The organism is Enterococcus sp. MSG3299 (assembly GCF_050555765.1).
Lineage (GTDB): Bacteria > Bacillota > Bacilli > Lactobacillales > Enterococcaceae > Enterococcus > Enterococcus faecalis.
On the sequence record NZ_CP187870.1, the window covers coordinates 1 to 57671 of the forward strand.

Genomic DNA, 57671 nt, shown 5'->3' on the forward strand with positions numbered 1-57671 from the left:
ATGAACGATTTTCAATTTATTTCAGCTAATGAAACCTATAGAAATTTGTATTACCAATTACCTAAAGTACTTTTTACATCAGAATTTTATAAGACTATGTCTAATGATAGTAAAATAGCTTACGCAATGTTGCAAGACCGATGTGAATATTCAATACAAAATAATTGGATTGATCAAGATGGGCATATATATTTTATCTTTACACGAAATGAACTGATGGATATTTTAGGGTGTAAAGAAAATAAAATTGCAAAAATAAAAAAAGAATTAAAAGACAAAAATTTACTTTATGAAAAACGTATTCCTCCGAAAAAACTCTCTACTGGTGAATTCAAAAACTATCCAAACAGATTGTATTTAGGTAAGCTGGAAGTTTCAGCAACAGATGTTTACGCCATCAGTAATGCTAGCTATACAAATGAGTTTCCCGAAAGTGGGAAAAACCAACCTTCGGATAAACATGATAAAATCGGCATTTCTTTCGAAAGTGGGAAAAACCAACGTCCAGAAGAATCCAATAATACCAGTACTTTGTTCGAAAGTGGGAAAAACCAACCCAATCTATATCTAACTAATTCTTTAGATACAATAGATACAATAGATACTGAAAAAGAACGATTGCAACAACAATTATTGCTCGATCAATTTTCAGAAGTTCAAGAGCATACATTTCTTAGCAAAAATAGCTTAAAATTTATTGCTGCCTTTTCTGATACTATTCAAGAAGCACATGAAATGGTTGGAACAATTATTCGTGCTAAAACTAAAGTAGAAAAAGAATACAATATCGTTCTAATTGGTGAAGATTATCAAGAAGAAATAGACAAATGTTTGCGTCGTGTGATGCATAAAATCAAGACAGATTCTACTGTAAAAAGTCCAAAAGGCCTATTCTACAAGTCGTTTTACAATTTATTTGTTGAATGTACAATAGAGAAAAAAAGTCATTTAAATAAAAATAGTACGGACAACACCCCAGAAATAACTACACATAACTGGATTGAGTATCAATAAAATATGTTTTTTTGTGACCATTAATTTTGATATAAATATATAGAAATTATTGCTGTATATAATATTTATGGTATTATCACTGTATAAATAAGCTAATTATTTATAATTTTATTTACACAAGGAGGTAATAATGGAATACATTAAACGTTTTTTTATTGTAATTGGGTTATTTTTGTTGAGTCAAATAGGTATGTTTACGTATGGGACTTTAAAGCAAAGTTCTTTACAAGTAGGGCAAGGTACAATGCCTTTACTATCAACGCTAATTCTAATAGTGATATTTATTATGAATATTGGATTGCTACTTGTTTTAGCTAATAAACTAGAATTACTTAACTTTGATTCTAAATTTCTCAATAAAAAGAATATTTTAATTATTGTAATTGGTGTTGTAATTGCAAGATTAGTGGCAATTTTAGGAACGATTCTGTTAAATAATCAAGGAATTGATTCTACTGCTAATGATGCGGCAATTAATAATTTGTTTACAGGTGAGAATCCATTACTAATTATTTTGATATTAGGGATTTCTGCACCCATCATGGAAGAGATTGTGTTTAGAGCTGGAATTATTGGTTATTTTTTAAAAGATTGGCCAATTTTAGGAATTGCACTAAGTTCTATTTCATTCGGTTTAGTACATGGACCAACTGATATTATTAGTTTTTTCATGTATGCACTAATTGGATTAGTTTTATCAATCGCATATTTTAAAACTAGTCGTCTTGAAGTAAGTATTTTGATTCATTTCTTTAATAACTTAATTCCAGCTATTGTTATTGCTTTTGGTTTAATTTAATTTTGGTATAGATTATTTAATCAAAAAGAATGGGGTTATTTGATGAAAAAGACTGAAAAAATTTTGTTTTTAGGCTTTTCTGCATTAATGTTTATTCTAATCGGATGTAGCAATAAAGATAATCTTCAAGAAAATAAAAAAAGCAGTGCTGTAGAACAAACTGCCAATTTAACAGCAGCAACACCTATACAAAGTTTAGATCCAGCAACTGCTGTTGATCAAACAAGTATTACACTTTTAGCAAATGTGATGGAAGGCTTATATCGTTTGGATAAAAAAAATCAAGCAGAACCTGCATTAGCAGAAAAGCTTCCAGACATATCCAAAGACGGTAAAACATATACTATATCATTGAGAAAAGATGCAACTTGGACAGATAAAACGCCTGTAACTGCCGAAGATTTTGTTTTTGCATGGCAAAGAGTAGTTGATTCTAACACTGCTTCTCAAAATGTCGGATTATTTGCTCCTATAGAAAATGCTGAAGAAATAAGTAAAGGTAGCAAAGCTAAAGAGTCTTTAGGTGTAAAAGCAGTGAATAATCATACTTTGCAAATAGCGTTGAAAGAACCAACTCCTTACTTTACTAATTTATTAGCATTGCCAGCGTTTTTACCTGTTAATCACAAATTTGCTGATAAACATAAGAAAGATTATGGTACTTCTAAGGACACTATTAGTACAAATGGAGCGTTTAATTTAACTAACTTGGAAGGTTTAGGCACTTCAGATAGTTGGGTAATAGAAAAAAATACTAATTATTGGGACAATAAAAATGTCTCAATGAATACTATTCATTTTCAAGTAATTAAAGAGATAAATACAGGTGTTAATTTATATAAAGATGGTCAATTGGACGAAGCTCCTTTGGGTGGAGAGTATGCTAAACAATATAAAAGCGATAAGGATTATAGCTCTTCTTTATTAGCAACAAGTATGTATTTAGAACTCAATAAAAAACCAAAGGATTCCATTTTAAAGAACAAAAATTTACGTAAATCAATTAGTTATGCTATAGACAGAGCCTCATTAGTAGAAAAATTACTAGATAATGGCTCCATAGCATCAGTTGGGTTAGTTCCTAAAAAATTAGTGTATGATCCAAAAACAAAGAAAGATTTTGCAGACCAGGATTTAGTTGGTTATGATAAAGAAAAAGCCAATAAGTATTGGGAAAATGCACAAAAAGAATTAACTACACCTAACAATTTAAAACTAGATATTTTGGTTGGAGACGGAGAATTCGAAAAAAAAGCTGGAGAATTTTTACAAAATCAATTACAAGAATCTTTAAAAGGGGTGACTGTAACAGTTACGCCAGTACCAGCAAATGCACATATTGAAAAGTTGTCTAAGGGTGATTTTTCTATTAGTCTTATTGGTTGGCAAGCGGGATATGCAGATCCATTGAGTTTTCTAGCTAATTTCAAGACAAATAGCCCTATGAATTATGGGGGTTATGAGAGTAATGAATTTGATATTCTTCTAAAAGATACTTCTGATAAGCGGCTGAAGAGTTTGAAAGAAGCAGAAGAATTGTTAATTGATGATGCAGCGATTGTCCCAATTATCCAAACAGGTTCTAGTAAATTGATTAATCCAAATCTAAAAGATATAAACTTGCACAGTGTAGGTAGTAGATATGACTATAGAGAAATGAAAAAGGAGTGACATTAGTCGCTCCTTTTTTCTTGAAAAAACTTTTTATAATTGGACTTTTCATAAGTTTGTATATGTCCATGTTCATTGACAATACCAATGAAGTTTTTACCTTTTTCGTCTCCCTCTTGTGACAACAGATGTTCTAAAGAAGTTCTCACTTGTTCAGCAATCTCTACTCCCTCAATATCTTCAAGTAAATCAATGTATGAGACGACTTTATTTAAATATTTTAGATTTTTAGTAGTAACGTATAAATACAAATTTTTATTGTGTATATAGTTTATTTTGTATTTATAGCTAGGAAAATGAGTGAGCAGTTCATTGTAAATATTTAAAATGGGAAGAATATCTTCATATCTTTTTTCTAGAAAACTTCCTGCTAAAATATTATTCAAACATAATGCAGCAATTTCTTTCAGTTCACTAGTACTGTTTTCTGATATTGGAAAAAGCTCGTCGTACAAAGATTTTAGCTCCGAAAAAGAAAATTCTGAACTAATATTAGCAAGGATTTTGTAATGGAATAAAGTGAATTTACTAAAATTTTGAAATATTTTTTTTACGTCTAACAAGTCTGGATAATCAATCTTACTAATTTTGTCTATTTTATCAGATAAAATTAATTTCATCATGAAGTATAGATTCATGTATTTTAGAGAAGTGAAATGAAGTGAGACAACTTTACTATAAAGTTCTTCTAAATTTTTTTTAAGCTCAATATCTTGGGTTTTTGCGTAATTATCAAGTGTAGTACGAAAATAGTCTAAATCTTTGTCAAAGTCAGAAGCAAAATCCTCTTTGCAGTAATTGATTAATTCATGAAAAGATAAACCGCTTCTATCAGATAATAGTGCTATATCTTTGATTTGTAGAGCATGCTGATTATGAATTTCAAAGCTACTGGCTGATCTTCTAGAAAAAATATCTTTATAAAACTCTTCTTGATTTTCACCGAATTCTTTTCTACATAGTTTCATAAGTTCATTTAGATACACTTTAAAGCCTCCTTTTGCGCATTATCTTGCACAAAAATAAAAGAAATATGATTTTTATCGTATTTTAAAAAAAAAATATCAAATAATGAGAAAAATATTGCACATAAACTTGAATGTAATTCTTTTTTCTGTTATAGTATGTTTATAGAACTTAGCGGGGTGAATACATGATTAAGCATAGCCGAAAAATGTATGTAATAATTAGTTCGTTGATTTTAATTTTTACTATTGTAGGTTAAAAAAGCACTCTTGAAGTCTAATCCAAAAGTGCTTTAGCTTAATTAAGACAAGTGTATTATACCACAGTTTTCTATATTTGATGTGTAGAAGATATTTCAGCACACTAACAGATAAACAACAAAATAAGAACCGACTACCATCGGACGGCAATCCTAGGTAGTTAAACAATTCATGCTATACCCATGAACTATACTCGGTTCTCGTTTGTTGCAACATTAGTTACAACGTATAGTATAACAATTTTTAATGTAAAATTCTAGGCTTTTTTAAACTCCTTTATTGGCCTAGGTAAAGTTTTTTACAATGAATTGTTTTAGTTAGTTGTATAAATGTTGGAACAGCGGGGAATGTATACAGTTCATGTATATGTTCCCCGCTTTTTTGTTGTCTGTTAACTTGTTGAAAAAATAAAAAAACCAAGTAGCAAGCATTCTCATTTTTTAAAAATGACTCGCTTGTGGAATAATTCAATGCTTTCACGCATTGTTTGTACTGGAACTACTCGTAAGAGCTGTGCAAACAACGTGTTGCATGGCTCTTTTTCTACTTGGTTCAGAAAGTAGGTGAATCAATGATTGAACTGAAAGCAACAGATTTGCAACGTATTACGTGTCAATTGACCTTGTTTAATCGACAAAGATTTAAATTGTACAACGGCACAACAGAACGCATTGTATATGATTTTTCAGGAAGAAATCTGTTGATCAATCCTGTGAGTTTTGAAACGAAGCAAGACATGGAACGTTTCTTTCGACAAGTAAAACTGATTTATTTTGATGGAAAAGTAGTCGGTTATCGTGGCTGTTCGGAACTTCCGTTAAAACTTGAATGTAGAGCGTTCCAAAAAATGGTTAAACGACAAAAGGTGTTACTTAATGCACCATTCAACTATAAGGTTTTTGAAGAAAATGAATTTAGGGAATGGTGTGAGAAAATGAGAAGCTATAAGTAGTGAATTTGTTTTTTCATACTTGGTCTTTTTGTTTGTTAGTTTTAACTAACATGCGCAATTTACCAATAGCTAGGTTAGCTATCGAAAAAGGATGCAGAAAAGCACACGGACACGAAGGTGCAAACTGGCTACACGTCAACTTTTTTGCAGAATTTGGGAGATCCTTAAAAAAAGAATACTACAGGACTTATCTAGTCAATCAGCGTGTCTTTAAAGGTCTAGGTAAGTATAAACTACCTAAAGTACGGTCAGAATAAAGGCGGTACGTGATTATGGGTGTGACACAGTAACTAAAAAGATTTCGTGCGACGATCTTTTGTTTTAAAGGGAGCCAGATACTTTTTTAGAGTTTGGGGTTGCTACCGCTACAAACCCTGCGATCAGTAAAATCTGTAGAAAAATTGCTAAAAAGCTAGCAAACAAAAGGATCAAGTAAAACGAGGATATTTACCATAAAACCAATAGGAGGAAAGTGAACATGAAGACATAGGAGTGTTTTTCTAAGGGTTCCAAGGATAGTATTTTTTTAATAATGAAGGCTTTGTTACTATGTTCTTGAGGTGAGAAAATATGACAAAAAAATGCAAAATATCTGGCGTAAAGAAATGTTGGCATTGATGAATGAAGACGCAGACTGGTATAGGAATGAAGATACCGAGCGTTTTAAACGAATACAAGAACTTGCAAAAAAGATAGAAACAGCAAGCGCTAGACAATTTTCTTCTCATATTAGCAAGGAAAGATTCGAAGCTTATGAAAGAATGGGTTTAAATTTAAAAGAAATAGCGGAAGAATTCAATATAACAACTACGGCATTACAACAATGGCGTAAAGACAATGGGTATCCCATTTACAATAAAAATAATAAGAAATGAGGAAATCAAAATGAAAAAGTTCGCAAGTGCAGGGTTAAGTATTTTAGTCGCAACAGGGGTAGCAGGTATTGGGGGAAATGAAGTACAGGCAGCAGAACAAGCGCAACCAAAAACACCTGAAAACAGTTCTACAGAACAACCAGCAGTGAAAGCTACAGAAACAACGGAGCAAGCCATTACTGAAAAACAGCAACAAGTAACAGAGAAACAGGCAATTGTCGATCAAAAACAACAAGTCGCTGACACTGCGAAAAAAGAAAAAGACGCCATTGATCAATCTGTTAAAGACCAACAAGCAGTGGTCGATCAAAACAAAGACGCATTGGATCAAAGTCAACAAGCAGTGACTGACCAACAAGCAGTTGTAGACGAAGCTAAAAAAGTCGTGGATGAAGCAACGCCTTCAGCCATTGAAAAAGCTAAAGAGCAAGTGGCTACGGATACACAGGCTGTTGACGAACAACAAAAAGTAGTGGATCAAGCTCAAACAGACGTTAACCAACAACAAGCTGTTGTCGATGAAAAAGCAAAAGAAACGAATGCTGCTAAAGTACAAAATGATAAAGATCAACAAGCAGTAACAGCTGCGAAACAAGAACAAGCCAAGCTTGAAGAATTAGCGAAAAATGCGGAAGCGGAAAAAGCAAAGGCAGAAAAAGAACAAGCAGCAAAAGAAGCTGAACTAGCTAACAAACAGAAAGAAGAAGCCAAAGCTAAAGATCAAAAAACGAAGGACGATCAAGCAGTCGCAGACCAACAAACTGTTGTGACAACTAGTCAAGAGAAAGTAGCAGACGCAAAAGCAGATACAGCTGCGAAACAGGCAGACTTAACTGCGAAAGAGAATGCGTTGAAAGACAAGCAAGCAGCAACAAAGCAAGCGCAGAATACTTTAGATAGCTCAAAAGAAGAGTTAAAGGGGCATAAAGGACTTAACTTACCTGCTAACTTCACACCTGATTATTACAAAAAATTAACTGAACAAGAAAAGCAAGCAATGGAAAAAGAAGCATTAGCATTAAATAAAGTTTTTCCTGAAAATCAAGCAGATGCGGCAAAAGTAACGGAAATGATCAATGTCAAAAATCCTACCGAAAAACAAAAGCAACAAATGAGCGATTACGTTGTAGGACTTATCAATGATGTTCGCGAAAAGCTTGGGTTACAAAAGTTGAAGATTTCTAACCAAGCTATGAAATTTGCTTGGGATGTAGCAAAATATGATAATCCCAAAGAATTTGATCATGACGTAAATGCGATCAATCGTGCAGCAAAAGAAAATGGTTTTAAAGAATTTCCAGGACAAAACTTTTATGAAAACCTAAGTATGGGACGATTTACGACACAAGAAGGTAAAGTTTCTATGTATGACTTTGAAAAAGCTGCTCGAAATGCACTTGTAAGCATGTTGATGAACGATGGACATTCTGGCTATTCCCATTTAGATTCTTTATTAGATGCAAATGAAACAAACATGGCAGTTTCTATTTCAGGAGATTTAAATGATATCTCAGCAAAAATCCATATCATTAGCTATAATCAATCAAAATTAGTTGAAGCAAATACCTATGAAGAAGGCACTGCACCAGTCTTTAAGAGTAAAGAAACCCTTCAAAAAGAAGTAGCGACCAATCAAGAAAAATTAGCTACCGCACAACAAGCAGAATCAGACGCACAACAAGCAAGAAGTGCAAGTCAGCAAGCCTTAAATACAGCCAAAACAACACAAGCAACAGCAGAAAAAGAACTATCTGTTCATAAAGCGACACTGGCTAATCTTCAAGCAGTTGCGATTAAGAGTACGACAAACTATGAAGAAAAAGTACGACAAACTGCAACGGCAGAAAAAAGCCTGCAACAAACAAAAGATCAATTGGCAACAATCAATGAGTTAATTCAGAATCGAGCTGCTGTTTTAGAAAAAGCGAAAACAAACGTTGCGGAAGCACAAGCGATAGAACAAACGTCTGCTAAAGTGCTGAAAGAAAAACAAGAAGCCCAAAAAGCAGAAGAAAACACATTGGATAGTTTGAAGGAAGTATTGAATTTAGCAAAAGAAAATTTAAATCAAAAACAAGTTGCGCTTAAAACAAGTACACGTTCATTGTCTCGTTTAGAAAATGCTCAACCAACATACGAAAAAGCATTAAACGAGTTAAACAAAGCAGAAGCGGCAGTGGTCCAAGCACAAGAAGCCTATGAAAATTCTCTGAAATCATTGGAGGAACTCAAAGAACAACAAGCCGTTGCTACACTTGCTTATACACAAGCACAAGAAGACCTTTCTAATGCGAAGTTAGAGCTACAGCAGTACCAAGGCATATTAAGAGACTTAGAGGCACAACAAGCCGAACAGCGCCGACAAGAAGCGTTGCAAGATCAAGTAGCAAAAGAGCAACAACGTCTTGAACGAGAAGCAAAGCAACAACAAATGTTAGTAGCAAGTGCTACTTCAGCAGATAAAACACCTGGTCTCCAACAGTTATCTTTTTCTAAACAAAAAGAACAGCCAAAAGCACAAACACTAACACATTCAGAACCTCGTAAGACGAAACAAGTAGCAAAAGCCCAAGAATCCTTACCACATACAGGAGAACAACAAAGTATCTGGTTGACTATTTTTGGATTATTCATGGCAGTAGGTGCGATCAGTTTCAAGAACAAAAGACGGAAAAATAGTTAAAAGTATAATAGGTGAGGAGCGAAATTTTCGCTCCTTTTTATTTTAAATACATGACATGAAAGGAGAAAACATTGGCAAAGAAGATAAACCTTGTTTCCATATTTTGTTCTCACGAAGCACTAGAACAAATTTATATTCTATCCTACCCGTATTGTTTAATTAAGCAATATCTATTCAAGAGAATCGAAGATATTTTTGGTTCTTTTTTTATTGGAGAAATGACATTGCTGTGGCGGAATAGAAGTCGCTTAAAATAAAGCAGTAGAATCCCCTTATTGTTTTATTTGATTATGCAAGGTGCGAATCCTTGACAGCAAGTAGGGTTTACGGTAAATGATCCCGACTGCCGGTTAGCGAAAACCGTATAGAGATTGAGCGGTAGTGTGGCAAGCAACAGCTCTTATACCATTCATAAGCCTACCGCAAAAAGAATGGCAATCTCAAAAAAACAGGAAACTGAGAGGTCGCTCCTTTTAGGTTGGCGTGTAGCATCTGGGATGCAACGGACATGAAGGAAGATAAGAGGTAGGTTCGACTCCTACCACGCCAGTAAGTAGCTTTGCTACGAGAGAAAAAGAATAATAGGAGGAATAACAATGAAAAATTATGATCCAAATATCCGATGGGGCTTGCATACAATCAAGGTGAGTTTCCAACGATGGGACTACAAAGGATATGTTACCTTTGTAAAGGGTGGTAACTGTAAAGGGTTAGACATACTAGAATTAGAGGTAGACGATTTATACGACAAAAAATTTAAAGAAAACCCAATCAATTTTAGATTGCTTGGTGCAGGTGATGATGGCGAAGAATGGTTCGCAATGACTTTAAAAAATAATGAAGATGAACTGTTTATTGAAGATGAGTGGAAATGTTTGAAAGATTATATTTTAGGTATTGAGATTATCGATTTTAAGTAGGAAAAATAGAGGAGCGAGTATTTTCTCGCTCCTCTTTTATATATAGAGAGGCTACCCAGCAATGATAACTAGGTAGCCACAGACATAAAATTACTATTAATCTGGGAATAAATTATTTATACCATGAAAAGGGTTACTTATCAAGAAAAAATACCAATGAATAGGAGAATGTGGAATGAAATAAAGTAATACATCTATAAAAAAGAGAGGAGGAAAAAGTATGACTTGTGTACGTGCGCCATGTCGGAGAAATCGTTGTTTGTAAAGAAAAGAATAATAGGAATTAAAAAATATAGTTTACGAGGAGAATGATACATGAAGCAACAAACAGAAGTAAAGAAACGTTTTAAAACATATAAAGCTAAGAAACGCTGGGTAACTGCTCCTATTCTTTTTATAGGTGTGTTAGGAGTTGTAGGATTAGCTACTGATAATGTACAAGCCGCAGAATTAGATACGCAACCAGAAATAACGACGGTGCAACCTGATAATCCCGATCTGCAGGTAGGTAGTACAACACCTAAGACAGCAGTGTCTGAAGAAGCAACAGTACAAAAAGACACTACTTCTCAACCGACCAAAGTAGAAGAAGTAGCGTCTGAAAAAAATGGAGCTGAACAGAGTTCAGCTACCCCAAATGATACCACAAACGTGCAACAACCAGAAGTAGAACAACCCGTAGTCAGTCCTGAAACAACTAATAAACCTCTAGGGCAGCCAACTGAAGTTGCACCAGCTGAAAATGACGCTAATAAATCAACGACCATTCCTAAAGAATTTGAAACATCTTACTTATTTTATATCATAAAGAAAAATATTTGTCAAAAGGAAAGGAGGAAAAAGAATGGCTTGTGTACGTGCACCATGTGGAATAAATCGTTATTTATAAGAAAAAAAGAAACGTGTTAAAAAATATATTTTATGAGGAGAATAATACATGAATCAACAGACAGAAGTAAAAAAACGTTTTAAAACGTACAAAGCTAAGAAACGCTGGGTAACTGCCCCTATCCTTTTTCTAGGTGTGTTAGGAGTTGTAGGATTAGCTACTGATGATGTGCAAGCCGCGGAATTAGATACGAAACTAGAAACAACATCGGTTCAACCCGATAATCCTGATCCGCAGGCAGGTAGTACAACACCTAAGACGGCAGTATCTGAAGAAGCAGCAGTACAAAAAGACACTACTTCTCAACCGACCAAAGTAGAAGAAGTAGTGTCTTCGGAAGTAACAACTGAAAATACTCCAGTTGTAGAAAATAATACCACAGTTTCGGATAAAACCATAGGAGAAGCGCAACCTGCAGAACCCATTGGTAAGCCAACAGAAATAGCGAATCCAACAGCTAGTGGCAATCAAGCAACAACAATCCCAAAAGAATTTACCACACCTGAATTGGATCAAGTAGTAGCGGAAGCTCAAAAAGATCCAAACATTACTATCGTTGAAAAGCCAGCAGAAGACTTAGGCAACGTTTCTTCTAAAGATTTAGCTGCAAAAGAAAAAGAAGTAGACCAACTACAAAAAGAACAAGCGAAAAAGATTGCCCAACAAGCAGCTGAATTAAAAGCCAAAAATGAAAAAATTGCCAAAGAAAATGCAGAAATTGCGGCAAAAAACAAAGCGGAAAAAGAGCGCTACGAGAAAGAAGTCGCTGAATATAACAAACATAAAAATGAAAACGGGTATGTGAAAGAACCTGTTAGTAAAAACCTAGTGTTTGATCAATCGGTTGTGACGAAAGACACGAAAATTTCGTCGATTACAGGTGGAAAATTTATCAAAGCAGCTGATTTTAATAAAGTGAATGCAGGGGATTCAAAAGATATCTTTACAAAATTACGGAAAGATATGGCCGGAAAAGCTACTGGTAACTTCAAGAATTCCTTTATAAAAGAAGTAAATCTTGGGTCTAATGGTGGGTATGCGGTTCTTTTAGAAAAAAATAAACCCGTGACAGTGACCTACACAGGCCTAAATGCTAGTTATTTAGGACGTAAAATTACAAAAGCGGAATTTGTTTATGAACTTCAGTCCTCCTCGAGTAAAAGCGGAACGTTGAATGCGGTGTTTTCAAATGATCCGATTATCACAGCTTTTATTGGCACAAGCAGAGCTAACGGTAAGGAGATAAAAACACGCTTAACGATTAAGTTCTTTGATGCATCAGGGAAAGAAGTACTACCAGATAAAGCTAGTCCATTTGCGTATGCGCTGTCTTCTTTAAATTCAAGTTTAACGAATAAAGGCGGCCATGCGGAATTTGTGTCTGATTTTGGGGCGAACAATGCGTTCAAATACATTAATGGTTCGTATGTGAAAAAACAAGCGGATGGAAAATTTTACTCACCAGAAGATATTGACTATGGCACAGGACCTTCAAAACTAAAAAATAGTGATTGGGATGCTGTAGGGCACAAGAATGCGTACTTTGGTTCAGGTGTAGGTCTAGCCAATGGGCGTATTTCCTTTTCTTTTGGTATGACAACAAAAGGAAAAAGCAATGTGCCTGTATCTAGTGCGCAATGGTTTGCTTTTAGTACCAACTTAAATGCAAAATCAATTACGCCTTATCAAGAAAAAGGACGTTTTAAGCAGCCAGAAAAAGCAACAATTGAATTCAATCGATACAAAGCCAATGTCGTTCCTGTTCTTGTTCCGAATAAAGAAGTCACTGATGGTCAGAAAAATATCAATGATTTAAATGTGAAACGTGGCGACTCTTTACAATACATTGTGACAGGGGATACGACAGAACTTGCCAAAGTAGATCCAAAAACAGTAACCAAACAAGGGATTCGAGATACCTTTGATGCAGAAAAAGTGACGATTGATTTATCCAAAGTGAAAGTTTATCAAGCAGACGCAAGTCTAAACGAAAAAGACTTAAAAGCTGTTGCTGCAGCAATTAATTCAGGAAAAGCTAAAGACGTGACCGCTTCTTATGACCTTCATTTAGACCAAAACACCGTTACAGCAATGATGCAAACCAACGCAGACGGCTCTGTTGTTTTAGCAATGGGGTATAAATATTTACTTGTCTTACCGTTTGTAGTGAAAAATGTAGAAGGTGATTTTGAAAATACAGCTGTTCAATTAACAAACGATGGTGAAACGGTAACAAATACAGTGATTAACCATGTGCCGGGTAGTAATCCTTCCAAAGATGTAAAAGCAGATAAAAACGGTACAGTTGGCAGTGTTTCTCTACATGACAAAGATATTCCGTTACAGACAAAAATTTATTATGAAGTGAAATCTTCCGAACGTCCAGCTAACTATGGTGGAATTACCGAAGAATGGGGTATGAATGATGTCTTGGACACGACCCATGATCGTTTCACAGGGAAATGGCACGCTATTACGAATTATGACCTTAAAGTAGGGGATAAAACGTTAAAAGCAGGAACAGATATTTCTGCCTACATTCTTTTAGAAAACAAAGACAATAAAGACTTGACGTTTACAATGAATCAAGCATTATTGGCAGCGTTAAATGAAGGAAGCAATAAAGTAGGCAAACAAGCTTGGTCTGTGTATCTGGAAGTCGAACGGATCAAAACAGGTGACGTAGAAAATACGCAAACAGAAAACTACAACAAAGAGTTTGTTCGTTCTAATACGGTGGTGACGCATACGCCTGATGATCCAAAACCAACTAAAGCCGTTCATAACAAAAAAGGGGAAGACATTAATCATGGAAAAGTGGCTCGTGGTGATGTTCTTTCTTATGAAATGACTTGGGACTTAAAAGGGTACGATAAGGACTTTGCCTTTGATACAGTCGATCTTGCGACAGGCGTTTCTTTCTTCGATGATTACGATGAAACGAAGGTGACACCAATCAAAGACTTACTTCGTGTCAAAGATTCTAAAGGGGAAGACATTACGAACCAGTTCACGATCTCTTGGGATGATGCCAAAGGCACGGTGACGATTTCTGCCAAAGACCCACAAGCCTTTATTTTGGCGCATGGTGGGCAAGAATTACGTGTAACTTTACCAACAAAAGTTAAAGCCAATGTTTCTGGTGATGTGTATAATTCAGCGGAACAAAATACATTTGGTCAACGAATTAAAACCAATACCGTTGTCAACCATATTCCAAAAGTGAACCCTAAAAAAGACGTGGTTATTAAAGTCGGTGATAAACAAAGTCAAAATGGTGCCACAATCAAATTAGGGGAGAAATTCTTCTATGAATTTACAAGTAGTGACATTCCTGCAGAATACGCTGGTATTGTGGAAGAATGGTCGATTAGCGATAAACTAGACGTCAAACATGACAAATTTAGTGGCCAATGGTCTGTGTTTGCCAATTCTACGTTTGTCTTAGCAGACGGAACCAAAGTGAATAAAGGGGACGACATTTCGAAACTATTCACGATGACCTTTGAACAAGGGGTAGTGAAAATCACAGCCAGTCAAGCCTTTTTAGATGCGATGAATCTAAAAGAAAACAAAAACGTTGCACACTCATGGAAAGCGTTCATTGGTGTAGAACGAATTGCGGCAGGAGACGTTTACAACACAATCGAAGAATCTTTCAACAATGAGAAGATTAAAACTAATACGGTAGTGACGCATACGCCAGAAAAACCACAAACGCCACCAGAAAAAACAGTGATTGTACCACCAACACCAAAAACACCGCAAGCACCAGTAGAGCCATTAGTGGTAGAAAAGGCAAGTGTGGTGCCAGAATTGCCGCAAACAGGCGAAAAACAAAATGTCTTATTAACGGTAGCTGGTAGTTTAGCCGCAATGCTTGGCTTAGCAGGCTTAGGCTTTAAACGTAGAAAAGAAACAAAATAATTGAAGACGAAAAGAAGGACGAATTGCTTGTCCTTCTTTTTTTAGCTATGGAGGGGAAAAATTGGAAGCAGTAGTAGAAAGAGAGGCAAAGGGGATGAAAGAAATTGCCATCCAAGAAAAAGATTTGACCTTACAGTGGAGAGGAAACACAGGTAAGTTAGTTAAAGTTCGATTGAAAAATACACGTGCAATGGAAATGTGGTACAACAAACAAATTACCGAAGAAAACATTCAAGAGATCACCACGTTGAATATTATTAAAAATGGAAAATCTTTGGCATTAGAAGTATATCCAGAAAAAAGTATCTATGTGAAACCAAATTTAGGCAGAATCAATGTGCCTGTCTTTTTTATCAAAACACCTATTAACAGAGGAGTATTTGAAGAGATTTTCGGCGAAACGTTAAAAGCATAAGTAAAGGAGAAAGAAAAGCCAATGTATGTATCTTTTGTTCTAAGTTGTTTGCTTGGATTTTCTGCCTACAGTCTATTAAATAGGCTAAATTCGTTGGAATTTGTGGATGTTTGGTTAGACAAAGAAACACAAAAAATCACACTAAAACGCTGTTTTTATGATACGTCTTTCAAGAAACAAACACTAAAAGAGTTAGAACGAGTATATTTCCAATTAAAAGAAATAATCAACGTGCAAATAAACAAGCGGTCTTTAAATACGAATGACATACGTAATGTATGAGAACTAGAGGAAAAACAACAAGAAATAAAACGATTCATGTTAGACGTTTTAGAAGATGCTTATTGGAAAGAATTAGCAAATATGCCAGAAGACCAACGACACTTAGACGATTGGGATTTCTTTTAAAATGGGTTATTGAAAGGAAGCAATAATAAAAAAAATGATGCCTAACACAAAAATATAGGAGGGAAAAAATGATTATTTTATCAGGACTTTTTATTTTAGGGATAGGAATAGTTGGAGGTTATCAGCTAGCCACGTTACCTAAATTGATTGAAATGAAACAGCACAAAGCAATACAGAACCATTTCAATGTTAAAGGAAATGAGTACACCTATTATCAAGAAGACAGTGAAAATTACATTTTATCCTTGGAAGATACAGAATATCGAATTAAATTTTCCAAGAACACCCCGTTAAAAGTGGTATTCACTGAAATTTTAGAACCTATGTAAGGGTGAGTTTATGTATATCTCTTTTGATTTAGAAGCAACACAAGCAGAAAAAATAGCTCTACCTGTCCATCAACGATTTTCGCTCGTTCAAGGTCTTTTGTTACTTGAACAAGCCAATCAAGAAGTTTTGGCCACAAAACAAGGAGGCACGATAGCCTATTTTTTATATACAGGAAAAGAACAAGAACTACCTATTTTAGAAGCGGAACTTTTATTACCGGTCAAACAAAAGGATATGTTAGACGTATTACTTGAACCAGTCACAAATGATCCAACGCTTGATCCAATAGAAGTAAAAAACTTCTTACAGTTAGTTAATCAATCGTTGCCAAAGAAGCAACGAGCTAAAAGTAACAAAAAAAGTACAGAAAAGAAGGCAACTATTGATACAAAACCAGTGAAGAAAAAAGTTTTTTTGTCCGTTAGTCTTATCACACTTATTGGATTGATTCTACTTATGAGTGGTTTTTTATTAGGGAAAACCAATTCTACACCTTATCAAGAAAAAGAATTAGAGGTGAAAAAAGAACTCAATACCTTAACAGAACAAGTCAATGAGCAAAATAAAGTAGAAACATTTACTCGATTCTTTCTAACTAATTACTATTCAGGAAAAACAGATGCCAAAACCAGACAAGCAGTTTTAAAAAAGTTTGTAAAAAAAGAAACCTTATCTGATTTTTTATCGGAGAAAAGCCGAGCGAGAAGTATGTTTCCCTGGGAAGTAAAGAAGAAAGACAAACAATGGACGATAGCGTTCATTGTTGTATTAATCAATGAAAAAGACGAGCAATCGACAAAGAAAATTACGTTTACAGCTGAAGAAACAAAAGAACAATTGGTCGTAATGGAACGACCGACAGAAGAAGATTTTGAACTTACAAATTAAAATTAAAATGGAGGAAATAATGATGAAAAAAATTCTTTTTGCTAGTTTATTTAGTGCCACACTACTATTTGGGGGAAGTGAAATTTCTGCTTTTGCACAAGAAATTATCCCTGATGATACTACGACACCGCCCATTGAAGTACCAACAGAACCAAGTACACCAGAAAAGCCAACAGATCCAACACCGCCAATTGAGCCACCTGTAGACCCTGTAGAGCCACCTATTACACCAACGGAGCCAACAGAACCGACAGAGCCGACAACACCAACAGAACCTGAAAAACCAGTAGAGCCAACGGAACCGACAACACCAACAGAACCTACAACTCCTACAGAGCCAAGTGAACCAGAACAACCAACGGAGCCAAGTAAACCAGTAGAACCTGAAAAACCAGTTACACCAAGCAAACCAGCAGAACCCGAAAAACCTGTGACACCAACTAAACCAACAGAACCTGAAAAACCAGTACAACCAGCAGAACCAAGCAAGCCAATCGACGTTGTTGTAACGCCAACAGGGGAATTAAATCACGCTGGAAATGGTACACAACAGCCAACAGTCCCTATTGAAACAAGTAATTTGGCAGAAATCACGCACGTGCCTAGTGTAACAACACCTATTACAACTACAGACGGAGAAAACATTGTAGCTGTAGAAAAAGGTGTTCCACTTACACAAACAGCAGAAGGGTTAAAACCTATTCAATCAAGTTACAAAGTATTGCCTAGCGGAAATGTAGAAGTAAAAGGTAAGGACGGTAAAATGAAGGTTTTACCATACACAGGTGAAGAAATGAATATCTTTTTATCTGCCGCAGGCGGTATCTTGTCTGTAGTATCTGGGTTTGTCATCTTTAAAAAACGCAAAGCTAAAGTATAAGCTAGCGTATAGATAGGAGCGTACCATGAATAAGAAAAGAATTGTCTTTGGGCTTCTCTCTTTTTTCTTGCCTATATTTTTAGTCTTTGGAGGCTTACTTTTTTTTCTTTTATTATTAACGAGTACGTCAGATACTTCAAAAAATGATTGTATTCAGCCAAGTATAAATAATCCAACTGATGCGACAGATACACCTAAATCGATCGAGCAGTTTGTAAAAAGCCATAAAGATGCTTACCTTTTATCATGGAAAGCAGGTGGCTTTTTACCGTCTGCTAGTATTTCTCAAACGATGGTAGAAAATGGGTTTAATTTTACTAATCCATCGGGGACGTCATTTTGGCAGGCACACAATATGGGCGGTGTTAAAACGTCAAAAAAAGAAGATTTTCCTGTAACTTTAGCAACATTCGGCCAAGATTCTGTTGATATTTCTGGTACAAAGCCAGGGTCAAACGTCGGTGATGGCACTGGTGGGGCATATACCTGGTTTAAAGACTACAATGCTGGAATTGTTGGAAAAGCAGAATTTATGGCACACCAGACACTGTATACAGGCGCTATCAATAATACTGACGGATTAAGTACTTTATCAGCTATTTATTCAGGAGGATGGGCTACAGACCCTGCTTACCTCATGAAGTTACAGGCCACATACAACAGCTTAGGCAAACAGTTTCAATGGTTGGACCAAGAAGCAATACAGAAATATGGTAATGCACCGTTTAAAAAGAGCGAACTTGTCCCAAATATTCCCGGAAAATCGCCAATCACAAACGAAAAATCTGGTAAAAATTCTGATTGCGTTGTTACTTCAGATACATCCGATCAAGTTACAGGACAAAATACTGCCCCATCATTAGAAGTACCAAGTGCTTATAAAGGAAAGTTAACACTTCCGCCTATCGATTCGAATGATTACGCTGGAAATAACTATCCTTTTGGACAATGTACGTGGTACGCCTATAATCGTATGGCGCAAATTGGCAAACCAATTGAATGGTTTTCAGGTGATGGCGGAAATGGCGCAGGTTGGGCTAATTCTGCTCGTGCGAAAGGGTACACAGTAATAAAAGGAAAACCAAGTGTTGGTTGGGCAGCTAGTATGCAAGGTGGCATAGGAGGTTCTGCACCGCCCTATGGGCATGTGGCAGTTGTAGGTGCGAAACGTTCTTAATTGAAAAGATTAAGCACGTTCTCGAATAATAGATTTAGCAATAAATCAAGTTATAGAGAATGGAGAACTCTTATTTTGAGAATTGGAATGATGGGGTAACGCCCTGAAACGATTCCCCTAATCTCCGACATGCGTTTATCTCGTGCAAAAGATAAAGGTGTGAAGCTCGGTAAAGTCGGCTGAAAGATACCGTACGGAAATCTCTACGTGAAATAGAGAAGGTAAACGAAAGTGCCTTAGCGGTAAGGTATGTATCTGATAGGTCGGGGGTCGGAAAAAACTGAATAGGGTGAGAATGACTGAAAAGGTCTGACGAACCAGTGAATGTACGCTCCGAACGCCAGTACGTAGAAATGCGTATAACAATAAAAGTTGTATCAACTTGAGGAAGAGTAAGAATCTACGATATGAAATTCCTTGTTGTGTTACAGGCACAACCCAGAGTTGATGGAGTATAGCTAGCACCTAAGTTCAGATATAAGATAAAAATAAGGGAACGTTGAAAGCTAGAAGCGTGGAGGTCGCACAACTTGGGAAGCGTAGGAAGGGAAATCATAACCTTCCATAATTCTAGTGAGAGTAGTGGCACGACCGTTGAAGGTTTTGTAATGAAACTGGAGGAACAGCCACAAGTCAAGTTTATTTTGTAAGAAACTTAATCACAACTCATGGATTCTAGTAAGACTCAAAAGGTCACGAATCTGACGAGAGGAGTGATAAACCATGAATCAAAACCTTTTAGAAAAAACGCCCAAAAATAATAAGTTAAGATATGCAGAATATTATGGCATGATTGAAATTTATGACGAACTGTTCAATAAAAGTAATGAAGGTAAAATTTTCAAGAATTTAATGGGGATAATTATCTCAACAGATAACATTTTGTTAGCCTACCGAACCATAAAAAGGAACGGAGGGAGCACAACAAAAGGAATCGATGGAGTAACCGTAAAAGACATTGAAAAACTATCTCAATCAGAGTTTATTGGAAAAGTTCGAAATAGATTCAATTTCTACAAACCTAGAAAAGTCAGAAGAGTAGAAATTCCCAAACCGAACGGGAAAACTAGACCCTTAGGGATTCCTTCAATTTGGGACAGAATCGCTCAGCAATGTATTTTACAAGTATTAGAACCAATTTGCGAAGCCAAGTTTAATAAACATAGTTATGGATTTCGACCCTTAAGGTCTACAGATAACGCCATAGCTGACTGTATGTATAGAATCAATAAAAGTCATATGCAATATGTAGTAGATATTGATATTCAAGGATTTTTCGATGAAGTGAATCATGTGAAACTAATGCGACAAATTTGGACATTAGGAATTCGAGATAAACAGCTTTTAGTTATTATCAGGAAAATGTTAAAAGCACCCATCGTTCTACCAGATGGCACTATTAAATTTCCAACTAAGGGAACACCCCAAGGAGGAATACTCTCCCCACTTTTATCAAATATTTGTTTAAACGAGTTTGATTGGTGGATTGCCAGGCAATGGGAAGAACGAGAATGTAGCGAGCTTGTTCCACAATTTAACTCAAAGGGAACAAGACATAAATCACATGATTACAGAAAACTTCGTTCATCAACGACTCTAAAAGAAGTGTATATCGTAAGGTATGCAGATGATTTTAAGTTGTTTTGTAAGAATCGACAGGAGGCTGAAAGACTCTTCCGTGCCACGAAAATGTGGCTGAAAGAACGATTAAGGCTACCAATCTCAGAAGAAAAGTCGAAAGTAACAAACTTGAAAAAGAAAAGTAGTGAATTCTTAGGGATTACATTGAAAATGGTCAAAAAGAACCATCGGTTCGTCTGTTACTCTCACGTTGCCCTAAAGGCAAGAAAGAGAATCAAACGACAACTAAAGGATCAAATTAAACGGATCCAAAGAAAGAAAAGTAAAATCACTACTATTAGAGAAATCCAAAAATACAACAGTATGGTTATAGGCATTCATAATTATTACAACGTGGCAACACATGTATCCAAGGATTTTGAATCGATAGGGTCACAACTGCATAGAAGTTTTTACAACCGATTCAGAAATAAAGGATTGACCAAAAAGGGAAATTACAAGGGACATGATAAAGGGATTCTACCTTATATGGAATCAAAAAGAATTCAATATCTAGTAAACTATCCCATTCTTCCAATAGGATTTGTAAGAACAAAAACAATCAAAGGGAGAAATAAAACTCTTAATAAATACACGCCTGAAGGTCGTATACTTGTACACAAAAATCAACAATCTGTAGCAGAATGGAAAGTCCAATGGTTACGAGAACATCCAATTATTAATGAAAGAGCAACCATTGAATATAATGATAACCGAATTTCGTTATTCATTGCGCAAAAAGGAAAGTGTGCTATTACAGGTAACGAATTATTTCTTGACGATATGCATTGTCACCACAAGAAACTATGGTCAGAAAGTAAAGACGATTCATATAAAAATTTGATTTTACTTTCAAAAGAAATGCATAAATTGGTGCATTGTACCGATGAAGTAAAAATAAGAGAGTATATTTATTGGAATAAATTGTCAGATTCACAAGTAAATAAAGTAAATAAACTTAGAAAGCTTGTAAATAAAACAATCATTCTTCCATTATGCGAACAGATGCCCAAATATGAGCAATTAACACTTTTCTAAAAAAGTTAAAAGATTAAGCTAAATGATTACAAAATAAATTTGATGGAACGCCGTGTGCGGTGAAAGTCGCACGCACGGTGTGGAACGGGGGAAAAGTTGGAGATTATTTCAAAGACTTACCTATCGTTATAGTATGTCAATTCTGACGGCAGTATTCTTGTGAGTGAAGCAAATGTTATTAATCAAGGCTCTGGTACGCGTTCATGGCGAGTATTAGACAGAGCAACGGTTGAACAAATTGATTTTATTCAAGGAAAGGGAGCGTAGCAATGAGGGAGCGTTTAAAGCAAGCACAACCACTAGTGATCGTTCTTTTACTTGTTTTACTGACCACTTTAGGAGGCGGTTATTTCAATGAGAAAAAAGAAAATGCACAAATAAAAAATCAAAAAGAGAAAGAGCAGCAAGTCCTAAAGAAAACTTTAGAAGAAAAAAACGGACAATTGAATGATTTATCGAGAAAAATTGAACAATTATTGGATGAAAAAGAAGATCCTGTTAATGAGCCATTAACAAAAGCAGTGAATGCCTTATTTTCACTTGTGTTTGACTATGATTCTAGCAATAAAGAACAAACAGTCGCTAAAAGAAAAGAAAAAGCAACTGTTTATGCGACAGAGCAAGGGCTATCCGGGGTATTCCCAAGGGATGCAGATAAAGTTGTTCCTAGTGTTGTGACCGTTTCTCAATTAGATAAGGCACCTGAAATTTATCGAACCACACAAAAAGATACAGGAAAAGAAAAAACAGCATTGGTCCGGCTAGAATATTCAGTTCGAATCGCAGGAAGCCAAGCGCAACGTGGAAATTTTATTTATAAGGTAACTTTCAATGAAGAAAGCAAGAAATTTACAACCATTGAGAATTTAGGTGAGGAAAATCAGTAAAAAAGTACGAATTACAACGCTTATTAGTTTAATGCTTGTTTTAGGGGGGATAAGCCTCTTTTTATTTATGGTAAAACAAAATGAAAAGGCAATGCTCAATCAGGAAAAGGAGCGAGCGGCCGTAGTTTTAGCAGACAATGAAACACGTGTCTTATTTTTTTACAAAGATACGTGTGCTGATTGTCAAAAGGTCTATCCGACGGTTTACGAAGAGGACCAGGGCGAAAACAACATTGTATTTATCAATTTAAATCAACCTAAAAACCGTCACTATATAAAGACATATACGTTGGAAAAAGTACCAACATTTGTTACACCGAAAAGAAGATACGTAGGAACAGATACGAGAAAAATTCAGCAATTAATTGCTGAAAATAACGACGAAAGAAGTGAAGATTAATGCACGAAAATCATGTGAATGAAAAGGAGACAGCCGTAGAAAATACGGAACGTATTGCTAAAAATTATGCTTATGAACGCCCAGCGATTCAAACGGCGCTATTTATCTTATGGCGGGTGCATAATAAGCAGTATCAAACAGGCGCTCGGATATTTTACGACGAATTAGAAAAGGCCACCAAGACGTCTAAGACCGCTTATAAAGAAGCATTAGCTTTTTTAGAAGGTGCAGGCATGGTGGTAAACGAGGTTGTCGTAGAAAGTAAAGTCCCCCAATCGTTAATTCAACGTTACGGGATTTTAAAAGATGAGTAACAAAAAGGCTGTATTCAATCCGCAAGCAGGGAAGCAAGCCCAGAAAGAAAAAGTGAGGAAAGAGACACGTGTTTCTTCAGTGGTTCAAATAATCCGAGCAATCTTCAGGAAGAAAGAGAAAGAACCAGAAAATTCTCGAACCATTCGTTTTTCGCCACGTTCGGCGAAAAGTATTTACTCAATGGTGTTTTTCCTTTTATTTTTCTTGATAAGCTTATTTTTATTAATGAGTTTTGGACGATTAAACACGCTTACAAGGCTTGCGATGCAAAAGCAAGTAAATCGTGAGGAAATTATTGAAAGCGTGAATAAAGGCGTAGCTGCAAGTGATCAATTGAAATATGACGGAATGAAACTTGTGGATCGCTTATTTACAGTGTCCTCAAAATTAGAAGGAAAAGAGTACTGGGAAGCGCAAATAACCCCTTATTTAGCTGCTGGATTGCGTGCAGAAGATTTAGGTCTTGATAAGACAAATGATGACCGCGTTGCACGAAATGTACGCTTTATTCGATTAGAAACAGTTGATTATAAAGAATCACTTTACAGCTTGTACTATGATGTCCGTTTTACTGAAGGGAAAGAATGGCGCCAAGTGCAAGTGATTTTGCCTGTTAGTTATGCAGAAAATGAACTGAAGTTACTTGATAGACCAACGTTAATGAATTTAGCGAAGACAAGTGAGAGTAACAAAGTTGTGTATGACGAGCAACGTTTTATACCTAAAGGAAAAGAAGTCAATGAAGAAGAAACAAAAAAACTAACGGAATTTACCAATCGTTTCTTTGAATTATATGTAAAAAATGATGAAAAGTTAGGACTAATTGCCAATGTAAAAGGACTAGAACATGCGACGCTAGAAAAAGTAGATATTACAAGTCTAAGAGAAACAGGACAAGGGGTCTATGATGTTCGAGGAACCTACCAATTCAGTTATGAAGGGAAAAGTCCGCTAACGTCTAACTTCTCATTACAAATTGAAGCAACAAAAGATAGTTATTTTATTAAAAAAATGAATGGAGTGTAAGAATATGTTTGATTTATCTGGTTTAGCAAATAATATTTCCTCACAGGTGATTATACTATTGGTGATTTTAGGACTGGTATCCTTAGTTGTAGCGGTTGCAACACAAGGGGCCGCACGAGGAATTGCGACAGTCTGCTTAATCTTAATTTTAATCGCGTTGGTTTTAGTGTTAAAAGATGCTGAAAAAATTGGTACCTGGTTGAAAGACTTAATTTTCAAACCAAATGCCGGCTTTATTTTCCCAATAAAAGGTTGGCGATTTTGATGGAATATAATTACACACGAGAATTTAAACAACCTCACAAGATTTACAGTATCAAAGGGGTAGCATTGCCTTTTGCGCCAAACGGCATTCGATTGGAACAAATTTTTGTAGGTATTGGTATCCTTATTCTCTTATTGATATTCGCGATTATTTCATTTGTCGCTAAAATCAATTTTTTTACCACAATTATTGCCAATTTTTGGTTGATTCTTATAGTAGGAGTGGGCGTCCTTGTGTGGACGCTCTTTTCTTTAAAATGGGATAATAAGAGCTTTCTTGATTATCTAATTGGTCGAGGAAACTTCTTGTATCAAAAGAAAAAAAGATATGAACATGGGCTACTTGTCCAATTCCATAAAGAAAAAGTCCAATACAAAGTTAGAAAATAACAGTAAAGTGTTTACAAAGAGATTGTGAGGGATGAAGGTGGATAAAAGAATTGAAGCTGTGACAAAATTTTTAGAGTCTTTAGGAACTGTAGAAGATTACACCGAGGATGTAGCTGTTAAGTATAGAAACTTGATTCTGAAATCGTATGAATTATACGAGAATAAGTATAACGATACTGTTGACGACAGTTTATGTATAGAAGTTTGGTCAAACGGGACTTATGTTGTTACAAACGAGGATTTATCTTTTGATTGTGAGAGCGAAGAAGATTTACAAAAGCTAAAAGAATTGTTTGTTAACACGTCATTTTATATAACCATTAATGAATTAAATAAAGTAGGTCATAAGGCTACTTTATCCGTCAAAGCTAAAGCAAAAAATTTAAGGGAACTGGGGCAGTTAATTAAAGAATACAGAAGTTGTAATTGCAAATATTTAAAGGATAAAGTAACCGAAATAATTGGTGATGATGGGCGTGTTTATTTAGATAGGATAAGTGAACGGATGGACTAAGCATGCTATAATGGTTAGAAACCATAAAGAAGCCTTATTTACAAAAGTAGTAACAAAAAATACAACTACATGAGTAGGAGGTAAATATCTTGATTAATAACGTTACATTAGTTGGACGATTAACCAAAGACCCAGATTTAAGGTATACGCAAAGTGGAACAGCCGTAGGTCAATTTACGTTGGCCATTAATCGCAACTTTACCAATGCTAACAATGAAAGGGAAGCAGATTTTATCAACTGTGTTATTTGGCGGAAAGCTGCAGAGTCATTAGCAAATTATGCAACAAAAGGGACTCTGATCGGTTTAACTGGTCGCATTCAAACAAGAAACTATGAGAATCAACAAGGCCAGCGTATTTATGTAACTGAGGTTGTCACAGAAAGCTTCCAACTATTAGAATCAAGAGAAGTAAACGAGCAACGAAAAGAACAGGCTACAGGTAAAGCTACGTTTGATAAACAGTCAACGGATAAACCTGATCCTCTGGATCCATTTTCGCCAGAAAATAGCATAGTGGATATTTCTGATAATGACCTGCCGTTTTAATGATTTATAAGTGAATAAACAACAAAGGACGAGTGAACAGATCACTCGTCTTTTTTTTGTACAAGTGTAAAAAAATAGTGATTGCAAAGAAAGGAGTTGATAAGGTGCCATTAAAAAGTAAAGAGCCGCGCTTAGACTTTCCAATTGAAGCCATTACGAATAATTTTCTTTTTACAACCTCTAACGACGTGTGGGTAGGTTATAAACTTGCACACCAAGTATTTCCTTTGAATAATTTAGACTTTTTCAAGGAATACATAGAGGACGGAAAAGGCGTATTCGAGCAAGACACGTTCGACTACCATTTTATGAATATTCCAGAATACTTTGATCTCGACGAACAGATTGAAGCGACAATCGATAACCTGGTAAAGGGAAGCTTTGCGGATTTAGGAGAAACCTATTTCCGACAAGCGGGTGATATTCTAAAAGACGAAGTCCAAATGAATAAATATAGTACGTATTTGTTCATTCGTTTTACCGCACCTATACAAGTTGCTAATCCTATGGAGTATATAGAATTGTTCAAGGAAGTTGGACGTAAGGCAATCAATGCTTTAACAGGGGTTCATGTACCAGTTAGCCAACTTTATCGCGCATATCAAGGATTAGAAAACAAGATTTACAAAGACTTATCAAATTTTAAAAATGTGGAACGCATGGATCCAAGAACCATAGGTCGATTGTTTTATTATTTCTTTCACCGTGCAAATACCCGTTTACCTGAACGAACGTTACTTCCGGAAGAAATGACGGAGGGGATTATTGAAAATAACACGGGATATATGACTATTGAACAATTGGATAAAACACATTACCTTGCTTTTTTATCGTTGATCAGTTTGCCAACGAGTATGTTTGGAAGTGCGATTATACAAAACTTGCAGGATAGTTTGAGTACCACGATTGAAACCCATGTCAAGGTTACATTTCGCCACCCAGATAAAGATAAACGCGATGTACACAAACGTCGTAAAAGAATCTATGAACAGGACAAAGAGCAAACACAAGTTGACGGTATTTTAGACGAAGACGAAGTGATTTTATTTGGTGAAGAGCGATTGCACGAACTAAGTAAAAAGATACGTAGTAAAGAACGACGATTGTGTCGTATGACGACAACGTTTGTACTTTCAGCCGATAGTAAACAAGCATTAGAAGAGAAAATAAAAGAACTCGAATTTGTTTTGGACGGTACAGACTACAAGTTGTATCGTCCGCTAGTCGACCAATTAACATTGTTTAATCAGTGTTTAATTGGCGCTAAGAGTCAATTTAAAAGCTATGAGCATGTTGTTTCAACAGGTTATGTAGCGGACCTTGGAATGGATTTAGAAAAAGAAATTGGTAACCGCTATGGCATGCCTCTAGGTCGTGTCATAACTGCTAAAAAATTCAAGTCCGTACAACAGGCACTTTCTTTATCAAGCAAAATCGTATGGTTTTTCCCAAACTTGACTAAAAAAGCCATAGAAGGCGCACAATATACAAATGGGAATACGCTAATCATTGGCCCACCTGGGCAAGGAAAGTCAGTACTTGTTAAGTACATTTTCTTGTGGTTAACGTTTTTAGGACAAAAAATACTTTATATTGATCCTAAAAATGAAACCGTCCTTTTTTTCAAACGAGCATTAGATAAATTCGGACATATTCCAGAATTTAAAGCTTTGTATCAACGCATTAACTTTGTTTCGTTATCAAGTGAAGAAAAGTATCGGGGAATGTTAGATCCATTGCTATTTCTGCCAAGAGAAGAAGCTATTCAAACCGCACGAAACGTGTTAGAAAATTTTGGTGAAGTTACGACAGACAGTCACACTGCAAGTGACAAGAAGACGCTAATTTTAGATTCTGTCAATGCGGTGATGAAAGGTAAAGGGAAAAAACACCTAACGAAAGTAATCGAGGTTATTCGCGAAAAAGACCCTAAATTAGCCAATTTAATCTCTGGCCACAATGTTGGGTTAGGTAAAATTCTTTTAGGGAACGATTACAGTGAACCTATTCGCTTTGAAAATCAAATCAATGTCTTAGGTACCCAGGGGCTTAAAATCCCTACACAAGCGGAAATAGACAGCGGACGATTAAACAATGAACAAATCGCAGGCATGTCAATTATGGAAGTTATTATGAAAATGACAACGATCTTCTCTACAGATAAAACTGAAGATGCTGCGATTATTTTCGATGAAGCGAAAGGATTTGAAGACACGGCCCAAGGACGTTTTCTAATTGAAGGAAGTTTACGCCAAGGACGTGCGAACATGACCGATATATACCTTGTCACACAAGCGTTTATGGATTATGATAAAGAAGATAAAAAAGAACTATTGTCTTATAAATTTGCGTTCCGGCCAAACCAAAAAGAAGCACAGAAAAAAGTTTTAGAATTTTTTGGTATGGATACGAACCCAGCAAATATTCAGTTAATTAATGAACTAAAATCAGGGACTTGTTTATTCCAAGACCATCGAGGGCGTAGCCAGCCTATTGCAATTGATGTTTTATTCGATAGTTGGTTAATGGCCGTTTCGTCTACTAATAAAGAGGATGAAGCTACTCAAATGGCGTTGGCAATGGAACAAGGATCATAAAAAAGGAGAAGTGAGCATGAAAAAAGTACTACCTTTTATTGCCTTAGTCGGCTTGTTATTGTTGTCAGGTTGTGGATCAGATATGAAAAAGATATTGACTGCCGATGGTGGTAAATGGGAAGGAACGGGTTTTGGTGTGTCAACTCAATTCACTTTTTATAAAGATGGAGAAGTTAGTTTATTAGAGTCTGGGTCAAGCTATAGCGGAACATACAGTTACAATGATAAGGAAGAAAAATTGACTATAGATATAAGTAATATAGGCAAAAATATATTTTCTGATGTAAAAGAAAAGAATGGGAAAATAACTGCTAATTATGGGAAAAACACAATATCTCTTGAAAAAGTCAAAGAAAAATAAGAGGTGATACCTTGAACAAGAAATTATTAATTAAAACAGCCTTACTGTTTCTAGTAGGCTGTTTTTTTGTTGTTACACAAACTACATCTGTTAATGCAGCACCTAAACCTGATGAAAATAAAGTTATTGTTACAGAGCCAACTACTAATGTAGATACAATTTATGATACTTACAAAGACAATGCTTTTGAGTTAATGACTAAAGAAAAAGAGAAAGAATCTGTAACGGGTTTTAATGAAGCCATCACAAATGCTTCTGCGACAATAAAGACTTTTGTCTGGTCAATGGTAAAAGGACTCGGAGAGTTTAATGCAGTTATGGTAAAAACACTATTTAGTATGGATATTATAACTGCTATTAAGCAACCGATTATGAACCTAACGTCTAGCATAGCAACTAACATGTTGGGCATTGCGGGAACGATTGGTATTGCCTTTGTCTTTGTTATTTTAGGTGTAAAATTTATTGGACAACAACGATACAAACGGTTTTTTGGTATTTTTTTAATGACGATTCTTATTTTTACGGGTCTTTCCGTCCTAAAAGATGCCAACACGTCCAATTCTTTGTTTGATATGATGTTTAGTGTAGATAAAGAAGTTGAGACTGCATTTGTGAATATTAATCCGGTCTTAGGTGATGTTAGTGTACCAATGACAGAGAAAGGAAAAGATAAGAACGGAAATGAAGTAGAGCAAAAATTATCTGCAGATCAACGAGCAAAAAGTGCAGGAAATTTAATTGCTTCACGTGTTTTTTACACCAATGTGTATGAACCTTACTTGCTCATGAACTACGGAACAAGTGATGTTAATAAAATCCGTAAGAAAACAGTGAAGTATAAAGACAAAGAATATGATCGAATCAACTTATTGTTAGACAACGATATGAATAGCGAAGAAAATGATAAGTTAATGGAAGAAGTTGTAAATTACGAAAGTAAAGACTTAAAGAACCGATCAATTATGTATTATAACAACTGGACCAATACTTTTTATGGTTTGTTTTACCTGGTAGTTAACTTCATTCAAACAGTGGTGTATTTTCTGTTAAGTTTCTTACGATTAATTATTGCTGTCATTCAATTGTTCCTATTGCCGTTGTTACCGTTATTGTTGTTCGCAGGACTCTTTTTAACTGAAACCAACGTCTTTGCGAATTACTTTAAAACCTTTGGCATGACTATTTTTATGAAGGGAATGGTTGGTTTTGCGACTATTTTCTTTGCAAGTTTCTTATCACTAGGTTTTCAATTAAGCAATCAGACAGAAAACGTGTGGCAGAAGATATTAACGATACTTATTTATCTTCTTACACCGCTTGGCTTGTATGTCTTCCGGAAATTCTTTGCTAATCTTGTCACGGGCCGTGTTTCACTTTCTGATGGTGTCGGGTTTATCGGAAATCCTTTTGGCACAGAAGCTAATATGCGTAGAGCGGCAAAAGAACAAAAGCAAGAGAATAAGGAGCGCAGGAAACAGGCACAAGAAGAACGTAAAGCAGCTATTAAAAAACGTCAAGAAGAAGCAAGGAAACATGGTAAAGCAGAAACTGGCTTAAAACAACGACCATTAAATAAAGAACAAGAAAAACGTAGTGCACTACGCCGTGAGTTGAAGCCAAGGCCTCAACATAAAGCGCCAAATGCTATCGAAAAAGCACAAGAAGGATTAAGACAAGCGCACGAAAAAGGACGTATGCAAGAACAGAAATCTGAAGAACAACTCAAACGGCAGCAACAAGAATCAGCTCGTCAAAAAGAATATGAAAAAGATCGATTGAAAAAACAGAAATCACTTAAAAAAATTAATGATCAAAGCGACGAATCAACCAATTTAACAGCTTTAAGAAATCAAAATCGGCGTACTGGACAGCGAAGTAAAAAACGCGAAACAGGTCATCAAACACTTATGAAACGACAAGGAGAAAAAGTACTTCAACCAACAAATAAACCAAAAGATATGAAAAAGCAAGTGGTTGCTCGTAGTCCAAGACGAACAGGACAACCAACGACTCGTCAAAATATCCAACCAAAAGTAGCGGCCCAAACGGTCAAACGGAGTGGTGGAACGTTGGGAAGTAATCCTGCCTATCGACGTCCAGAAGTACGAAAAAAAATGGATCAAGTGAAGCAAGTAACGCAAGTTGATGTACCTCAAACGCATTCTACACCACAACGTGTACAATCCAAGGTAAATGAGCCAATCACACGTATGAATAGACATAATACGCCAATCATTAAGAAAGAAAAGAAAACTAAACAACCACCAGTTGTTCGCAGAGAACGCAAGAAACCTGGTACACAGAAGATAACAAACAAACCTAAAGGAGTGAGACAACCTCGTGCAAGGAAATAATTTGTTTAACAATGGGTTGCTACAACCAAAGAAACCGCCAATAGGGCAAGAACAACAAAAAATGACTCGCTACCACCAACTCCGACTAGTCTTTGGATTAGTCGGAGTTCTTTTATATCCTTTTGCGATTTTAGGCAGTATTCCATTACTAATTGGTCTAGCGGTTGATAAAAAAGACAAGGCTGCAAACGTATTTGATATGGATTATGAGAGTTTTTTGAAACGAAATAGTATTGTCTTTCTTAGTTTTTCAGCTGTGTTATTTGTAATAAATGTCTTTGCATTTATCCTCTGGATTCCCAGAGGGTATCTGTCTGCGTATCTTCTTTTCCCCTTAAATCTTCTTCATACAGCACTGCGTTTTAATTGGGAGACAATAGTCGCTTTACTTATTGGGTCAAGTGGAATGGGAGCCATTTTTTTGGCATTTTCTTCATTTGTGGCAAAACGAAAAGTGATTTCAAAGGAAGACGAACGGAAGAAAATAACCGAATCAAAAGCCTACAAAGACCGAGAAAAAAATAAATTTGAAGAGTCGCAACGCTTCACAGATGAACAAGAAGAAGCGTATGAAGAAGCAGTAGAAACGGTTGATATTGACAAGTATAAAGAACTATCCAATCAATTATTGCTTGGTACAAGTGAGTTCGGGTTGCCGTATATCATCAACTTTTCAGAGTTCAATCAGCATGTTCTTGTTCCCGCAACGACAGGTTCAGGGAAAACAACGTTACTTCAATTACTTGTCCAACACGCAGTCAAATTTAATTTTCCGGTGATATTGATTGATGGAAAAGGCGCTCGAGATACATTAGAAAGTATGCGAGAAATTGCCAAATTTTATGACAAAGAAGTGCATGCTTTTACGGATGATGGCGATATGAGATACAACCCAGTAGAGCATGGAAATGACATATCTATTCGAGATAAGTTAGTGTCTTTAGCCGAAACAGAAAGTGTCTTTTATTCAGGCGCAGCGAAAGCTCTTTTGCAAGTAACAATTCAATTGTTAGACGAGTTTAAAGGAGCCAAGGTTACTTTATCTGGAGACACTCGTACGACAGAAACCGTTGAACGAAGTCTACCATTTGTTCAACGATTTTTACTTCCGAGAAATGTTTTACACTTATTTGCGGATGCGATTTTACCAAACAATCCCAAACTATTTGAGATTGAAGTAGAAAAGAAAATACAAAAACCTAAGAAAAAATCAGTGAAAGAAGGAAGCGAGATACTGCCTGATTCAGACCTTGATAAAGAAGAAAAAGAGGAAGATTCACAAATTAAGAACAGTAAATTTAGAAACATTTCCCAACTAGGAATAGCACAAAAAGAAACGGAAACGATTGTCCTTAATCCAGAAACATTAGATTTAGACTCGTACTATTTATTACTAAAACGAAACCTAAGATATTTGCCAACAGACAAAGAAACAGGAGAAAATATCAAACAAAAATTGTTCGAACGATTATTTATTCGTTATGAACATAAAGATTCACCGTTTTATTTGTATGCCACATCAGAAGCATTACAGACAAACATTAACATGTTATTGGACAGTGAGTTAGGAAAATTATTTGATACTAAAAACGCAAAAAATGTTCTCGATGTGCAAGAAATTGTCAATCAACGAAAGTTAGTTTACGTATCGTTCAATGGATTGATTTACAAAGAATATATCCGCACTTTAGCGCAAATGTTAGTCGGAGACGTAAATTATTTTGCTTCTGAAATGTATCGAAAAAATGTGAAACGTGAAGTCCTTGTGATTTTTGATGAACCTGCTTCTTATCTAAATGAAACGTTTATTGATATGGTAAATAAAGGTAGAGGTGCAGGTGTTTACGGTATTTTCACCCCTCAAACGATGGCAGATATTGCAAAATTAGGCGATAAATTAATGGAACAACTTGTCGGAAATGTTAATACTTTGTTCATTGGAAAGACCAACGAAAAAGGTGAAGCCGAGTATTGGAGTGAAACAATGGGAACGTACCAAGACATTGATGTAACTTCAGTTACGGAACAAGAAGATGGCTATTCAGATGTTGGAAAATCTGATTGGTCAGGAGATAGAGGAACCAAACGTAATGTAGATCGCTTCAAAATTAGTCCAAACAAGATAAAAGAATTGCGTACAGGGGAGTTTATTATTTATCGTACAGCAGAAAATGTAAACCTTCCACCACAGAAAGTTTACGTGCGAAACGCATTAAATTGGCTTAAAAATAATAGTAAGATTTAGAAGAAATAGCAAATGAAAAACGAGAGTAGCCATAGAGTAAGCGTAGAGTAAGTATAGAGTAGGTATAGAATAAAAAATCTAGGAGAGCGGTCCTCGGCGCTTGGTATAAAAGGCTTTCTCCGCCTGCAAAATTCCTGACCATTTTCGCTCAACGTGGGTTAAAACCCCCATTAAGCGAAAATGGTCAGGAATTTTGCAACTACGAAAAAAATACCAAGCGCCGAGGACAAACAGAATAGAGTAAAAAAATAGAATGAGTAAGGTGATAGAAGTAATAAAAATTAAAGAAAAAAGTTCAAAAGATAAAGTTCAAAAGATTAACAACTACCCCTTGCGATAGACGCCCCTTCACCAAACCTTGAAGGGACTATCGCCCAAAGCAACAACCTCCTAAATCCTCCACCAAAACTTGGAGGACTTAAAAGCTGAAAAAGAATTTCTACACGTTGTTCCGAAACTCTTTTTCAATGAAACAAATAGGCTTTGCCTATTTGTACTTTTTATAGAAATGCGGTGATATTTTGAAACCATTACTATATAACTATTACATTGATTACACTAAGAAAGATAAAACAAGGCTAATTATTTTATGTCTACTCCATGAATTAAGAGTTATCTCAGTTCAACAATTAATTGACTTTTTCCAAATTGAACGGTTATCAGCAGAAAGCACAGTTTATAAGCACTTAAATTTATTAAAAACAGATGGATTAATTGCCCGATCAAAAAATGGAATGCACACGTTCTATTACCTAACAAAAGAAGGGCATAATTACATTGGTGGGTACTACACCTTGCCAAAAGTTCCTGAATACAATTTACAACACCACTTACAAATTAATGATTATCTGATAAAAATGTTGGAACTTTGTAATAAGCACCCGCACCTTAAGGCGGTAGTATCAGAACGTCGAAAAGTATATGAAGTAAAGGACGAGAAGAAAAATCAAAAAGGCGTAAAATACTTTGTTCCTGACTTCATTTTTATGTTTTTGGATAGTATTGGACGAGAAGTAGAGTGGCAATTTGAAATAGAATTAACACTAAAAACAAAACGACGTTATAGTCAGGGTGTGTTTCCGAAATACATTAAACATTTAAAAAATTATGAAGATGCACGCTTAATTTATGTAACACCTAGTTCAATCATTAAAGAAGAACTTGATATGTTTAAAGAATATTTTATTGACAAAGAAGGGGACGAGTACAAAGAAGTGTTTGATCGATTGCATGTTTTTTCAGCTGAAGAATTTGAAAGTGAATTGAAACGATTACTAGAAAAAGATAAATTCATTAATTGGGAGTGAGTTTCATGAGAAGAATAGAGAAAGAATTCAACAAGAAGCTAGCCGGTTACGAAAGAGAGTTAAAAAAATTAGGCTGTCTGGATGATGAAACAGGACTTATTCCCATAAGCAAAAGACGATGGCATGTCATTTGGTGGCAACCTGTTACACTTGCAAAAACAATTGTAAGATCTTTTCGATTAACGCTAGATAATGAAAATTTATGTATTTTAGGAGATGTAGAAATCACTATTTATCATGATGGAACATATGGTATTTCTAAAGAAGCTGTCCCAATTTTTATTAATGACTTATTGTCTTTAAAAAAGTTAATTACTATTTTCTATGGAACACCTTTTAACTTAAATTTTGAAAAAATTCGCTGCGTTAATTTTAACAGGTATTGTGTCACTATTCCTGAAATTTATGTCGAGAAATTTGAAGTATTAATAAACTACTTGATAATTTTAAGTAGCTGCTTACATGAAGTAAAAAAGCACGTAGAATATGATTAACAAGCTTTTCTTCTTTCAGAAGAACACCAATAGATTGGTTGAGTTCGCATACGCTCACCTAAGAGAGGAAAAGAACGAAGTCAAGCTTCGTTCTTTTTTCTACGTCGGAGAACCGACGTAGTGATTCAGACGCAAAAACCATGCGTCTGAATTAGGCCCGTTTTTAGGAAGGGCTAGTGTGTTTGATTTATCAGTTCTCACAGCCGTGTAATTTCTAATATTCCCTAATCGTATATCAGTCACTCGGCGAGTATAACCTAAAACATAACCTGTCGGAGGTCAAGGGCAAGTGGCATCGGCAAGCCGACCCTTGTCCTCCGACAGAACATGTTTTCTAGTCGGTTATGCCGAACGACCGATATACGAAAAGGGAATCTAACCAGAATTTCCCCTCTGACCTTTGAAAACTGAAAAGCGAAATCAAACAAACAGGCCTTCGTCTAAAAACGAGCCTAATCAAACCTTAGGGGTTGCACCCCTAACACCCGGCGCCTCACTCTCTCAACCGAAAAGGTTGGTTGGAAAAGCGTTGACAAAAACATATTTATTTATTGGTTGTTTGAATATAAAAAATGAAAGAAGGAAAGCAAAATGCTAACAACAAAAGAAAAAAACAGATTTAAAAAAATGGTAGAAGGAAACAAAACGTTTCATTATTCTTATGTCGATAGACTTAGACAAGATGTAAGATATTACGTTAATCAATGTGAATCAGCTGTTAAAGCTAGAGAAAGCATGGAAATCTTAGAATTTATCTACAGTCTATTTTCTGATAAAGAGTTACCAGCATGGTACACAAAAGCCGACCTTGAAAATGATAAAAAATCAATTGAAAAATTGGAACGCTGGGCAGCTTAGCTGTTCAGCAACAATCAGAAAGGGCGATTAGCATGAAATTTATCAAAGATGTAACGACATTAGAAGAATTGAAACGCGTATATAAAAAGCTAGCTTTAAAGTACCACCCTGACATGGGCGGTACTGATAAAGAAATGGCGCAAATAAATAACGAGTATGAAGCGTTGTTCGATAAGCTTAAAAATACACACAAAAATAAAGAAGGTGAGTACTACCAAAAAGAAACGACAGAAACACCGCAAGAATGGCAAGAAATCATACACAAGTTGTTAACGCTAAAAATGGAAAATGTTTCAATTGAAGTGATAGGCGCATTCTTATGGGTATCAGGGAACACAAAGCCTTATAAAGAAGAGTTAAAAGCTTTAAATATGAAATGGAGCAACAACAAAAAGTCCTGGTATTTAGCCCCTGATGGATATAAAAAACGTAGTAAGAAAAAATACGATATGAGCGATATTCGCAATATGTATGGTTCGCAGGTAGTGAAAGAAGAACAAGTCAAACAAAAGACATTAACAGCGTAAATAGGAATTGAATTACATTAGGAAAAAATTAGGTTCTACGTCCAAAGAGGTTTTACCTCTTTGGACGACCAAATAAAAAAGAAAGAAGGAATCAAAAATGATTAAAACAAGTGCAGTAGGAAGATTAACAAAAAGTTCAGAACTAAGAGTAACGTCAACAGGGAAGGCCGTTGCTAATTTTGCATTAGCTTGCAAAAGAGAAAGACTTGATAAAGACGGGAATGCCCAAACGACTTTTATTCAATGTGTAATCTGGGGGAAACCTGCAGAGGTGTTAGCAAAATATACGCAAAAAGGTTCATTAATTGCAGTAAATGGTGAATTACAATCACGTTCTTATGATGATCAACAAGGACAAACGCATTATGTTACAGAATTAGTCGTAGCAGGCTTTGAATTTTTAGAATCAAAAGAAACTGTACAAAATAGAGAACAAAAACAACAAATGCCAGAAATGGCGAACGCCGAACCGTTTTATGGTATGGATGATATGGAACCGCCTGCTTATCATTAAAATTTATCTGAAGGAGGGAGAAAATGAAAAAGTTAATCGGTAAAAAGTGGCTGCTGCTTACAGCAGTAGCCACTTTTTTATTATCAGGATGCGCAAGTCTTGAACAAAAAGCACAGGATAGTGTAAAAGAAGTTACTGAAAATGTTACTCAAACTATTTCAAACGATCAACGTATACCAGCTGATTTTGTTAGGCACGTGGATGGCGATACCACAGTATTAAAAATTGACGGAAAAGAACAAAAAGTTCGGTTTTTATTAATTGACACACCCGAGACTGTGAAACCGAAAACAAAAGTTCAGCCGTTCGGATTGGAAGCTAGCAAACGTACAAAAGAGCTTTTGTCTAATGCTTCAGAAATTACTTTTGAATATGATCAAGGCGATAAAACAGATCGCTACGGCCGAGCGTTGGGTTATATTTTTGTAGATGGAACATTACTACAAAAAACACTTGTGAGTGAAGGTTTAGCACGTGTGGCCTATATAAAAGAACCTAACACTAAATATTTGTCAGAACTAGAGCAAGCCCAAGAACAGGCTAAAAATGAGTCACTCGGAATCTGGAGCATACCAGGTTATGTGACACAACGGGGGTTTAGTAAATAAATAAGAAATCGCTATGAATTATTGAAAGTTTTTGGCGAGAAATTATAACACATTATGTTGTTGTTAACAACATAATGTGTTATAATTATATACATAAAGGAGGGGTAAAGGTGGCTACTACAAAAAAGAAACCTATACATGTAAATGTTGATGAAAATTTAAAAGAAGAAGCAGAACAATTATTTGATGATTTAGGGTTAAATATGACAAGTGCAATTACGATTTTCTTAAAACAGTCTATTAATGAGCAAGCAATTCCTTTTATGATTAATAAGGGAAACAAAGAGACTCTACAAGCATTAAAAGACATTAAAGAAGGAAATGTTCATGGTGGATTTTCTTCCGTGGAGGATTTAATGGAGGATTTAAATGCTTGAAATATTTTACACGAACCAATTCAAAAAAGACTTTAAGAAAGCAAAGAAACAAGGAAAGAATTTAGAGAAATTAAAAGAAGTATTAGTACTTTTACAAGAACAGCAAACATTGCCGCCAAAGTATAAAGACCATGCACTAACAGGAAATTATATAGGTACACGAGAGTGCCATATTGAACCAGATTGGTTACTGATTTATAAAATTGACGGTGATAAATTGATCCTAACTTTAGCCCGAATAGGCTCACATAGTGAATTATTTCGATGAATCGGAAAGATATTACAAATCAATAAAAAACACTACTAAACGACCAGACGAATAGTAGTGTTTTTTGATTATGCGATTGTACTAAGCAATTTTAACACAATAAAAAATAATCATGCAAGACTAGGGCGCAACAATCTATTATAGACGTGCGCCTTTTTTAGTTCGGGAAAAGGGAATGAATCCGTTGTTCCGCGGCGGTGCGGTAGCCCTTGCTCCAAAACCAACGGATTAACTGCTGCACTCAACACGAGTCAATTAAACGTTCTCTACCCATTCGTTTCGATTGGGGAACGTTTCCTTTTCCTACTCGTTCCTCGCTTAACGGAAAAGGCCATTGACACGAGTTGTTCCTTGTGGGATCACAAGGAAGCGTTCCGCAGTGATTAACATTTCTAGTAGGTATTTCATACCTACTAGAAAACAAAGTCAAGGGCGTTCCGGTCAAAAATCCCTTTTCTGATGTCAGAACAGTGTCACGCGACCTTTTTCGTTTTCAGGCCGTTCATTTTGCAGTGTGTAACGCGCTGCTCACTGTTTGCTACAGTACCACAGCCAGTCGAAAAAACAAGGGTATATAAACGAGCAAGCTCGCCCTTGTTTTTTCTTTATGTCTATGGTCCTTCCACGGCACAGCGAGCGACACGAACACACTGGCGAAAATGAACAACCTAAACAAAAACGAAAAAGGGGGTAGACTACACCGTTTGACGAAAAGGAATTTTTGACCGTCCAGCTTCACTTCCTCAAACGCCTAACAAAAATGGTTGTTCAAAACCCAAAAACCTGAAAGGAGGTGGTTAAAATGAATGAGCTACAATTAAAACTTGACCTAGAAAAGGCACAACTGGAATACCAAAAATTAAGCCAAGCAATCAATGAAAATGATACTGTCACGCTGTTATTAAATTATGGTTGTTTAAAAAATGCCAATGACCGTTTAAACCAACTATCATTTTTGTTGAACCACATTGAATGGAAGGACGTGTAAGAATGGCTGAAAAAAAGAAAAAATACTGTGTGACAATTGTTGAAACCTTAGAGGTAGCTGTATATGTTTATGCAGAAAGCGAAGAACAAGCACATGAATTAGTTTCTAACATGTATTACGACCAAGAAATAATCTTAACAGAAGAGAATCACGAAACAACAGAATTTATCATTTAAAACAACGAAAGAGGTGAAAAAGATATTTTAGAGGTATTGAATTATATCCACGAAAAAAGCACAAAAAAAGAAACCTTTTGCCACTAACAAAAGATTTCTAAAAAATTGGTAGTTATACCTGAATAAATTTGTAATTCAAGTATAACGTATCTCATGACCTTTGACAAGTGAATTTCCCCCAACCTCTTATTCATAAGAGGTTGGACTAACAAAAGAAACGAGGGAACGTTATGGATTTTCAAAATATACAAACTGTAAAAGAATTAACACACGCACTCAAACAATACAATCAAAATCTAGCAACCACTATTTTTGACGACACACAAGGCTATATAAGTGTAGCATTCAAAAAGGACAAGATAGAAAAGAACGGAAACGACTTTCAATTTTTATGTTTCTATCCTAATTATGAAGTAGCCCTTTATCCAGTCGTGACATTACTTTCTTATCTTGAAAAGCTACCAGAACAAGCAACCGTTGCGATTAAAGACCCTGACGGTAACTACTCGTCCCTTTATCTAACCATTGATGAAACGATAGATAAAGGGACGAAATACAAGTGGCTAGTAATTAGCGACAGACTTTCTTATGAACGCTTTTACTTAACTAGTCAATTGACTATACAAGAGCAAGCACTGGAAAAGATGTTAAAAGAACTAGAAACCGAACCTAACAATAGACTAGAAGCCATTCACGACTGGCTATGCCAACAAACCGATAAAGACCTTTTGGTTGGTATTTTAAAGGAAAATAGAACATTGAAAGGGGCGGAAGCTTACTGCACTCAAAAGGCCTATGAAATACGTAATGGCAACGGGGCAATGGCTAGTCATATTACTGTTTTTAACTGGGTTAGAGAATATTATACGCTTGACGAACTGCCAACGGATAAGCCAAAAATACAAGCGACAATAAAAAGCGATTATATCAATCAAAAAATACAGCGACCAACACCAGTAGAAACCAAGAATAATAACGAAATAGATTTGTTTGAGGGGGAAGATTTTTAATGAATACTACTGACTATGTAGAGAATAAATTACAACCGCCAAGAGCGTTCTTTGAATGGTGCTACTCTTCTTTTCGGACATATGTATGGAAAAATAAAAATGAAACCATTGTTTCTTCAACAAGAAAACACGATTGGATAATTGAGAAAAAATTGAGAAAGAACTCTCGATTGACCTTTTATGATTCAAGCAGTTGTTTTCAGATTATACTAAGTACAAGTAAGCGAATTGAAGTACAGACCTACAAAGTTATTTCAGAGTATGAAAATGGAGTGCAATGTTTTCGTGAACAGCTAGAATGTATTGAAATATTTTCAAATAATCAACATATCAAGATTGGAAAGATATGTTTACCTGTATATTATGGTTACAATATGGGCATAGCCTTATATCCTAATGAATGGAAAAAGCGTTTAGAACGTGTGTCAGAGTTGAAATATCTAAATTTAGAGCGATTAAACGTTGATAATTTAGCTACCACGTACAAATATAGAACCTTGATAGAATTTGCTCAGAAAATAAATGCTCATAAATTAGCATATGATGTTATGAGTGGTGCAGTAGACATGCGAATACTTACAAAGAACTGTTTAAGGAAGTACAAAACATTTTTAAAGAATACAGACAATAGTCTAAAAGAGATACAGCTAAAACAAACATTTGAAAGCTTAAACATACCAATGGTAAAAGGGATTGAAAAATACGTATTAAAGAGCGACATATCCGATTTTCCAAATGAGATTGGCGCTGTTAAGTTTCAGAATTGGTTAGTAAAGCAAGGAAAGTCATTTAAGTATTATCAAGACTACCTCAATATGTTAACGCTCCTAAAAATAGAAATAAACAAACGTAATCAGTTACCGCCAGATTTAGAAGTCGCACACGATTGTGCAGTAGATAGAATTAATCAGTTGAACTATGAAAAAAGGGATAAAGAAATAAATGAACGTTTGAAACAACTAAGGAAGTATGAACGAGATATTGATGGGTACACATTTGTGTTACCTAAACGAGCAAACGACATAAAAAAAGAAGGAAAAGCACTAAACCATTGCGTAGCAAGCTATATAAGCAGACACGCAAAGGGAGAAACAACGATTATCTTCGTAAGAGAGAAGAAGAACCCTCAAAAATCTTATTTCACATTAGAGTACAACTACAATAGGGTTGTTCAGTTACAAGGAAAGAAGAATCGACAAAAGGTACCAGATGAATTGAAACAAGCGGTAGACAAATGGGTCAAGGTCATTAAAGATTAAACGTTAGGAATGCTAAGAAAAGACCGTTCTTAGCATTCCTAACCGAAATCTAGGACAAAATCCATTGTTCCGCGGCGGTGCAGTCGCCCTTGCTCCAAAACCAATGGATTTTCTGCTGCACTCAACACGAGTCAATTAAACGTTCTATTCCCATTCGTTCCGACTGGTGAACGTTTCTCTTTTCCTACTCGTTCCTCGCTTAACGGAAAAGGACATTGACACGAGTTGTTCCTTGTGAGACCACAAGGAAGCGTTCCGCAGATTTAAGTTTTTTCTGAAGCAGTTTCACTGCTACAGAAAAAAGGCGTTGGTTCTATGGCATTTTTCTGTCACTCGGCCCCTTCTTGCGGTTATCATTTCTTCAGTGAGCCGGCCTTGTGTACTTGCGAATCATACAACAGCCAGTCGAAAACACAAGGGTAAAATGCACGAGCAAGCTCGCCCTTGTGTTTTCTTTGTGTCTGATGTCTGTTCTCTGCGCACCCAAAACCTCAAACTCACTGAAGAAATGGATCATAACAGCAAACAAAGAAAGGAGAGGACCACAGAAAAATACCGAACCAACGAAGTTCAAAAGAAGCACCCCTTCCTAAATCTTCAAAAAAAATGAGTTTTGAAAAAAATAAAAAACAGAAAGAAGCGAATAAAAATGACTAGACTTGAACAAGCACAAGGAAAATTGCAACGACTAAAAAGAGAAAGCGAAGAAATGCACCACTTAATCAGGGCGGAACATGACCGTATCCCTTTTGGACAGCCTAACATTATTGGCCGTGGGGACATTTATAAGAAAGTAAATGGCTATCATGATCGTGCAATTAAATTACTGAAGGAACAAGAAAAACAAGAAAAAAGAGTGGAAATGCTGGAAAAGGTAGAAGATTTTAAGGAAAAAAACGAGCTAATCAAAGACGTTCATGTGGTCGGTAAATCAAGTTATGCGACGGTTGGCGCAAAAACAAGTGTCAATAACATTGATTACTTTAAAAATGAACTAAAAGAGCTTGAAAAGGCTAACGAAAAAGCAAAAGCCTATAACAAGACAAAACCAGCAATCAAAGCGAGAACGTTCGGCGCAGTAATCACGAAACTAAAAAATAAAATTGCGACCCTGGAACAAATGAAGGAAGCTGATGAAAACAAGGTGGTGAGTGAGAGAACAAAAGAGCTGATAGAAAGCGGTGCAGTGACGCAGTGGAAGAAAAAACCAATATTCTATTTCGTTAAAGGGTTGCGAAAAGTAGCACTAGAAATTGACGAAAATGGAGAATTCTTCATTTCTAACTATTATCCGGCTTGTACAGATGCAGATAAGGAATTTATCAGTAAGTTATTAGATCCTGCAGCTGAAAGCAGAAAAAAAGAAACCTTTTGCTGAAGACAAAAGATTTCTAGGACGTTAACTATTTATAGTCATGAATAAGTATAGCGTACCTTAGAAAAATATTCAATGGGTTCCTGCCATAACAATGGAGTTATGGCAAGGATTCATTGCCACTCATAGAATAGAACAATTATCTAACAGTAACGAATTAAAAAAAATATTGCTTTTGGAGGAATACAAATGAGAAGATTAAGTAATACGACAATGGCCAACGAAACTCTAAAAAAAGAAGCATGGTATAGAATGATGCTTACCGACCTATCAAGTTCTGTCATTGATGAGTTCATGGAAACGGGGAAATGCCATTACACCAGCAATTATTTTCAAGGTGAAAATATTTTAGTCACTGAAGAAATAGAGGCAATCATAAAGACGGTCGAAAAGAAGTATGGCTTCCTGGTGTACTATGTAACTGAAAATAAAACAGCGGATGGCCAGAGATTTTTATCATTATTCTACGTTGGACGCGATACTAGTGATTGGCTTTACTGTCACAGGGATTTAGAATCTTATAGGCAATATGTGTATGTAGTTAATACGACGAACCCTGCATTTTCAGAATTTGGAATGATTCAATTTGATCCAATACTAGGCAGTCTTTTACGAACTGCATAGATAAAAAAATATACATTTTATGGTATCAGTTGGGCTTTTTGGCCCAGCTGAAGCCTAACGTAAGGAATTATAAGAAAGGTGGGAAATGAGTATGGAAATACGGGAATTAATTATAATAGAAGATCCTTGCTTTTATCAATATACGACGATAAAAGAACTTGAATCGTTTAATACGTCTGAATTAACGATTGCTCTTAGTGTGCTTAGAAAAGAGCAGCGTCGCTTGAAAGAAAAAGTGTATCATTCTGGATCTGGCGATCAAGTGGATAAAAATAACGTTAAATTAATCAACAAGTACAGAGCCAATCTTGAAAAACTGCTGTTTATTAAGCAAGGGTATATTCCGGATGCAATCACGCAAAACATGATTGATACATTGATCAAAAACAATAAAAAATCCATACAGAAGATTCAAAAAGGTTGAGTTTAGCAAGGCAACAAAAAACATTTAATAAAAGAGAGGATGTAAAACATGGCCGAAAAAATTGATTTGAATAAGTTATATCATGAAAGTAAAAAGGAAAGAACCGAAAAACAAACAAAAATGGAACGAGCGTTAGAAGGAGTTGTGTGTGGGTTTCCAAGAAACACAGATGATGATCCAATTTTAAAGAATAGTAAGACCCAGGAGAATACCAATGGATGAAAAAAGGAAAGATAAAATTCAACGGTTGTTAGCACTAGCGAACGATGCGAACGATGAAGAATCAATGACAGCTTTAGCAAAGGCCCAGGAATTGATGCTAGCCTATGGAATTGATGAAGAAGAAGTGTTTCATTATCAGCAACACCAAAGGCAAGAAAAGGTTATAGATAAAGTGATTTACAAAGGAAGACCGCATAAATGGGTCTACAGACTAGCTGGGATCATTGCAAAGAATTTTCGTGTGAAGAATTACTATCAAAGTTCTTCAGATATAGAATTACACTACGTAGGTTTAACAACAGATGTAGAGATTGCAGAAATTACATTTTTATATGCAAAAGGTAGTGTTGCCTTTTGCTCAAAAGAGTTTATGAAACAACCGGAAATCAAGCGAAAATATAAACGAAAATGGCAATTAAAACAAGACTATATCGAAGGGTATTTGACGGCTCTTAGTTCAGTATTTGAAGCCCAGGTACTTACGAATGGTTACGAACTTGCATTGCAGTTGCCTGTCGCAGTCCATGAAGAAGTCTCAAAGCTAGGCTTGGTTAAAGGAAAAGACACCTCACACCATGTTGAAAACTTTGATGCTTTTCATTCTGGTTACCAGGAAGGCTTACAGTTTAAGAGTAAAGAGTTAATCAACTAATAAAATTATTAATGGAGGAAAGAGTATGCCTAATTTGGATTCCTACTTAGAAAGATTTGAAAACTATCAGAAGGAACAAGAAGAATTAAATGAAATTTTTGATCCGGACGATAGGAGGTGCAGAGTTTGTGGATGTACTCAATTTAATGCATGCCCAGGGGGTTGTTATTGGATTGAAGAAGACTTATGCAGTAAATGTGTATAGAAAGAGAACAAAAAAAGCAGATAAAAAATTATTTGCTTTTTTTACTTATATATTTTATACGATAAAAAAACGTGGTTTTTAGTTTGAAAACCCTGTAAGATTAATATATGGACCCATTTAATGTAAACATAAAAGGTGTTCGTTTTCTTAGGGGGGTATTTTAATAAAAATTGAGGAGTGAAAAAATGAATAAGTTTCAAAGTTGGCTTATGGCCAATAAAAATCTGTTAATTACAAGTGTAGTAATGTGTCAAGTGTTAGTCTTAAGCATAGGGATAATCAACTTTCCTTATATTGATGACACCGGCAGGCAAATTGATGGCAATACGGACTTTGCTAGAAGTTATTCTCGCTGGGGTAGCGAAATTGGTTCTTGGTTAGTTCAAGGGAGTAGACACCTTACGGATATGGGGTTGTGGACGCATATTCTTTCTGGATTCATTGTATCAGTAACAGGGATTATCATTGTTTACTCTTTTCATAAGAAGCTATCTCTTTTAGCTTTAACAGCAGCCATGTTGGTTGGCTTTAATCCTTGGTTTTTACAAAATTTAAGTTTCAGGTTCGATAGTCCTTACATGTCTTTGAGCCTTTTATTTTCAGTTCTTCCATTTCTATTTTGGAATAAAAATAAAGTCTTATTTTTAGTTGTTTCTATTTTAAGCATTTTTTTGATGTGTAATACTTATCAGGCGTCTTCGGGGATCTACGTCGTGATGGTGTTAGCATTATCACTGAAGCAGCTGTTAGACAATCAATCGTTTATTGCTGTGCTTAAAAAAGCGATTGTAGCTATGATTAGCTATATAAGCGCCATGTTTCTTTATCTTATTGAAACAAAATTTAATCCTGAAATAGCAACGCGAGGCGGTATGACAACAATCGCGAGCGTTAAGGATATACCCAAAACAATCCTGGTAAATAGTCAAATGTATCTGTCAAAAATAACCGAGCAGAGTACAAAGCTATGGATACTTTTGTTTTTTATTCTAGTAATTTTCTTTGTTTTAAGTACGGTTCTTAATGCGAAAGTATCGCCTGTTAAAAGCTTTTTATACGCAGTATTATTTCTATTTTTAGGCTCTATTTTGAGTTACGGCGTCTTTCTAATCTTTCCGGAAAAGCTTTTGTTAATTTCGCCTAGATACGGCTATGGATTTAGTTTTTTTGTAGTTTCAATTATCATGCTTACTTTGTCAAATACTTCTAAAAACGTGCTAGGATATGTGTCAAAAACAGCGGTTTGTCTTTTCTGTGTCTACCTTTTATCTTTTACATTTGTTTATGCTAGTGCGTTAAGCCACCAAAAGGAATCTTTTGAACGACAAAGTATGATATTAGCCGATGATTTAAAAGACCTAGTGAACCGTGACACGGTGACCGTGCATAGTACGTCTTTATTTAAAGATTCGCCAGTATTTGCTAATAGTTCGAAGAATTATCCTATATTAAAAGAACTGGTTCCACCAAATGAAGCCCTTTATTGGCCAAATCAGTTTTTATTTAGAACGTACACTGGTTTAAATGTGAACATGGAGATCTTTGATATTAACGCGTTGAATAAAGAAGAAAGTGAGTTAATGAAATCTAATTATTACCATGACATTTATGTAAAAGATTCAGAAGTATTTGTTCATGTTAAATAATCCTGAAATAAAAGTAATATCAAGGCAATTGAAAGGCCGGGATAGATACTGTAAAATAAAAATAGCTATTTCAGATTTAACTATTTACTTACAGACTGAATAAATTGAGCGTTCAGTTCTATGAGTACTTGTTAGAAACGAAAGGCTAAAATAAGTTATAACCTTAGAGACTGTCTCCCCCCAAGAGACAGTCTTATATATTGTTTAATAGATAATTACTTTACTAAAATAGGATAAATTCAATCAGAAATGTATACTTTGTAAGGAAAAAATCATAGCTGTTTTAGGATATTATTTGCTATTTTATGTATTTGCCAATTACAATGGTATTGTAAATAAATACATAAAGTAGCATTAGTAGGTTTGGGGGGATATAGATTTGGAAAATATTTTTGATTTAAACAAGGGATTATCAAGAAGAAAATACTGGTATTATCAGTGTATACTGTTTGTTTTTGGATTAGGAATAGAAACTTTTTCAATGTTTGTATACAAAAAGTCTCTGATTGAAAACAATTATTTAAAATATTTCGTGATAAATGGTCCATTTGATTTTTATAATTTTCTTAGGATCGTGTTCTTTATAATGATTATTATAGGTTTTCTGTTCCAAGCAAGAAGGTTTGTTGATATTGGGTGGTCGAAATTTGTAGCTTTATTAAGTCTGTTACCGTTAGTTGGTATTATCACAACGGGGATTTGTTTATTTAAAAAGGGAAAAGATAATAAAACAGATAGCAACCAAGTTTCTTGATTGCTATCTGTTTTATTTATTAAGAGTATTGTCTATTAAATGAATGACAAGAACTTGCATTGTAAGCAGCTTGAATCGCAGCTGACCATGAAAGTTTATGGAATGCTACTGCAGACCAAATTCCTTTCATAATACAAGCACCTTGTTTTGCCTTGGCTTGTTGATATTTATTCCATAAATGTTTAGGGACCTTACTTTTTGCAAAGTTGTCCCAATAACCATCGTCACTTTGGGCATATGCAGTAGTAGAGTTTACTCCTACAACACTAGAAAAAGGGATATTGACACCAGATACAACAACTGTACTTAGAAGCAGAGCACTAATAGCTTTGAAAACATTTCTTTTTAAAACTTTCAAACGAACTCCTCCTTTTGTGTTTAATATCACATAAAAAGTACCATGTCATGAAAACGATGTCAACAGATAACATGAATTTGGATTGAAAAGTAATAGACACAACTTAGTGAGTGTGAGGCAAGCTGGTAGATATATTTTGTTAGTTGTCTAATGAAATATATTTTTAAAAGAACCAACAGGGTATACCCAGTTGATACTTTTCTATGTTCAAATTGTTGCTAAGTAAGTAGTAGGTCATTCAAGTTGAGCATACTTTAATTTAGGGAATAATAGTGATATTCAAATAAATTGCTACTATCTTAAAGTTATTATGTCTATTGCACATTATGTTGTTTTTAAGGTGGTTTTTATAATTTGAAAAAATTTCTTAATTTGTGTATATTCTATGTAATTAGGGTTAAAAATAAAATATAATTTCAAGGAGGAAGAAATGATAAAAAAAATACTTTTCGGAGTAGTATGTATTTTTGCGTTTGGGGGAATGGCAATCACTGCATTTGCAGATGATACTCTGCCTATCTATGGTTCACGTATTTGGTTTGATTTAAATGGCAATGGAATACAAGACCAAAATGAACCGTCAGCACCTGCTATTCATTTTGATAAACTAGCCTTTACAAATAAGGATTTGACGGTAGGATTTGATTATCCAGGAAATAATCATTTGAATGCTGGATCTACTACAACTCCTATTAATTCTGCTACAGCTGTTATTGAGCCTAAGTCAGCATGGGTAAAGCAGAATTTAAATAAAGATTGGTCGGAAATAGAAGATAAAGCTATGGAAACAGATGATTGGACGGAGTACGAAAGTGTTTCAAAGCAATTTTCTGATGCTAATCCGCTTATGGATAATGCCGAAGTACCATACAGAACAGGTTTCGGGAACCTAAATTTAGCTAACTGGATTGCTCAAAATGTACCCGAAGATAGCCCATACATTAATTACATTTACATTAATCCTAGTCAACTACCAAAATGGTTAACTATTACTGAAGCCAATAAAGCAAGTATTGTTAATAGTTCACAATTTTCAGCAGATGGTTTCTATTACTTTGATAATAAAGCTCCTCTCCAAACAGTCAGTGGTTTCTACAATTTAGACGGAACATTTACTGAAAGTAATGATACTCAAAATCCGTATGTTCACAGTTATGCAATAGCAAATCTAGGATTAATTCCTCATGCTTCTATAAAACTTGATATGACAACAGAACAAAAAATAAGTAATCCAAATGAAGAAATTACTGTAACCTACACAGTTAAAAATGACGGTACGAGCGATCTTGAAAACATAACTTTATCCGATATCGATTTTCCAGCATTTAATTTGAAAAGTGGAGAAGAAAAGACTTTTAGTGTGGCACAAATACCTAATCAGCAAGGAACTATAAATACAACTGTGCAAGGTGATCTTAATTATTACTATGATCAAGTTTACTTAAACCCCGAAACAGGAGAAACTTCAACCACTCCACAAAAACCCATGCATCTATTAACAGTTACTGATGATAAACAGGTAACGGTGACTTACCCGACTACAAAACAGTCAACAATAACAGTCCGCTATATGGATGAAGAGGGAAATCAATTAATTGATCCTATTACTAAGACAGACATTGTAGGTAAGGAGTATTCTACTGAGCAAAAAACATTTGACGGTTATCAATTTGAAAAGTTAACGGGAAATGCTTCTGGTGTATTTACAGAGAGTGATCAAGAGATCGTTTATGTATATAAGAAAGTTGTAACTCCTCCTGTAAAACAATCAACGATAACAGTTCGTTATATAGATGAAGAGGGAAATCAATTAATTGATCCTATTACTAAGACAGACATTGTAGGCAAGGAGTATTCTACTGAGCAAAAAACATTTGACGGTTATCAATTTGAAAAGATAACGGGAAATGCTTCTGGCGTATTTACAGAGAATGAACAAGAGATCGTTTACGTATATAAAAAAATTGATGTGTTAAAAGAAGAGAATAAAGGTCAAATTAACAAAACATCGAATACTGAATTTAAAGAAGCAAACAAGTCAAATGATAAAGTTAAAATGGATAATGCTTCTACAGGAAAAAAGAGCGCTAAATCTTTTCCTAGAACAGGATTTAATAATAATTTAGTATTAAATACATTGGGCGCGGCTTTGCTTGTAGTTAGTCTTATTGGTTTTACTGTTGTATTTGTTATTAGAAGAAAACAAAAGAGATAAGAACGTTGAAGATAAAACTTAATATAATAAATTTTTTTATATTCCAGATAATCCTGATATGAATGAAATTTCAAAAAACTAGGAAATGCGATTAATTTAAGTGAGGAATAGAAACTTCTGAAGTAACTATATATCATAAATTAAACCGATGAGTCAAAAACTTTTGTTTTTTCTATTAGCGATGAGATTATATTAAACAGTATATACTAGAATGAATGATTATAAAACGTTTGAGTGGATAATCGTCCGTAAAAGCATGATCCAAAGAGTTGAAATTTTAGTTTAGAAGGATGATCAATTCAAGACGATAAAATTTTTAGTGAATTAAAATGTGTTATATAAAAAAGTATTGACAAAAAAGCATTCATTATAAAAAATTAACTATGCTACTGGATATTATATCCAGTAGCATAGTTAATTTTTTATTTTTTTTGGGGATAGTCAAGGTTATTATTGGAGATTATTCGAAACTAGATTTAAAGGTGATGATGGCAAATGGAAAGTATCAACAGTTTGGCTGTCTGCTTGGAATCTTCAACATTTAAGATTTGGCTAAAATTATGGTAAATAAAAAATATTTGATAGGGGTATTGGTCATATCTACATTATCTTTTTTTTATTTTTTGTGTATAAGGTAGATGAATCAGAAAATAATCCCATAATAGAAACTGTACAAGAAAGAGAAAAAGAAAGGGATAAAAAATATTTTGAAACATTGTCTGTTTCTGGTGAAGGGGTAGTAACCAAAGAAGATCTAGAAGCATATTTATGGGTTTCAAATGGGTCTGGAGAAGTAAATTCTTTTCAGAAAGGTATTAGAAAACAAGGAGTATATCCCGAAAAGTATCATAAAGAGCCTATAATAATTAGCGAGTATGATTTGGTTGATGGGATTTATACAGAAAAAGGAGATCCTAGCAAGTACAAAGTTAGTTGGAAAAAGGGATATATTTTTTTTGAACCAATTGACAAGTTATCCAATAAAGAAGAGCGGGAAAAAATATTCTACCCAGCAAAATTTACAGATGAAGAAGAGTAACTAGTATAATATAAAAATTTTAGATTAGGAGACATAAAGAAAAAGGCAACAAAAATTGTTGCCTTTTTTGTACGTTTTTATGAAAGTAGTTTGCTTATGCTATTCACTAGTAAATGCTTTGTGTCAATTTTAACGGTATCCTAATTAGACAATCGAGACTATTTGTTTTTCCCTTTTTCATGCGCTGTTTCTAAAAACATGCATTGTCTAGTTGTATAATCGATGGTAGTTAATTAATCCAATAATACTTTACTTGATGCTTTCATTCCGTAAAAAAATCAATAGAAACATATAAACATAATATTAAATGACAATATTAGAAATAAATAATATAATTATTTCTAAGAAAATCAGTAAAGGAGCTTAAAAATGGTTGATTTTAGTAAACTTAAAAAAATAGAAAAAAAACAAGATGTTATCGATCCAATTGAAATTTTTAGAAGAATACCAAAACCTGAAGGAATAAATGATCTTTATTCCAGTCAATCGGAAGTTTTAAATGCTTGGTTTAAAAACAAAGATCAAAAAGATAATATTATAAAATTGCATACGGGTGGTGGAAAAACAATGGTTGGCTTGTTGATTGCTCAATCTACAATGAACGAGCTAAAAGAACCAGTGTTGTACTTGACTCCTACTACCCAACTAGTAAATCAAACTTTTGAAAAAGCTAAAGAGTTAGGAATGTCTGTAGTAAAATATGAAAAAGGAGAACCATTATCACAAGAATTTGTCAATGGAAAGGCTATTATGATAGCAACTTATTCAGCATTATTTAATGGTAAAAGTAAATTTGGGGTTCAAGGGAAAACTTCAATTCAATATGTTTCTACAATTATTTTTGATGATGCACATGCAGCATTACCAGTTATTAGGGATAGTTTTACTTTAGAAATAAGTAAAGCTGAAGATGAAAAATTGTATTTAGAACTTTGTTCTCATTTTAGAAAAAGCTTTATTGAAATTGGAAAACAAGGAACTTTTGATGAAGTTATTGATGGCAAAGAAGATATGGTTTTGGAAGTACCTTATTGGGAATTCATAGAATCTATGACATATGTAAGTTCTAAAGTAAAAGAAAAAGATGTTTTTTCTTGGCCATTAATTAGAGATCGTTTATCTATGTGTCATGCATTTATTAGTAAAAGTAAATTTACAATAACACTCATTCAACCACTACTGGATATATTCCCTACATTTAAGAATGCCAAACGTAAAATTTATATGTCTGCTACTATCTCAGATGACAGTGATATTATAAGAACATTTAATGTTTCGGAAAGTGCTGTAAATAACCCGTTAACCTCTAGTTCTGTTGCAGGAATAAGTGAAAGAATGATATTAATACCAGGATTGATGGATTTTCCGTTTGATGATTTAAAAGATTCCTTTAAATTACTTAATTATGTTGTTGAAAATGAATATGGAGCCGTTGTAATTGCTCCGTCAGATGAAAAATCAAGTCGTTGGGAATCAGATGTTATTTTTCCTCATGGATCTGAAGAAGTAAATAATATTGTAAATAAAATGCAAAAAAAGATTGAATTTGGCCCGGTCGTTTTTTCAAATAGATATGATGGAATTGATTTACCAGGTGATGCTTGCCGACTTTTAATAATGGATGGTATGCCAATAGGAACTTCAAGTTATGAGATTTTTCGAGCAGCAGCCTTAATGGGTGGTGATTCAATTACAAGAATGATGACGCAAAGGATTGAGCAAGGCTTAGGAAGGGGAGCTAGAGGAGCTTCTGATTATTGTATAGACGTACTTATAGGAAAAGATTTAACAACATGGGTTAGTATGGAAAATAATTTTTCTTATTTTACTAGTGCCACCAAAGCTCAAATCGAAATGGGAAAAATAGTTAGTCAAGAAGTTAAAAGTGTTTCAGATTTATTGGATGTTATAAAGCAAAGTTTAAATAGAGATAGTGGATGGACAAATTATCATTCTGAAGAGTTGGTAGAGTATATTGATCAAGATCATATTGTAAAAAAAGATTCATCATTTGCTAGAATTGAACGAGTAATTGTAGATTTGTGGGATATGGACTGTCTAGATAAGGCTATTGTTAAAATTAATAGTTATTTAGAGCAAAATGAATCGATGAATCAATATGAAAAAGGTTGGTTACAACAGTTTTGTGCAAGAATGGCATATGTATTTAAGGATAAAGTAACATTTGAAGAGTATCAAAAGCAAGCGTACTTTAATAATAAAAATTTATTTAGAATCACTAATTCAAATGATGAATATCCTCAACTAAAAGTGCCGTCCGATCAATCTAAAATGATAGTAAAAAAATATAAAGAATTTAGAAGCCCACGAGGAATTTTAAGTAATATTGATGAAATCGAATCATTAATTACTTCTACTTCTAGTGCAAATCAATTTGAAGAAGCATTAAAAAAATTAGGTGATTATTTAGGCTTTATATCAGAAAGATTTGATGATGATGGAATAGGTCCAGATGTATTATGGCTGATTAATGAGAAAAAAGGAATCATTATTGAAGCTAAAAGTCGAAAAAAAGAACATAATGCTTTTAGAAAAGAAGAACATGGGCAACTTCTTATAGCAGAAAGATGGTTTAAAACTAAGTTTCCTGATATCGAAGCGTTACCAGTTAGTGTTCATCAAGATAAAATAGCAACAAAAGCTTCTTTTGCTGAGGGTGTAAAGGTATTAACATTTGATAATATACTGCTTATTATTAAAGAAACTAAAAAATTATATTCTCAATTAATAGATTATCATTTGGACGAAAAGGCACTGGAGGTGCAGTGCCAAAAGTTACTTTTACAATTTGATTTACTCAGTGAAAGGTTTGTCGAAAAGTATTTAGATACATTTGAAACAATGACATAAACCTTAATTTTAGTATCATTTGAAATATAGTTCATGTTTTATTCTATATATTGGAGTAATCATCACATTTATAATAACATTGTATTGACAAAATCCCTTGTTTTTAATACAATGTTATTACAAAGTGCGAATGGAGGTAATAAGATGTCTCAATCAACAATTACATTTAGAATTCCTGAGGATGAGAAAGAACTTGTGTTAGAATATGCAAAAGCTCATAATTCTTCATTAACTGAACTTTATCGAAAAGCTGTATTAGATAAAATTGAAGATGAAATTGATTTAAAAACCTTACGGAACGCAATAGAAATTTCCAAAGAGAAAAAAGAGATTGGTATTTCTCAAGAGGAAATGGAGAATTTACTAAATGAAATATAAAGTTGTATATATGCCACAAGCGCAGAAACAATTAAAAAAAATGGATAGAAATCAGGCAAGAATAATAGTAGCTTGGATTAGAAAAAACTTAGAAGGAACTACTGATCCTCGTCAACATGGAAAAGGCTTGACTGGAAATAGAAGTGGTGAATGGCGTTACAGAATTGGAAATTATCGAATATTGGCTAATATTTGTGATTCAGAAATTATAATACAAATATTTTCAATAGGACATAGGAGTACTATCTACAAAAAATAATTTATGTAGGAAACATGCAAAAGAAGAGGGTATATTAGAAAATAGTCCAGTTTCTATTGAAATCTTAACTGTTGAAGCACCTGCAAAAAAAGTGATATATAACTGAATTAGATAAAGAATGTTATCTTTCTACTTGGTTTTATGTCAAATTAATTAGCTTAGAATAGTTATAATTAACTATAATAAAAATATAGACTCTCTTTGTATAGAGAGTCTATTAACTTTTAATAAGCTATTTAATTGTCAATAAGGCTGCACCTTCAGTAACTATATTTTTAGTTATAGGAATAACTTCTGAATAATCTTTAGAGTTTGTTACAATAACCATTGTTGTATCATCAAGTCCTGAATTTGTAATTACTGTGCTGTCAAATGTTCCAAGAACCTCTCCCTTTTTTACTTTTTGTTTAGCACCAACTTTTTTAGTGAATCCTTTACCATTCAATGATACTGTGTCAATACCAACATGAATTAATATTTCAGCACCAGTATTTGATTTGAGGCCATAAGCGTGCCCAGTTTCAAATACGACTTGGACAATACCATCTACTGGAGAATATATAGTGTTCCCATTTGGTTTAATAGCAATCCCTTTTCCTATAGATTCTGAAGAAAATACTGGGTCATTAACTGAACCAAGAGTAGTTATTTCACCAGCAAGAGGACTAACAATCGTTTCTACTGTTGTAGGTTCATCAGCATTTGCTATTTGATTTGTATTTATTTCTGAAGTATCAACTGATGTTTGTTCAGCAATTGCTTCTGCTGCAAAGATACCGGAAGATCTTGTTCTACCATAGAAATAAGTAATTGCAAAAGTAACTGAAAAACTTATTAATTCACATAGCAAGTAAAAGGGGATAGAAGTTGCGTTGATTGAAAGGAACCCAAGAAATCCAGCTGAACCGAGTGATACAGCAACAACTTTAAGTAGACCTGTTATCGCTGCAGCAATACCTGAACCAATTAGAGCACAGAAAAACGGGAAACGGTATTTTAAGTTTACTCCAAACAATGCTGGTTCAGTAATACCAAGAAGTGCTGATAATCCAGCAGAAGAAGCCAGACTCTTTGTTTTAGAATTTTTAGTTAAAAACCAAATAGCAAATGTTGCAGCACCTTGAGCTACATTTGCCATGGAAGCAACTACAAAGATAAAATCCCCATGTCCGATACCATTTGTCCATGCTGAAAGTAACTGTGTTTCGATTGCAGGAAATGACTGATGAAGACCAGTCATAACAATGAGTGAATATGTTCCACCAAAGATCCCCATTCCTATGAACCCAGTTGCATTATATAACCAAACAATAGCATCTGTGATTCCATTAGATAGTAATAACATTGTGGGACCAATAACTGTGAAAGTTAAGAATCCAGTAATTATTACGGATAATAATGGTGTGAATGTAAAATCAATAGATGAAGGAAGTTTTTTATGAAAATATTTTTCCAATATTGACAAAAGATATACGGAAGCTAATACCGGAATTACTTGGTAGGCATAGTTTGTTTGTGCAACATGGTATCCAAAAATATTCCAATATTCAGTGGCTCCACCAAGGTCTGGAGTTGTCATAATCATACCAATTGCAGCACCTAGAAATTGGTTTGCTCCAAAACGTTTAGCAGCGGAAATACCAACTAGAATTGGTAAAAACATAAATGGTGCAGCTGACATAAGCTGAATCATAGAGGAAATTCCTTTAATTGCAGGATACATTTCTTCGATTGATTTTGGTCCAAAAAGACCCGCGGCAGTTAAAAAATTTCGTAGAGCCATTAATAAACCACCTGCAACAAGTGCAGGAATAATTGGTACGAAAATTTCTGATAGTAGTTTAATTAATGCCATAATTGGATTGAATTTTTTATTTTTATCAACTATTTGTTTCAAGTCGTCTGTTGAAAGCTCTGAAAGGCCAGTTTTTTTTATAAGTTCATCATAGACAAAATTAACGTCACCAGCACCAATAATAACCTGATACTGACCATCAATTTTAAAGGTACCTTTTACATTTGGGTTTTCATCCAAAGCTTTTTGATTAACTTTTGTATTATCCTTTAGTACGAGACGAAGACGTGTTGCACAGTGTGCAGCAGCGATAAGATTATCTTTTCCAACTGCTAGAATTATGTCGGAAGCTAGTTTAGCATAGTCCATATGAACAACTCCTTTTATCATATTTCTCTTTCTGAGAAAGCGCTTTTTTTAATTTATGTTTATTTTAGCATATTTCATGAACATGTCAAACGTTTATCATATTTTTTTTATTTTTAGATAGAATGATTGATTTTTATAGAGAAAACGTTTACTATATTAGTTATAAAAAGATACTTTGAAGGAGTAAAATATGGAATTATCTCGAGAAATACGATATCGCGCTTATTCTGAATGGAGTAAAGATGAGATTACAAAAATAAAAGAAAATATTAAGCAATCTCCTTGGCATGCTAGCTATCATATTGAACCTAAAACAGGGTTGCTTAACGATCCGAATGGGTTCTCTTTTTTTAATGGAAAATTCACTCTTTTTTACCAAAATTGGCCATTTGGAGCGGCACACGGGTTAAAAAAATGGGTGCATGCTGAGTCAGATGATTTAGTTCATTTTAATATAACAGGAACAGAGCTTCTTCCAGATAC

General features: G+C 34.8%; 55 protein-coding genes and 3 pseudogenes (1 of these 58 running past the window's edge). 55 read left to right on the forward strand and 3 right to left on the reverse strand.

The window, feature by feature from the left end; all coding sequences use genetic code 11:
- The 3 genes from IGL23_RS13630 (at position 1) to IGL23_RS13640 (ending at position 3484) form a co-directional block, all read left to right on the forward strand.
- Entirely contained in the window at positions 1-1014 is a 1014-nt protein-coding gene (locus IGL23_RS13630) for a replication initiator protein A (RefSeq protein WP_002387529.1), read from the forward strand.
- Between the two features lie 130 nt (positions 1015-1144).
- Positions 1145-1813, forward strand: a complete 669-nt coding sequence (locus IGL23_RS13635; protein WP_002383592.1) for a CPBP family intramembrane glutamic endopeptidase — start codon at positions 1145-1147, stop codon at positions 1811-1813.
- Between the two features lie 42 nt (positions 1814-1855).
- Complete coding sequence (locus IGL23_RS13640; RefSeq protein ID WP_002387530.1) at positions 1856-3484, forward strand: peptide ABC transporter substrate-binding protein; 1629 nt, start codon at positions 1856-1858, stop codon at positions 3482-3484.
- A 2-nt stretch (positions 3485-3486) separates the two neighbouring features.
- On the opposite strand, the gene IGL23_RS13645 is transcribed toward IGL23_RS13640, so the two are convergent.
- Positions 3487-4470 carry a hypothetical protein gene (locus tag IGL23_RS13645; protein ID WP_002383596.1) on the reverse strand — a complete coding sequence of 328 codons (984 nt, stop codon included), beginning with the start codon at positions 4468-4470 and terminating at the stop codon, positions 3487-3489.
- An 811-nt stretch (positions 4471-5281) separates the two neighbouring features.
- Here IGL23_RS13645 and IGL23_RS13650 point away from each other — a divergent pair.
- The 46 genes and pseudogenes from IGL23_RS13650 (at position 5282) to IGL23_RS13875 (ending at position 47904) form a co-directional block, all read left to right on the forward strand.
- Positions 5282-5662, forward strand: coding sequence for a hypothetical protein (locus IGL23_RS13650; protein ID WP_002402026.1), 381 nt, complete (start codon positions 5282-5284; stop codon positions 5660-5662).
- 605 nt (positions 5663-6267) lie between these two features.
- Positions 6268-6537: a hypothetical protein gene (locus IGL23_RS13655; RefSeq protein ID WP_169063028.1), complete on the forward strand. Its 270-nt coding sequence runs from the start codon at positions 6268-6270 to the stop codon at positions 6535-6537.
- Positions 6538-6547: 10 nt separating this feature from the next.
- Positions 6548-9220: a surface exclusion protein SEA1/PrgA gene (sea1, locus tag IGL23_RS13660; RefSeq protein ID WP_159162386.1), complete on the forward strand. Its 2673-nt coding sequence runs from the start codon at positions 6548-6550 to the stop codon at positions 9218-9220.
- Between the two features lie 596 nt (positions 9221-9816).
- Positions 9817-10140, forward strand: coding sequence for a DUF5406 family protein (locus IGL23_RS13665; protein WP_002383600.1), 324 nt, complete (start codon positions 9817-9819; stop codon positions 10138-10140).
- 315 nt (positions 10141-10455) lie between these two features.
- Positions 10456-10926 (forward strand): annotated as a pseudogene (locus IGL23_RS13670) (KxYKxGKxW signal peptide domain-containing protein); the annotation flags it as partial.
- A gap of 151 nt (positions 10927-11077) precedes the next feature.
- Entirely contained in the window at positions 11078-14956 is a 3879-nt protein-coding gene (locus IGL23_RS13675) for an LPXTG-anchored aggregation substance (protein WP_289875141.1), read from the forward strand.
- Between the two features lie 61 nt (positions 14957-15017).
- Positions 15018-15371: a pheromone response system RNA-binding regulator PrgU gene (gene prgU / locus IGL23_RS13680; protein ID WP_002379922.1), complete on the forward strand. Its 354-nt coding sequence runs from the start codon at positions 15018-15020 to the stop codon at positions 15369-15371.
- Positions 15372-15392: 21 nt separating this feature from the next.
- Positions 15393-15779, forward strand: a pseudogene (locus tag IGL23_RS13685) (hypothetical protein).
- Positions 15780-15847: 68 nt separating this feature from the next.
- On the forward strand, positions 15848-16108 hold the full coding sequence (locus IGL23_RS13690; protein ID WP_002370667.1) for a hypothetical protein: 261 nt from the start codon (positions 15848-15850) through the stop codon (positions 16106-16108).
- 10 nt (positions 16109-16118) lie between these two features.
- Positions 16119-16997, forward strand: a complete 879-nt coding sequence (locus tag IGL23_RS13695) for a hypothetical protein (RefSeq protein WP_002365963.1) — start codon at positions 16119-16121, stop codon at positions 16995-16997.
- A 19-nt stretch (positions 16998-17016) separates the two neighbouring features.
- The gene (locus IGL23_RS13700) at positions 17017-17877 is read left to right on the forward strand and encodes an LPXTG cell wall anchor domain-containing protein (RefSeq protein WP_010711027.1); all 861 of its coding nucleotides are present in this window, start codon (positions 17017-17019) and stop codon (positions 17875-17877) included.
- Between the two features lie 25 nt (positions 17878-17902).
- Complete coding sequence (locus IGL23_RS13705; RefSeq protein WP_174131253.1) at positions 17903-19054, forward strand: CHAP domain-containing protein; 1152 nt, start codon at positions 17903-17905, stop codon at positions 19052-19054.
- 723 nt (positions 19055-19777) lie between these two features.
- On the forward strand, positions 19778-21712 hold the full coding sequence (gene ltrA, locus IGL23_RS13710; RefSeq protein ID WP_002367922.1) for a group II intron reverse transcriptase/maturase: 1935 nt from the start codon (positions 19778-19780) through the stop codon (positions 21710-21712).
- 132 nt (positions 21713-21844) lie between these two features.
- Positions 21845-21979: pseudogene (locus IGL23_RS13715) on the forward strand (CHAP domain-containing protein); the annotation flags it as partial.
- A 2-nt stretch (positions 21980-21981) separates the two neighbouring features.
- Positions 21982-22599, forward strand: a complete 618-nt coding sequence (locus IGL23_RS13720; RefSeq protein ID WP_002409352.1) for a hypothetical protein — start codon at positions 21982-21984, stop codon at positions 22597-22599.
- On the forward strand, positions 22583-22999 hold the full coding sequence (locus tag IGL23_RS13725) for a thioredoxin domain-containing protein (RefSeq protein WP_002401419.1): 417 nt from the start codon (positions 22583-22585) through the stop codon (positions 22997-22999). Before IGL23_RS13720 ends, IGL23_RS13725 begins: the two co-directional genes overlap by 17 nt.
- The gene (locus tag IGL23_RS13730; protein WP_002360796.1) at positions 22999-23313 is read left to right on the forward strand and encodes a hypothetical protein; all 315 of its coding nucleotides are present in this window, start codon (positions 22999-23001) and stop codon (positions 23311-23313) included. The genes IGL23_RS13725 and IGL23_RS13730 overlap by 1 nt, the downstream gene beginning before the upstream one ends.
- On the forward strand, positions 23306-24340 hold the full coding sequence (locus tag IGL23_RS13735; protein ID WP_142429546.1) for a conjugal transfer protein: 1035 nt from the start codon (positions 23306-23308) through the stop codon (positions 24338-24340). Before IGL23_RS13730 ends, IGL23_RS13735 begins: the two co-directional genes overlap by 8 nt.
- Positions 24330-24605, forward strand: coding sequence for a hypothetical protein (locus tag IGL23_RS13740; protein ID WP_002360793.1), 276 nt, complete (start codon positions 24330-24332; stop codon positions 24603-24605). The genes IGL23_RS13735 and IGL23_RS13740 overlap by 11 nt, the downstream gene beginning before the upstream one ends.
- Positions 24605-24994, forward strand: a complete 390-nt coding sequence (locus IGL23_RS13745) for a TcpE family conjugal transfer membrane protein (RefSeq protein WP_002360791.1) — start codon at positions 24605-24607, stop codon at positions 24992-24994. The genes IGL23_RS13740 and IGL23_RS13745 overlap by 1 nt, the downstream gene beginning before the upstream one ends.
- Positions 24995-25025: 31 nt before the next feature.
- On the forward strand, positions 25026-25508 hold the full coding sequence (locus tag IGL23_RS13750; RefSeq protein WP_002360790.1) for a hypothetical protein: 483 nt from the start codon (positions 25026-25028) through the stop codon (positions 25506-25508).
- Positions 25509-25597: 89 nt separating this feature from the next.
- On the forward strand, positions 25598-26056 hold the full coding sequence (gene ssb / locus IGL23_RS13755; RefSeq protein ID WP_002402196.1) for a single-stranded DNA-binding protein: 459 nt from the start codon (positions 25598-25600) through the stop codon (positions 26054-26056).
- A gap of 104 nt (positions 26057-26160) precedes the next feature.
- Entirely contained in the window at positions 26161-28653 is a 2493-nt protein-coding gene (locus IGL23_RS13760) for an ATP-binding protein (protein WP_430619697.1), read from the forward strand.
- The gene (locus IGL23_RS13765) at positions 28610-29014 is read left to right on the forward strand and encodes a hypothetical protein (RefSeq protein WP_002387766.1); all 405 of its coding nucleotides are present in this window, start codon (positions 28610-28612) and stop codon (positions 29012-29014) included. The genes IGL23_RS13760 and IGL23_RS13765 overlap by 44 nt, the downstream gene beginning before the upstream one ends.
- Before the next feature lie 11 nt (positions 29015-29025).
- Positions 29026-31371 (forward strand): CD3337/EF1877 family mobilome membrane protein, encoded by a 2346-nt coding sequence (locus tag IGL23_RS13770; protein ID WP_010714819.1) that lies wholly within the window; start codon positions 29026-29028, stop codon positions 31369-31371.
- On the forward strand, positions 31358-33616 hold the full coding sequence (locus IGL23_RS13775; RefSeq protein ID WP_001161872.1) for a type IV secretory system conjugative DNA transfer family protein: 2259 nt from the start codon (positions 31358-31360) through the stop codon (positions 33614-33616). The genes IGL23_RS13770 and IGL23_RS13775 overlap by 14 nt, the downstream gene beginning before the upstream one ends.
- A 521-nt stretch (positions 33617-34137) precedes the next feature.
- A complete protein-coding gene (locus IGL23_RS13780) occupies positions 34138-34923 on the forward strand; it encodes a winged helix-turn-helix domain-containing protein (protein ID WP_000803546.1) in 786 nt (261 codons plus the stop codon).
- Between the two features lie 5 nt (positions 34924-34928).
- Positions 34929-35417, forward strand: coding sequence for a hypothetical protein (locus IGL23_RS13785; RefSeq protein WP_002412099.1), 489 nt, complete (start codon positions 34929-34931; stop codon positions 35415-35417).
- Between the two features lie 591 nt (positions 35418-36008).
- The gene (locus IGL23_RS13790; RefSeq protein WP_002368091.1) at positions 36009-36275 is read left to right on the forward strand and encodes a hypothetical protein; all 267 of its coding nucleotides are present in this window, start codon (positions 36009-36011) and stop codon (positions 36273-36275) included.
- A gap of 32 nt (positions 36276-36307) precedes the next feature.
- Positions 36308-36802, forward strand: a complete 495-nt coding sequence (locus tag IGL23_RS13795; RefSeq protein WP_002368092.1) for a J domain-containing protein — start codon at positions 36308-36310, stop codon at positions 36800-36802.
- Positions 36803-36899: 97 nt separating this feature from the next.
- Entirely contained in the window at positions 36900-37316 is a 417-nt protein-coding gene (locus IGL23_RS13800) for a single-stranded DNA-binding protein (protein ID WP_002368093.1), read from the forward strand.
- A 23-nt stretch (positions 37317-37339) separates the two neighbouring features.
- On the forward strand, positions 37340-37924 hold the full coding sequence (locus IGL23_RS13805) for a thermonuclease family protein (RefSeq protein ID WP_002368095.1): 585 nt from the start codon (positions 37340-37342) through the stop codon (positions 37922-37924).
- A gap of 110 nt (positions 37925-38034) precedes the next feature.
- Complete coding sequence (locus IGL23_RS13810; protein ID WP_002369771.1) at positions 38035-38301, forward strand: type II toxin-antitoxin system RelB/DinJ family antitoxin; 267 nt, start codon at positions 38035-38037, stop codon at positions 38299-38301.
- Positions 38294-38569 carry a type II toxin-antitoxin system YafQ family toxin gene (locus IGL23_RS13815; protein WP_002360769.1) on the forward strand — a complete coding sequence of 92 codons (276 nt, stop codon included), beginning with the start codon at positions 38294-38296 and terminating at the stop codon, positions 38567-38569. The genes IGL23_RS13810 and IGL23_RS13815 overlap by 8 nt, the downstream gene beginning before the upstream one ends.
- An 802-nt stretch (positions 38570-39371) precedes the next feature.
- Entirely contained in the window at positions 39372-39557 is a 186-nt protein-coding gene (locus IGL23_RS13820; RefSeq protein WP_002368099.1) for a hypothetical protein, read from the forward strand.
- Positions 39542-39733, forward strand: a complete 192-nt coding sequence (locus tag IGL23_RS13825) for a DpnD/PcfM family protein (protein ID WP_002401572.1) — start codon at positions 39542-39544, stop codon at positions 39731-39733. Before IGL23_RS13820 ends, IGL23_RS13825 begins: the two co-directional genes overlap by 16 nt.
- A gap of 230 nt (positions 39734-39963) precedes the next feature.
- A complete protein-coding gene (locus IGL23_RS13830; protein WP_002368102.1) occupies positions 39964-40743 on the forward strand; it encodes a Cas9 inhibitor AcrIIA9 family protein in 780 nt (259 codons plus the stop codon).
- On the forward strand, positions 40743-42002 hold the full coding sequence (locus IGL23_RS13835; protein WP_002368103.1) for a PcfJ domain-containing protein: 1260 nt from the start codon (positions 40743-40745) through the stop codon (positions 42000-42002). Before IGL23_RS13830 ends, IGL23_RS13835 begins: the two co-directional genes overlap by 1 nt.
- Before the next feature lie 649 nt (positions 42003-42651).
- Positions 42652-43380, forward strand: a complete 729-nt coding sequence (locus IGL23_RS13840; protein WP_002368105.1) for a hypothetical protein — start codon at positions 42652-42654, stop codon at positions 43378-43380.
- Positions 43381-43566: 186 nt separating this feature from the next.
- The gene (locus IGL23_RS13845) at positions 43567-44001 is read left to right on the forward strand and encodes a hypothetical protein (RefSeq protein ID WP_002379933.1); all 435 of its coding nucleotides are present in this window, start codon (positions 43567-43569) and stop codon (positions 43999-44001) included.
- A gap of 85 nt (positions 44002-44086) precedes the next feature.
- Positions 44087-44425 (forward strand): hypothetical protein, encoded by a 339-nt coding sequence (locus IGL23_RS13850; protein ID WP_002369929.1) that lies wholly within the window; start codon positions 44087-44089, stop codon positions 44423-44425.
- 48 nt (positions 44426-44473) lie between these two features.
- Positions 44474-44647, forward strand: a complete 174-nt coding sequence (locus IGL23_RS13855) for a hypothetical protein (RefSeq protein ID WP_002368111.1) — start codon at positions 44474-44476, stop codon at positions 44645-44647.
- The gene (locus tag IGL23_RS13860; RefSeq protein ID WP_002368112.1) at positions 44640-45299 is read left to right on the forward strand and encodes a DUF2786 domain-containing protein; all 660 of its coding nucleotides are present in this window, start codon (positions 44640-44642) and stop codon (positions 45297-45299) included. Before IGL23_RS13855 ends, IGL23_RS13860 begins: the two co-directional genes overlap by 8 nt.
- A gap of 89 nt (positions 45300-45388) precedes the next feature.
- Positions 45389-45586: a hypothetical protein gene (locus IGL23_RS13865; RefSeq protein ID WP_002368115.1), complete on the forward strand. Its 198-nt coding sequence runs from the start codon at positions 45389-45391 to the stop codon at positions 45584-45586.
- 103 nt (positions 45587-45689) lie between these two features.
- Complete coding sequence (locus IGL23_RS13870) at positions 45690-47150, forward strand: glucosyltransferase domain-containing protein (RefSeq protein WP_002368116.1); 1461 nt, start codon at positions 45690-45692, stop codon at positions 47148-47150.
- 379 nt (positions 47151-47529) lie between these two features.
- The gene (locus IGL23_RS13875) at positions 47530-47904 is read left to right on the forward strand and encodes a DUF805 domain-containing protein (protein ID WP_033591008.1); all 375 of its coding nucleotides are present in this window, start codon (positions 47530-47532) and stop codon (positions 47902-47904) included.
- Between the two features lie 19 nt (positions 47905-47923).
- Here IGL23_RS13875 and IGL23_RS13880 read toward each other — a convergent pair whose 3' ends face one another.
- Positions 47924-48262, reverse strand: a complete 339-nt coding sequence (locus IGL23_RS13880; RefSeq protein WP_010714259.1) for a hypothetical protein — start codon at positions 48260-48262, stop codon at positions 47924-47926.
- Positions 48263-48692: 430 nt separating this feature from the next.
- Between IGL23_RS13880 and IGL23_RS13885 the strand changes: the two genes are divergently transcribed.
- From IGL23_RS13885 to IGL23_RS13905, 5 genes are all read left to right on the forward strand, one after another.
- Positions 48693-50477 (forward strand): MucBP domain-containing protein, encoded by a 1785-nt coding sequence (locus IGL23_RS13885; protein ID WP_430619695.1) that lies wholly within the window; start codon positions 48693-48695, stop codon positions 50475-50477.
- 625 nt (positions 50478-51102) lie between these two features.
- The gene (locus tag IGL23_RS13890; RefSeq protein WP_002367777.1) at positions 51103-51516 is read left to right on the forward strand and encodes a hypothetical protein; all 414 of its coding nucleotides are present in this window, start codon (positions 51103-51105) and stop codon (positions 51514-51516) included.
- Between the two features lie 369 nt (positions 51517-51885).
- The gene (locus IGL23_RS13895) at positions 51886-54387 is read left to right on the forward strand and encodes a DEAD/DEAH box helicase (RefSeq protein ID WP_002367775.1); all 2502 of its coding nucleotides are present in this window, start codon (positions 51886-51888) and stop codon (positions 54385-54387) included.
- A 144-nt stretch (positions 54388-54531) separates the two neighbouring features.
- Positions 54532-54765 carry a type II toxin-antitoxin system RelB family antitoxin gene (gene relB / locus IGL23_RS13900; protein ID WP_000083634.1) on the forward strand — a complete coding sequence of 78 codons (234 nt, stop codon included), beginning with the start codon at positions 54532-54534 and terminating at the stop codon, positions 54763-54765.
- Complete coding sequence (locus IGL23_RS13905) at positions 54755-55024, forward strand: type II toxin-antitoxin system RelE family toxin (RefSeq protein WP_002367773.1); 270 nt, start codon at positions 54755-54757, stop codon at positions 55022-55024. Before relB ends, IGL23_RS13905 begins: the two co-directional genes overlap by 11 nt.
- A gap of 232 nt (positions 55025-55256) precedes the next feature.
- Here the strand turns inward: IGL23_RS13905 and IGL23_RS13910 are convergent, their stop codons facing one another.
- Entirely contained in the window at positions 55257-57188 is a 1932-nt protein-coding gene (locus IGL23_RS13910) for a sucrose-specific PTS transporter subunit IIBC (protein WP_010816308.1), read from the reverse strand.
- Between the two features lie 190 nt (positions 57189-57378).
- Between IGL23_RS13910 and IGL23_RS13915 the strand changes: the two genes are divergently transcribed.
- Positions 57379-57671: the start of a sucrose-6-phosphate hydrolase gene (locus IGL23_RS13915; RefSeq protein ID WP_002367771.1), read on the forward strand. 1147 nt of this gene lie beyond the right edge of the window; 293 of the gene's 1440 nt are visible here — the first part of the coding sequence; the start codon lies at positions 57379-57381; its stop codon lies beyond the right edge, outside the window.

Excerpts from the sequence above, each read along its gene's own strand:
- IGL23_RS13895 (WP_002367775.1), top strand. The coding sequence starts at position 51,886 with ATGGTTGATTTTAGTAAACTTAAAAAAATAGAAAAAAAACAAGATGTT.
- IGL23_RS13745 (WP_002360791.1), top strand. The coding sequence starts at position 24,605 with ATGGAATATAATTACACACGAGAATTTAAACAACCTCACAAGATTTAC.
- IGL23_RS13750 (WP_002360790.1), top strand. The coding sequence starts at position 25,026 with ATGAAGGTGGATAAAAGAATTGAAGCTGTGACAAAATTTTTAGAGTCT.
- IGL23_RS13830 (WP_002368102.1), top strand. The coding sequence starts at position 39,964 with ATGGATTTTCAAAATATACAAACTGTAAAAGAATTAACACACGCACTC.
- IGL23_RS13795 (WP_002368092.1), top strand. The coding sequence starts at position 36,308 with ATGAAATTTATCAAAGATGTAACGACATTAGAAGAATTGAAACGCGTA.
- IGL23_RS13630 (WP_002387529.1), top strand. The coding sequence starts at position 1 with ATGAACGATTTTCAATTTATTTCAGCTAATGAAACCTATAGAAATTTG.
- IGL23_RS13690 (WP_002370667.1), top strand. The coding sequence starts at position 15,848 with ATGATTATTTTATCAGGACTTTTTATTTTAGGGATAGGAATAGTTGGA.
- IGL23_RS13705 (WP_174131253.1), top strand. The coding sequence starts at position 17,903 with ATGAATAAGAAAAGAATTGTCTTTGGGCTTCTCTCTTTTTTCTTGCCT.
- ltrA (WP_002367922.1), top strand. The coding sequence starts at position 19,778 with ATGAATCAAAACCTTTTAGAAAAAACGCCCAAAAATAATAAGTTAAGA.
- IGL23_RS13735 (WP_142429546.1), top strand. The coding sequence starts at position 23,306 with ATGAGTAACAAAAAGGCTGTATTCAATCCGCAAGCAGGGAAGCAAGCC.
- IGL23_RS13790 (WP_002368091.1), top strand. The coding sequence starts at position 36,009 with ATGCTAACAACAAAAGAAAAAAACAGATTTAAAAAAATGGTAGAAGGA.
- IGL23_RS13910 (WP_010816308.1), bottom strand. The coding sequence starts at position 57,188 with ATGGACTATGCTAAACTAGCTTCCGACATAATTCTAGCAGTTGGAAAA.
- IGL23_RS13870 (WP_002368116.1), top strand. The coding sequence starts at position 45,690 with ATGAATAAGTTTCAAAGTTGGCTTATGGCCAATAAAAATCTGTTAATT.
- IGL23_RS13700 (WP_010711027.1), top strand. The coding sequence starts at position 17,017 with ATGATGAAAAAAATTCTTTTTGCTAGTTTATTTAGTGCCACACTACTA.
- IGL23_RS13635 (WP_002383592.1), top strand. The coding sequence starts at position 1,145 with ATGGAATACATTAAACGTTTTTTTATTGTAATTGGGTTATTTTTGTTG.
- IGL23_RS13740 (WP_002360793.1), top strand. The coding sequence starts at position 24,330 with ATGGAGTGTAAGAATATGTTTGATTTATCTGGTTTAGCAAATAATATT.
- IGL23_RS13650 (WP_002402026.1), top strand. The coding sequence starts at position 5,282 with ATGATTGAACTGAAAGCAACAGATTTGCAACGTATTACGTGTCAATTG.
- IGL23_RS13640 (WP_002387530.1), top strand. The coding sequence starts at position 1,856 with ATGAAAAAGACTGAAAAAATTTTGTTTTTAGGCTTTTCTGCATTAATG.
- IGL23_RS13800 (WP_002368093.1), top strand. The coding sequence starts at position 36,900 with ATGATTAAAACAAGTGCAGTAGGAAGATTAACAAAAAGTTCAGAACTA.
- IGL23_RS13855 (WP_002368111.1), top strand. The coding sequence starts at position 44,474 with ATGGCCGAAAAAATTGATTTGAATAAGTTATATCATGAAAGTAAAAAG.
- IGL23_RS13730 (WP_002360796.1), top strand. The coding sequence starts at position 22,999 with ATGCACGAAAATCATGTGAATGAAAAGGAGACAGCCGTAGAAAATACG.
- IGL23_RS13840 (WP_002368105.1), top strand. The coding sequence starts at position 42,652 with ATGACTAGACTTGAACAAGCACAAGGAAAATTGCAACGACTAAAAAGA.
- IGL23_RS13785 (WP_002412099.1), top strand. The coding sequence starts at position 34,929 with ATGAGAAGAATAGAGAAAGAATTCAACAAGAAGCTAGCCGGTTACGAA.
- IGL23_RS13655 (WP_169063028.1), top strand. The coding sequence starts at position 6,268 with ATGTTGGCATTGATGAATGAAGACGCAGACTGGTATAGGAATGAAGAT.
- IGL23_RS13820 (WP_002368099.1), top strand. The coding sequence starts at position 39,372 with ATGAATGAGCTACAATTAAAACTTGACCTAGAAAAGGCACAACTGGAA.
- IGL23_RS13865 (WP_002368115.1), top strand. The coding sequence starts at position 45,389 with ATGAAATTTTTGATCCGGACGATAGGAGGTGCAGAGTTTGTGGATGTA.
- sea1 (WP_159162386.1), top strand. The coding sequence starts at position 6,548 with ATGAAAAAGTTCGCAAGTGCAGGGTTAAGTATTTTAGTCGCAACAGGG.
- IGL23_RS13765 (WP_002387766.1), top strand. The coding sequence starts at position 28,610 with ATGAAGCTACTCAAATGGCGTTGGCAATGGAACAAGGATCATAAAAAA.
- IGL23_RS13835 (WP_002368103.1), top strand. The coding sequence starts at position 40,743 with ATGAATACTACTGACTATGTAGAGAATAAATTACAACCGCCAAGAGCG.
- IGL23_RS13885 (WP_430619695.1), top strand. The coding sequence starts at position 48,693 with ATGATAAAAAAAATACTTTTCGGAGTAGTATGTATTTTTGCGTTTGGG.
- IGL23_RS13665 (WP_002383600.1), top strand. The coding sequence starts at position 9,817 with ATGAAAAATTATGATCCAAATATCCGATGGGGCTTGCATACAATCAAG.
- IGL23_RS13805 (WP_002368095.1), top strand. The coding sequence starts at position 37,340 with ATGAAAAAGTTAATCGGTAAAAAGTGGCTGCTGCTTACAGCAGTAGCC.
- IGL23_RS13695 (WP_002365963.1), top strand. The coding sequence starts at position 16,119 with ATGTATATCTCTTTTGATTTAGAAGCAACACAAGCAGAAAAAATAGCT.
- IGL23_RS13720 (WP_002409352.1), top strand. The coding sequence starts at position 21,982 with ATGAGGGAGCGTTTAAAGCAAGCACAACCACTAGTGATCGTTCTTTTA.
- IGL23_RS13860 (WP_002368112.1), top strand. The coding sequence starts at position 44,640 with ATGGATGAAAAAAGGAAAGATAAAATTCAACGGTTGTTAGCACTAGCG.
- relB (WP_000083634.1), top strand. The coding sequence starts at position 54,532 with ATGTCTCAATCAACAATTACATTTAGAATTCCTGAGGATGAGAAAGAA.
- IGL23_RS13815 (WP_002360769.1), top strand. The coding sequence starts at position 38,294 with ATGCTTGAAATATTTTACACGAACCAATTCAAAAAAGACTTTAAGAAA.
- IGL23_RS13905 (WP_002367773.1), top strand. The coding sequence starts at position 54,755 with ATGAAATATAAAGTTGTATATATGCCACAAGCGCAGAAACAATTAAAA.
- IGL23_RS13825 (WP_002401572.1), top strand. The coding sequence starts at position 39,542 with ATGGAAGGACGTGTAAGAATGGCTGAAAAAAAGAAAAAATACTGTGTG.
- IGL23_RS13850 (WP_002369929.1), top strand. The coding sequence starts at position 44,087 with ATGAGTATGGAAATACGGGAATTAATTATAATAGAAGATCCTTGCTTT.
- IGL23_RS13675 (WP_289875141.1), top strand. The coding sequence starts at position 11,078 with ATGAATCAACAGACAGAAGTAAAAAAACGTTTTAAAACGTACAAAGCT.
- IGL23_RS13845 (WP_002379933.1), top strand. The coding sequence starts at position 43,567 with ATGAGAAGATTAAGTAATACGACAATGGCCAACGAAACTCTAAAAAAA.